The 40,519-nt window shown below is 62.0% G+C and carries 29 protein-coding genes and 1 pseudogene; 17 read left to right on the plus strand and 13 right to left on the minus strand.

Annotation, left to right across the window (positions count from 1 at the left end):
• Positions 1–103: 103 nt before the first annotated feature.
• The gene (gene purL, locus AXK12_RS04395; protein WP_068711849.1) at positions 104–4,132 is read right to left on the minus strand and encodes a phosphoribosylformylglycinamidine synthase; all 4,029 of its coding nucleotides are present in this window, start codon (positions 4,130–4,132) and stop codon (positions 104–106) included.
• Positions 4,133–4,481: 349 nt separating this feature from the next.
• On the opposite strand from purL, the gene AXK12_RS08980 reads away from it, so the two are divergent.
• The 4 genes from AXK12_RS08980 to AXK12_RS04410 all read left to right on the plus strand — a co-directional run bounded on the left by AXK12_RS08980 (position 4,482) and on the right by AXK12_RS04410 (position 9,104).
• A complete protein-coding gene (locus AXK12_RS08980; RefSeq protein WP_156468861.1) occupies positions 4,482–5,138 on the plus strand; it encodes a hypothetical protein in 657 nt (218 codons plus the stop codon).
• A gap of 79 nt (positions 5,139–5,217) precedes the next feature.
• Entirely contained in the window at positions 5,218–5,652 is a 435-nt protein-coding gene (locus AXK12_RS04400) for a hypothetical protein (protein WP_068711851.1), read from the plus strand.
• Positions 5,653–5,988: 336 nt separating this feature from the next.
• Entirely contained in the window at positions 5,989–7,902 is a 1,914-nt protein-coding gene (locus AXK12_RS04405; RefSeq protein ID WP_068711853.1) for an amidophosphoribosyltransferase, read from the plus strand.
• Positions 7,903–7,970: 68 nt separating this feature from the next.
• Positions 7,971–9,104 carry an AIR synthase-related protein gene (locus AXK12_RS04410; RefSeq protein WP_068711855.1) on the plus strand — a complete coding sequence of 378 codons (1,134 nt, stop codon included), beginning with the start codon at positions 7,971–7,973 and terminating at the stop codon, positions 9,102–9,104.
• Between the two features lie 234 nt (positions 9,105–9,338).
• Here AXK12_RS04410 and AXK12_RS04415 read toward each other — a convergent pair whose 3' ends face one another.
• A complete protein-coding gene (locus tag AXK12_RS04415) occupies positions 9,339–9,959 on the minus strand; it encodes an HNH endonuclease (RefSeq protein ID WP_068711858.1) in 621 nt (206 codons plus the stop codon).
• Between the two features lie 212 nt (positions 9,960–10,171).
• On the opposite strand from AXK12_RS04415, the gene rplM reads away from it, so the two are divergent.
• Both rplM and rpsI read left to right on the plus strand, forming a co-directional pair.
• Positions 10,172–10,600, plus strand: coding sequence for a 50S ribosomal protein L13 (gene rplM / locus AXK12_RS04420; protein WP_068711859.1), 429 nt, complete (start codon positions 10,172–10,174; stop codon positions 10,598–10,600).
• 28 nt (positions 10,601–10,628) lie between these two features.
• Complete coding sequence (gene rpsI, locus AXK12_RS04425; protein WP_068711860.1) at positions 10,629–11,030, plus strand: 30S ribosomal protein S9; 402 nt, start codon at positions 10,629–10,631, stop codon at positions 11,028–11,030.
• A gap of 798 nt (positions 11,031–11,828) precedes the next feature.
• Here the strand turns inward: rpsI and AXK12_RS04430 are convergent.
• The 11 genes and pseudogenes from AXK12_RS04430 to AXK12_RS04475 form a co-directional block, all read right to left on the minus strand.
• Positions 11,829–14,123, minus strand: a complete 2,295-nt coding sequence (locus AXK12_RS04430) for a beta-N-acetylhexosaminidase (protein ID WP_068711861.1) — start codon at positions 14,121–14,123, stop codon at positions 11,829–11,831.
• Positions 14,124–14,545: 422 nt separating this feature from the next.
• Complete coding sequence (locus tag AXK12_RS04435) at positions 14,546–15,079, minus strand: hypothetical protein (protein ID WP_068711896.1); 534 nt, start codon at positions 15,077–15,079, stop codon at positions 14,546–14,548.
• Positions 15,080–15,144: 65 nt separating this feature from the next.
• Complete coding sequence (gene dnaA, locus AXK12_RS04440; RefSeq protein WP_068711863.1) at positions 15,145–16,617, minus strand: chromosomal replication initiator protein DnaA; 1,473 nt, start codon at positions 16,615–16,617, stop codon at positions 15,145–15,147.
• An 847-nt stretch (positions 16,618–17,464) separates the two neighbouring features.
• A complete protein-coding gene (locus tag AXK12_RS09615; protein WP_484481981.1) occupies positions 17,465–17,872 on the minus strand; it encodes a hypothetical protein in 408 nt (135 codons plus the stop codon).
• An 891-nt stretch (positions 17,873–18,763) separates the two neighbouring features.
• Positions 18,764–19,636 (minus strand): annotated as a pseudogene (gene ispG, locus AXK12_RS09580) ((E)-4-hydroxy-3-methylbut-2-enyl-diphosphate synthase); the annotation flags it as partial.
• Between the two features lie 28 nt (positions 19,637–19,664).
• A complete protein-coding gene (locus AXK12_RS04450; protein ID WP_068711865.1) occupies positions 19,665–21,137 on the minus strand; it encodes a M50 family metallopeptidase in 1,473 nt (490 codons plus the stop codon).
• 60 nt (positions 21,138–21,197) lie between these two features.
• On the minus strand, positions 21,198–22,430 hold the full coding sequence (dxr, locus tag AXK12_RS04455) for a 1-deoxy-D-xylulose-5-phosphate reductoisomerase (protein WP_068711867.1): 1,233 nt from the start codon (positions 22,428–22,430) through the stop codon (positions 21,198–21,200).
• 415 nt (positions 22,431–22,845) lie between these two features.
• Positions 22,846–23,295 (minus strand): hypothetical protein, encoded by a 450-nt coding sequence (locus tag AXK12_RS04460; protein ID WP_068711869.1) that lies wholly within the window; start codon positions 23,293–23,295, stop codon positions 22,846–22,848.
• Complete coding sequence (locus AXK12_RS04465) at positions 23,288–24,673, minus strand: DNA recombination protein RmuC (RefSeq protein WP_068711871.1); 1,386 nt, start codon at positions 24,671–24,673, stop codon at positions 23,288–23,290. Before AXK12_RS04465 ends, AXK12_RS04460 begins: the two co-directional genes overlap by 8 nt.
• A 445-nt stretch (positions 24,674–25,118) precedes the next feature.
• Entirely contained in the window at positions 25,119–25,730 is a 612-nt protein-coding gene (locus tag AXK12_RS04470) for an OmpW/AlkL family protein (protein ID WP_068711873.1), read from the minus strand.
• Between the two features lie 177 nt (positions 25,731–25,907).
• The gene (locus AXK12_RS04475) at positions 25,908–26,858 is read right to left on the minus strand and encodes a VC0807 family protein (RefSeq protein WP_231863540.1); all 951 of its coding nucleotides are present in this window, start codon (positions 26,856–26,858) and stop codon (positions 25,908–25,910) included.
• Between AXK12_RS04475 and AXK12_RS04480 the strand changes: the two genes are divergently transcribed.
• The 11 genes from AXK12_RS04480 to AXK12_RS04535 all read left to right on the plus strand — a co-directional run bounded on the left by AXK12_RS04480 (position 26,829) and on the right by AXK12_RS04535 (position 40,513).
• On the plus strand, positions 26,829–27,578 hold the full coding sequence (locus AXK12_RS04480; protein WP_068711876.1) for a pyridoxine 5'-phosphate synthase: 750 nt from the start codon (positions 26,829–26,831) through the stop codon (positions 27,576–27,578). The two genes, AXK12_RS04475 and AXK12_RS04480, sit on opposite strands and share 30 nt — an antisense overlap.
• A gap of 15 nt (positions 27,579–27,593) precedes the next feature.
• Positions 27,594–28,061: a holo-ACP synthase gene (gene acpS, locus AXK12_RS04485; RefSeq protein ID WP_068711878.1), complete on the plus strand. Its 468-nt coding sequence runs from the start codon at positions 27,594–27,596 to the stop codon at positions 28,059–28,061.
• On the plus strand, positions 28,058–28,639 hold the full coding sequence (locus AXK12_RS04490; protein WP_156468863.1) for a hypothetical protein: 582 nt from the start codon (positions 28,058–28,060) through the stop codon (positions 28,637–28,639). The genes acpS and AXK12_RS04490 overlap by 4 nt, the downstream gene beginning before the upstream one ends.
• Positions 28,640–28,643: 4 nt before the next feature.
• Positions 28,644–30,449, plus strand: a complete 1,806-nt coding sequence (locus AXK12_RS04495) for a bifunctional ADP-dependent NAD(P)H-hydrate dehydratase/NAD(P)H-hydrate epimerase (protein WP_068711882.1) — start codon at positions 28,644–28,646, stop codon at positions 30,447–30,449.
• Positions 30,450–30,980: 531 nt separating this feature from the next.
• Positions 30,981–32,462 (plus strand): OprO/OprP family phosphate-selective porin, encoded by a 1,482-nt coding sequence (locus tag AXK12_RS04500; protein WP_068711903.1) that lies wholly within the window; start codon positions 30,981–30,983, stop codon positions 32,460–32,462.
• 470 nt (positions 32,463–32,932) lie between these two features.
• Positions 32,933–33,976, plus strand: a complete 1,044-nt coding sequence (gene argC, locus AXK12_RS04510; RefSeq protein WP_231863541.1) for an N-acetyl-gamma-glutamyl-phosphate reductase — start codon at positions 32,933–32,935, stop codon at positions 33,974–33,976.
• A 29-nt stretch (positions 33,977–34,005) separates the two neighbouring features.
• Positions 34,006–35,343, plus strand: a complete 1,338-nt coding sequence (locus AXK12_RS04515) for a bifunctional ornithine acetyltransferase/N-acetylglutamate synthase (protein WP_068711888.1) — start codon at positions 34,006–34,008, stop codon at positions 35,341–35,343.
• A 507-nt stretch (positions 35,344–35,850) separates the two neighbouring features.
• The gene (gene argB, locus AXK12_RS04520; RefSeq protein ID WP_068711905.1) at positions 35,851–36,732 is read left to right on the plus strand and encodes an acetylglutamate kinase; all 882 of its coding nucleotides are present in this window, start codon (positions 35,851–35,853) and stop codon (positions 36,730–36,732) included.
• A 204-nt stretch (positions 36,733–36,936) separates the two neighbouring features.
• Complete coding sequence (locus AXK12_RS04525) at positions 36,937–38,166, plus strand: aspartate aminotransferase family protein (RefSeq protein ID WP_068711890.1); 1,230 nt, start codon at positions 36,937–36,939, stop codon at positions 38,164–38,166.
• Between the two features lie 51 nt (positions 38,167–38,217).
• Positions 38,218–39,231 carry an ornithine carbamoyltransferase gene (gene argF / locus AXK12_RS04530; RefSeq protein ID WP_068711892.1) on the plus strand — a complete coding sequence of 338 codons (1,014 nt, stop codon included), beginning with the start codon at positions 38,218–38,220 and terminating at the stop codon, positions 39,229–39,231.
• 64 nt (positions 39,232–39,295) lie between these two features.
• Positions 39,296–40,513, plus strand: coding sequence for an argininosuccinate synthase (locus AXK12_RS04535; protein ID WP_068711894.1), 1,218 nt, complete (start codon positions 39,296–39,298; stop codon positions 40,511–40,513).
• Positions 40,514–40,519: the final 6 nt, after the last annotated feature.

Consider the following 40,519-nt stretch of genomic DNA (forward strand, 5'->3'; position numbering starts at 1 on the left):
GAGTGGGAAAAAGGCATCAGTAGCGCGGCTCGCGTTTGAAACGGGAACAGTCTCTGGGGCTGCTGCTGGAACGAAGGCGTGCGCGTAGGCGTGTGGCGGTCGCTTAACGCGCAAACGCGTAGGCGTTGTGGAAGAGTTGCATCCAGGGGCTATCTTCGGGCCAGTTGGCGGGCGCCCAGCTTAGCGAGCAGGTGCGGAAGACGCGCTCGGGGTGCGGCATCATGATTGTGACGCGACCGTCGCGCGTGGTCAGTGCCGTCAAGCCTTCGGGGGATCCGTTGGGGTTGAGCGGGTAGTTTTCTGTGGGTGCGTGGTGGTTATCGACGAAGCGCGCGGCGGCGAGCGGCGTGGCGTTGAAGGCTGCGGCGGCGTCTGTGCTGGGGAATTCGCAAAAGCCTTCGCCGTGGGCGACGACGACGGGGAGCACAGAGCCCGCCATGCCGCGAAGGAGCACACTGGGGCTGTCTTCGATTTTTACCGACACGAGTCGCGATTCGTATCGCTCGGATTTGTTTTGGACGAAGCGGGGCCAGCCGTCTGCGCCGGGGATGAGTTCGTGCAAGTTGCTGAGCATTTGACAGCCGTTGCAGACGCCGAGTGAGAAGCTGTCTTCGCGCGCGAAGAAGTCGGCAAACTCGGCCCGCGCGCGTTCGTTAAAGAGGATAGTCTTTGCCCAACCTTCGCCTGCACCGAGGACGTCGCCGTAGCTGAAGCCACCGCAAGCGGCGAGGCCGGCGAAGTCGCGCAGCGTCACGCGGCCCGCGAGGATGTCGCTCATGTGCACATCGACCGCGCGGAATCCGGCGCGGGTGAAGGCGGCGGCCATCTCGATTTGGCCGTTAACGCCTTGTTCGCGAAGAATGGCAACAGTCGGGCGCTGGTCGCGGCGTGGCGCTGGGCTAAGCGTGAAGGTCACTTTTGGCGTAATGCCCGGGTCCCTACGGTCGAGTTTGAGTTGGTAGTCTTGTTCGGCGCAGTCGGGGTTATCGCGTTTTTGTGCGATTCGGCGCGTCGTGTCCGACCAGAGTGCGCGGAGTGCAAAGAGGTCTTCCTCCCAAAGTAGGTCGCCGTTTTGCGCGGCGACTTTTACTTGGTGTGCATCGGGCGTGGGGCGGCCGATTTCGTGTGTGCAATCGTCGAGGCCGTGGGTGTTGAGGATGGCGTGGACCTGTGCGAGGTTGGCGTTGCGAACTTGGATAACCGCGCCGAGTTCTTCGCTGAAAAGGGTCGCCGCTCCTTTTATTTGGCGAGGCGTCGTTGCGGCGTCGTCTTTGGGGAGCACGATCTCTACGCCGCAGTGTCCGGCGAAGGCCATTTCCACGAGCGTCGTGAAGAGTCCACCGTCGCTGCGGTCGTGATAAGCGAGGAGTTTACGGTCGCGGCTCAGTACCTGGATGGCGTCCCAAAAGGCTTTGAGGTCGCGTGGTGAATCGACGTCGGGCGTAGCCTCGCCGATTTGCGAAAAGGTCTGCGCGAGGATGGAGCCACCGAGTCGGTTTTGACCGCGCCCGAGGTCGATGAGCAGAAGCGTAGTGTCGGCATCGCGCACGAGTTGCGGTGTGAGCGAGAGCCGCACGTCTTCGACGGCGGCGAAGGCCGAGACGATGAGCGAGACGGGGGCGGTGACGCGTTTTTGTGCGCCGCTTGTTTCGTCCGCCCAGACGGTGCTCATAGAGAGCGAGTCTTTGCCAACGGGAATGGTGATCCCGAGCGCGGGGCAAAGCTCGAGGCCGACGGCGCGGACAGCGGCGTAGAGCTCGGCGGCGTCGCCGGGCTGATCCGGTGCGGCCATCCAGTTGGCCGAGAGGTTGACCTTGCCTAAGGGCCCGACCTGGGCTGCGGCGAGGTTGGTTAACGCTTCGCCGACGGCGAGCCGCGCGCTGGCGGCGGCGTTGTTGATGGCGACGGGCGTGCGCTCGCCCATTGCCATCGCCTCGCCGGTGTTGGTGTCGAAAGCGGCCGCGGTGACGCCGCAATCGGCGACGGGTACTTGCCACGGCCCGACCATTTGGTCGCGAACGATGAGGCCGCCGACGGAGCGGTCGCCGATGGTGATGAGGAAGCTTTTATCGGCGACGGTGGGGTGGGAGAGGACACGCTGCACGGCTTCGGCGAGTGTCGCGCCGCCGAGGTCGAGCGGATGTTGTGGGCGGGCGAGGGTAGTCTCGCGGCGGTGCATGCGGGGCGGTTTGCCCAAGAGCACGTCGAGCGGGAGGTCGATCGGGCGGTTGGCGAAGTGGGGATCTTCGACAACGAGGTCTTTGCGCTCGGTGGCCTCGCCTACGATGGCGAAGGGGGCGCGCTCGCGGTGGCAAATTTGCTCAAAGGTGGCGAGCCGCGCGGCAGGGACGGACAGGACGTAGCGTTCTTGGGATTCGTTGCACCAGATCTCGAGCGGCGACATGCCGGGCTCGTCGTTGGGGAGTTTGCGCAGGTCGAAGCGGCCGCCGCGGCCAGCGTCGTTGACGAGTTCGGGGAGCGCGTTGGCCATGCCGCCTGCGCCGACGTCGTGGATAAAGCTGATCGGGTTTTCTGCGCCGAGGGCCCAACAGCGGTCGATGACTTCTTGGCAGCGGCGTTGCATCTCGGCGTTGTCGCGTTGCACGGAGGCGAAATCGAGCGACTCAGTGCCGGAGCCGCTAGCGACTGAGCTCGCCGCCCCGCCGCCTAGGCCGATTAACATGCAGGGGCCGCCGAGAACGATGAGATGGTCGCCGGGCGCGATTTCGCCTTTCTCAACGTGCTCAGCGCGGATGTTACCGAGCCCACCCGCAAGCATGATGGGTTTGTGGTAACCCCTGAGCTCGGGGGCGCAGTCCTCACTTGTCGGGCGAGTCGCCGTTGTCGGCGCGTTGTCTTCTTTAGACCTTGGTGCGTCGCCGGGCTTGGTTTTTTCTCGCGCGGGCACGGCAGCCTCAAATGTGCGGAAGTAGCCGTTGATGGCGGGGCGGCCAAACTCGTTATTAAAGGCTGCGCCGCCGAGCGGGGCGTCGATCATGATGTCGAGCGCGGAGGCGATGCGGGCGGGTTTGCCGTAGTCGTGTTCCCAAGGTTGGGGCGCGTCGGGTAGTTTTAGGTTGGATACGGTGAAGCCCACGAGTCCGGCCTTGGGGCGTGAGCCGCGTCCGGTCGCGCCTTCGTCGCGAATCTCGCCGCCGGAGCCGGTGGCCGCGCCTGGGTAGGGAGAGATGGCGGTCGGGTGGTTGTGGGTTTCGACTTTGCAGAGCAGGTGGATGGGCTCGGGGTGCGCGTCGTAGTCGCCGGTGAGTGGATCGGTAAAGAAGCGTCCGCCGTGCGTGCCGGTGATGACGGCGGCATTGTCTTTGTAGGCGGAGAGGATGCCGTCGCTGTGGAGCTGGTGGGTGTTGCGAATCATCGCAAAGAGCGAGTGGGCTTGAGGCTGCCCATCGATTTCCCAAGTGGCGTTAAAAATTTTGTGGCGGCAGTGCTCGGAGTTGGCCTGCGCGAACATCATGAGTTCGACGTCGGCGGGGTCGCGCCCAAGGCGGCTGAAGGCCTCGGCGAGATAGTCGATCTCGTCGGGCGCGAGCGCGAGGCCAAGCTCGCGGTTGGCGGTTTCGAGCGCGCTGCGGCCTTTGGCGAGGAGCGGGATCGTGCGCAGCGGGCGAGGGGCCTCGTGGCGAAAGAGCGCGGCGCACTCGTCGAGCGTGTCGAAGGCCGCTTGCGTCATCGGGTCGATGAGGGCTGCGCGCAACGCGTTCAGTTGGGCCGTGTTGAGGACATGGAGGGGCGGCTGAAGCGCGGCGTTATCAAGGATGAGCGTGTACTCGACGACGCGTTCGATTCGGCAGATTTTGTCGAGTCCGCAGAGTCGGGCGATGTCGGTCGCCTTCGACGACCAAGGCGAAATCGTCCCGGGACGGGGACTTACCACTAACTGAAGTCCGCTTTGGCCGCCGCGGCTCGACTTGGCTTCACGGCTAGGGCCGTAGCTGAGGAGCCTTTCGAGTATGGCGTGCTCCTGCGGCGTGAGGTCGCCACTTGTGTTGCAGAGGTGGATGAAGTGCGCCTCAATCGCCCGCAACGGCAGGCGGTGCTCGTCGCTCAGCGTTTTGAGGAGTTTTTCGAGCCGGAATGGGGATAAGGCAGCAGAGCCGCGAAGCGTAAGCATGATCGGAGTAGAGCCAATCCGAATGATCCGCCTCGCGTCAACGAGGCATGCACTGAGTGCCACTACGCGTGGTGCGGTGGCATGCTGCCACTTCCATTTAAATCACGATTTGGCCCGGAGGCGTTGCCTCCGAACACAAATCGCGATTTTGACCGGAGCCTTCTTTCGCGACGCGAGGATATCCTTCAAATTTGGGATTTCGTGGTCGCGCAACGCGCGAGCCGAAATCCCAAATTGAACGGGTGCAGGCACAGCCTGCCGCCCCACGCGGAGTGGTGGTTCGTCATTGCCAACCTTCTTTTGAGAACACTACTCGTAATGAAGTATAAACAAGTCAGGAGATATAGAAATGAACCCCACTTTTCTTAAAATTATAGGGTACTTGAAAATGGTTGCCGCATCCGTAGCTGGGGCTGGCTACAGTCCAGGAATAAATGCTCAAGGAGCCAATATGATCATGACAGTCAATAATGAACAATCCGTGACGTTACCACGCCCGCCACTCAAAATTCCGATGCCGCTGGACAAGGCGGGGTACAAGGTGGATGTAACGTTTGAAGTGCCGCCGTTACCCAGGAGAATGACCTACCTAAGCCATTTGATCGGGTTGCGCATTTTATTCACTACGGGAGATCTAAATTTACTAAGAGCCTTGGAAGCGCATCCAGTTGAAGTGCGCCTTTCTCTGCATCGTATCGAAGACGGCAGGGAAGTTAGAATTCCATTGCGCGACCGAAAAAGGGTTTCTGGCTTTGGTGAATATCCTCGTCGATATGAAATATTTGAGATTCCAGAAGGAAAGGCGACGGCATCTCTATATTACGCCGAACACTTCGGCGCACCGCAAGGGACGCCCAATGGTTCGACTATGGTAATGAACTTGGCTGGAGCGGGTACAGCCGTTACCCCTGGTGTTTATCGATTTCAAGTCGAAACCTTGGAGGATATTCCCGCGCTGAGTGGCTTCACCTCATTTTTTGTATACGAAAAATACCTGAAAAGATAATTCGACGCTATCGGAGGTGGTTTTGGAAAAACCCGCCCCGTTCAGCCCAATCCCCTCGCATTCCTGGGGATAAATAGCCATGAAGTCAGAATTGAATTTTTTGGTTATCAAAAACGAAACGCTTTTTATTGATGGCATTGATTTTTGTGACACTTTATTTATCAGGCCAAAGATAAACGGCATGGATATCATTGCGGATTTTTATAACAATGATTGCTTGGCTGTTGCTGACGAATGGATTAATGCCTCAGTGAGGTCAATGGCTGCACTCACTGAGTGCCACTACGCGTGGGGCGGCAGCGTGTCGCTGCACCCGTTCAATCTGGGGATTGGCCCCGTCGCGAAGCGACGAAGCCAATCCCCAGATTTGAAGTCCCTTCTCCTTGTCGCGTTGCGACAAGGAAGGGGTAAGGAAATGGGGAGCGCCGCGGGTTTCCCGAGACGGGAAGAATCACGAAAAGCCCACGTCCCAAAGTTTGGGTTCCTTTTTACAGAGCCTTCTTTCGCGATGTGAGGATCTCCTTTAAATTTGGGATTTCGTGATCGCGCAACGCGCGAACCGAAATCCCAAATTGAACGGGTGCAGGCACAGCCTGCCGCCCCACGCGTAGTGGAGCTAGGTCTGTGAGCTCTGACACTGACCGCGCGGTCAGTCGTGAACCGCTTCCATTTTGTCGGCGACGCAGGGCCTGCAGGCTGGGTTATTTTGCGAGTGCTGCAGGCGCCACAAATCCGTTGACGGGTGCGGGAGGGCAGGGCGCAATCGCCGCCCCGTGTCTAAGCCAACCCACTCGCTGCGCCGCCGATATCGCTGCGCACCCCACTCTCCCCGCAGCCGCTGCCACCACCGATGAGCGACAAAGTCACCCATGAGTGCGGAGTCGCGCTAGTCCGGCTCCTCAAACCGCTTTCTTATTACCAGGAGAAATACGGCAACCCGCTCTGGGGCTTTACTAAGCTGTTCCTTCTCATGGAGAAGCAGCACAACCGTGGCCAAGACGGCGCGGGTGTGGCCTGTGTAAAGCTGGGCATGCCGGCGGGCGAGCCCTTCATGTTTCGCGAGCGCAGCGTCGAGCCCGAGCCGCTCAACAAAGTCTTCAAGTCGCTCCTCGCTCAATACGACCAGCAGGTGCAGGCGGGCACGGTGCATCCCGAGTTTCCCGAGACGGTGAAGCGCGGTTTTTCGTTTGGCGGCGAGCTACTCATGGGGCACCTGCGCTATGGGACGAGCGGCGGCTACAGCATGCTTTCGTGCCACCCGTATTTCCGGCGTAGTCCGTGGCCGACGCGCAACCTCGCCCTGTGTGGTAACTTTAACCTCACCAACACCACCGAGCTCAACGCCTCGCTGACAGCGATGGGCCAGCACCCGATCTTTGCGACGGACACGCAGGCGATTTTGGAGAAAATCGGGTTCTCGCTCGATGAGGCGCACCAAGAGCTCTACCGCCAACTCCGCGCCGAAGGGCTCCCTGGCGACGCCATCTCGCAACGCATCAGCCGCGACCTCGACCTCGGGCGCGTCTTTACGCGCTCCGCCGAAGGCTGGGACGGCGGTTACACGCTCTGCGGCTTAATCGGTAACGGCGACGCCTTTATCGCGCGCGATCCCTTGGGCATTCGCCCGTGTTTCTATTTTCAAAATGACGAAGTCGTCGCCTTTGCCAGCGAGCGAGCGCCGCTGATGACGGTTTTCGACCTCGAAGCCCCGCAAGTCAGCGAGCTCGCGCCCGGGCACGTCATGGTCGTCAAGCACGACGGCTCGCTTAGCCAGACGCAGTTTGCCGCGCCGCAGCCGCGCGCGGAGTGCTCGTTTGAGCGGATTTATTTTTCGCGCGGTAACGACATCGACATTTACGAAGAGCGAAAGTCCCTCGGCGCGCGGCTCCTCCCGCAAGTCATTGCGGCGATCGATCATGACTGGGAGCGCAGCGTCTTTAGCTGTATCCCGAACACTGCCGAGGTCGCCTACTACGGGCTGATGTCTGCGCTGCGCGAACGCCGCCGCAGTGAGGTCAAAGCCGCGATACTTGCCGCGCACCGCAGCGGCGCCCTCGACGACGTGCTACTCGACGAACTCATCCTCAGCAACTGGCCGCGCAGCGAGAAAGTCGTCAGCAAGGACATCAAGCTGCGCACCTTCATCGGCCAAGAGACACTGCGCAACCAGCTCGCAAGCCACGTCTACGACATCACCTACGGCTCGGTAAATCCGGGCGACACGCTCGTTTGCGTGGATGACTCGATTGTGCGCGGGACGACCTTGCGCAAATCCATCCTGCGCATCCTCCAACGCCTGCACCCGCGCAAGATCGTCATCGTCTCCACCGCGCCGCAAATCCGCTACCCCGATTGCTACGGCATCGACATGTCGCAACTCGGCAAATTCATCGCCTTCGAGGCGGCCGTGGAGCTCATCAAAGAGCGCGGGATGACCGAGCTTTTGCGCGAAGTCTACGACCTGTGTCGGGCGGAAGTATCGGGCGGTGAGCCCGCGCGCACCAACCACGTCAAAAAAATCTACTCCCCCTTTAGCGCGGAGGAGATTTCCGCAAAAGTCGCGCAGCTTGTCTCTCCGCCGCCCAACGGCTGGGGCGGCCAAATCGAGGTCATCTTTCAAACCGTCGAAAACCTCCGCGCGGCGGTCCCGAATCACACTGGCGATTGGTATTTTACGGGCAACTACCCGACGCCCGGCGGCTACCGCGTCGTGAACCAAGCCTATCTCAACTTTTATGAAAAAACCGAAGCCCGCGCCTACTGAGGCTAAGGCGCGTGCAGCGAAGTGAGCTCCCGCTTGGGCGATTTGAAAAACTTAAGGGCAAAATACCGATGTCAGACACTCTCAGCTATGAATCCTCTGGCGTAGATTACGACCAGCTCGATGCCTTCAAACGCGCCTGCCAAGGTGCCGCGCGCACGACGGCACCGCTCCTCGCTGCGCACGGCTACAGCGAGCCCGCCAACACGCGCGGGGAGAGCTGTTACCTCATCGAAGCAGCCGACCACTACCTCGCGCATGTCGAAGAAGGGCTCGGCACCAAGAACCTGGTGGCCGATGCCGTTTACGCGAAACAGGGGCTCAACTTTTACCGCGAAATCGCGATCGATACGGTCGCCACAATCGTCAACGACCTCGTCACCTGTGGCGCGCTCCCAATCTCGGTCGCGATGCATGCGGCGGTGGGCGACTCGGCCTGGTTTGCCGATTCGGCGCGGATGCAAGCGCTCGTCGATGGCTGGGCCGAGGGCTGCCGACAGGCCCACGCAGTCTGGGGCGGCGGCGAAACGCCCACGCTGAAATCGATCGTCAACGAATCGGCAATCGTCCTCGCGGGCTCGGCGATTGGGCGGATCGCTCCGAAATCGCTGCGGATTACGGGCGAGGTGCGCGAAGGCGACCGCATCCTCTTTCTGGCAAGCTCCGGCGTGCAGACCAACGGGCTCTCGCTGTGCCGGCTCATCGCCGACCAACTCCCGAAAGGCTACGCGACGCCACTCGCGGACTTCGTCCCGACGGCGGGCTCGAGCGAAGGCCAAAGCTACGGCGAGGCCTTACTCGCGCCCTCAGTGATTTACGTAAACTTCGTCGCCGAGTGCCAACGGCGGGGGCTGCCGCTCAACTACGTGGCGCACGTTACCGGTCACGGCTGGCGCAAACTCATGCGCTTGGAAGAGCCCTTTGTTTACGAGATCACGGAGCCGCGCGAGCCCTTGCCCGTGTTTCAGTTTTTGGAAAAAGCGGGGCCGATTTCGCGGCGCGAACTGTATGCGACCTACAACATGGGTGTGGGCTTTGCGGCGTATGTCGCGCCCGAATACACGGAGGCGGTGCTGGCCGCTGCGCGCGAAACCGGCTACGATGCTTGGCTCGCTGGAACCGTGAAAAAAGAAGGCACGCGCAAAGCGGTGGAAATCCCGTCACTGGGCCTCAGCTACGAGGCCGACACACTGGCTCTGCGCTAAACGAGTGCGTCGGTGCGGGTGGATAAACCCGCGCGCGGCGTCTTGCCCGCTTGGTCGCATAGGGTGAGGGAGCCGCAGGCGCTCTTTTTCTCCGTAGGCGCTCCTTTTATTGAGCGATCAGCTTGTTGGCGAGATGTCGTAGCGCGCGGCGTCTGCCAATAATGGCAGGGACGGTGCCCCTTGGCCGCCTCATCGTTGTCGCGTGAGCGTGAGTGGGAGCGGCCACTCGCCTCGTCATTCCTCTAGCTCGACGTTCCAGTAAGCGTGATCGAGGAAGCCCTTCCACGCTTCGTGCGGCCGGTTGCCGAGCACGAGCGAGATGACGGGCCGCCACTTGGGGCGCACGGGTTTGCGGATGAGCCGCATGCCGGCTTGATGCGGCAGCCGGTTTGCCTTGCGCGAGTTACACGGGATGCAGGAGCACACGATGTTTTCCCACGTCGTGCGCCCGCCGTGGTCGCGCGGGATGACGTGGTCGAGGTTGAGCTCGGCGCGGGGGAAGACCTTGGCGCAGTACTGGCAGGTGTTTTTGTCGCGCTCGAAGACGTTGTTGCGCGTGAGTTTGACGTCTTTGCGGGGCAGCCGGTCGAAGACGCTGAGGAGAATCACGCGCGGCAACCGAATGGCTCGGGTGGGCGTGTGCACGATTTCGAGCGGCTCGTCGCGCGGCGGGCGCGAGGCCGAGAAATCGATCCACTCCAGCAGCCCAAAGGTGCGGAAATCGTCGTCCTCGTTGTAAACGACTTGCGCATGGCCGCGTGCGAGGATGGCGAAGGCGCGGCGCGCCGCGATTACGTTAACCGCCTGCCATAGGCGGTTTAACACGAGCACCGGTTGGTCCAGTACGGCGTCCATAACAGGTGCTGCGAATAGCCGCGCGCGTTAGCGGCTGTCAATGGTCGGCACGCTTTCCTTGCGTTAATGTGACAAAATTCGCGCGCGGTTTCGGCTGCGCGCGCCGCCGAAAGTGAGTCTGCCGCGTTCGTGTTTTGCTAAAAAAAGCGCGGCTGGGTGTGCTGTGTCCTTGACAGCGATTTGGGGTGGCTTAGCTCTCGGCCTCTTTTCTCATGAAAACGATCCTCGCCAACAAAGAGACGGTGCAGCCCACGTGGCACCTCATTGACGCCGAAGGGCAAGTTTTGGGCCGTCTTGCGGTTAAGATCGCGAACTTGCTCCGCGGTCGGCACAAGCCTATCTACACTCCGCACGTCGATACCGGCGATTTCGTCGTAGTGGTGAACGCGGAGAAGGTCGTCCTCACCGGTAAGAAGGAGGAGCAAAACGAGTACATGTTCTTCTCTGGCTACATGGGTGGGGAGAGCCGTCGGAAGCTCTCCGATATGCGTAAGCAGCGCCCCGAGTTCATCCTTCAGCATGCCGTTAAGGGGATGCTCCCGAAGAACCGCCTGGCCGCCAAGATGCTGACCAAGCTGCGCGTCTTTACTGGCCCTAACCACACCCACGAGGCGCAGGCTCCCGTGAAGTTTGCCCTCTAAGTTTTAAGTCCACCTAGCCCACACGAGAATGAGCATTGAGGATTCCTCTGTTATTACCGCGACAGGTCGCCGCAAGACGGCCACGGCGCGCGTCCGCATCATCGAAGGCACGGGTAAGCTGATCGCCAATGGGCGCAGCTTCGATGCCTATTTCCCGCCTGAGAGCTTTTCCAAGGCTGCCAGTGCGCCGCTCGCGACCGCCGAGTTGCGCGACAAGTTTGATGTGACGGCCAACGTCTCCGGTGGCGGTGTGGCTGGCCAAGCCGGTGCAGTCGCCCACGGCATCGCCCGCGCGCTCCAAAAGTTCGACCCCGAGCTGCGGGCCGTCCTCAAAAAGGCCGGACATCTGACCCGCGACCCGCGCGAGAAAGAGCGTAAGAAGCCCGGTCAGCCCGGTGCGCGCAAACGCTTCCAGTTCTCCAAGCGCTAAGGCGCGAAGCGGCTTTTATTTGGCGTGCGGCTCGCTGGCCGCGCGTCGCGCTTTTCTACTTCCAACGGCTCCTTTTTCGGGGGCCGTTTTTTTGTGCATCTGAGTGAGCGGAAGGCACTTTGGGTAATTACCGAACTTATTGATGTCTCAAGGATTACGTAAACATCCTTATGACTAATCGGTTGCGCTTGCAGAGTTTTTTATCTCGTCTGTGACACAGCTTCAGTACCCCAGCCCTTAGCCCCGCAGGCGATTAATTGGTGGGTACTTGGCACACAAAAACTCCCTTTCCCAATAATCCTCACCTCCACAGCCAAGCCCAGCAATGGCCGAACGATTTCTCAAAAACGCTCAATCTCTGATTTCCGCGAGTGCGCTTTTGGGCGGGCAGCCGCAGAGACTGCGTTCGAGCGCGGGAGCCGAGTGCGGGCAAGGGCATAAGCGGGGCGATTTTACGACTTTGGCGGCGGGGAAAACCCCGCTCCGCCGTCAATAGGGAGCATAGGTCATACAGGGACCTAGGTGAAGCAAAACGGGCCGTGTCGTGCATGGGAGTGCGCGACACGGCCTCAGCACTCCACTCGCGGACTGTTTTTTTATTGGCGAGTTATTGGCGAGCTGCTGCGAGGCGCTCAGCCACTCGTTGGCGGCTCGTCGGAGGGCGGTGCTCTCTGCTGTTCTTCCGTTCTTACGCGCGGGCGGCGACTAGTGCGCAAGCGCGGTCGGCAGTTATCTGACTGGGCCCGCGCGGCGTGTGTGGGCTGATCGCGAGCCCGAAAAACCGCTTCCGAGGCGGCCTTAGCTTCCGAGCCGGACGCGATAGATCGCCCAGAGGGTTTCTCGGGCGGTTGCGGTGAACTCGCTGCCGGTGAACTTGAAGAGCAGGTCGCGTGGTGGGCCGCCGTTTCCTTCGGGCAGCGTCAGTTTTAGCGTTTGAATCGCTGTGGCGTGATGCGGATCAACGAGCGTTTGGGCAATCGGCTCACCTTCGAAGTGGTCGAGGTAGAGCTGCAAGTAAACGGGCTCTTTGGGCGCATCGGGTGGGATGCCGACTGATTCGTTTGCGAAAGCGAAGTTGTAGGGCAGGTCGACCACTGAAACCTCTAGGCTGCGGATGCCGTCGAGGACGGCGTCTTTCCAGACCCAAATCGGGTCTTGGGTAATGACGGGCAGGGCGAGTCGCTCGCCTTCTAGCGGCTCATCATCTTCGAGGCGTAGGGCACAGGTTTCTAGGTCGGGGACGAGCTGCTCGGCGTTGCGGGTGCGCAGTGAGTCGGCGTCGATGATTGCGCAGCGCGATTTTGCGAGGGCTTGTCCGTCAAAAAAGGCGCTTGCGGTGAGGGTTACCGGGAGCTCGGGGAGCTGTACGGGCCCGGCGTAGAGTGCGGAGTCGCTGCGTGGCTCGCTGCCGTCGAGCGTGTAACGCAATTCGCCAAAGTCGGCTTGGTTGGAGAGCTGAAATTGCGTGGGCGTGTAGATGACGGCTCCGGTGGCGTCGGCGGCGGGCAGTGCTTCGATTTGCACGCTAAAGGCCGAGTCGGCGGGGCGCAGTCCCGCGCGGATGATTCGACGTAGGTGTACGGCGATACGCGGGAGGAAGCGTTGCCAATCGCGCTGACTGGCGGGCGACCACGCGTTTTCGGCGGCGGCGCAGAGGCGCGGGTAGAGCATGTGTTCTACCTGCTCGGCCGTGCGCACGTACTCCGTCCAGAGGTTGGCTTGGTAACCGATGACGTGGCGTGCGGTTTTCTCGTCAAGGTCAGCAGGCACGGGCTCGAACTCGTAGAGTTTCCTCAGGGGAATCATGCGGTCGTGCCCCGGCGGCTCGTCGTGTGCCAGGGATTGGACGCGATTGAGGTAGGCGTAGTTGGTCGGGCACATCACGACGTCGTGGCCTGCCCGTGCCGCGATGGCGGCGTTTTCTATTGTGTGCCAGACCATGACGTTTGCGCCTTCGGGGAGCGGGCCTCCTTCTAAAATCTCGTCCCAGCCGATAAGTTTGCGGTTGTTGGCGGTGAGGAACTGGGCGATGCGACGGATGAACCAGCTTTGGAGGGCGTTTTCGTCGGCGAGGCCGAGTTCGCGGATTTTTGCTTGGGCGCTGGGGGAGCGTTTCCAGTGGTGCTTTATGGCTTCGTCACCGCCGATGTGGATGTAGCTGCTGGGAAAGAGGGCTATGACCTCGCGCAGTACGTTTTCCAAAAATATGAAGGTGGCGTCGTCTACGTTAAAGAGGAAGGGGTGGATGCCCCACTCGGGGGCGACGGTGGTTTCCTCGCCAGTCGAGCCGAACTCGGGGTAGGCCGCGATGGCTGCGCGGGCGTGGCCGGGGACTTCGATTTCGGGGACGATTGTGACGTGTTGCTCGGCGGCGTACGCGACGATTTCGCGGACTTCGCCCTGTGTGTAAAAGCCGCCGTAGCGAAGCGGCTGTCCATCGGGGCCGCGACCGGCCTTGCCCGCGGGGATGCGCCAGGCTCCGACTTCGGTGAGTTTCGGGTACTGCTTGATTTCGAGTCGCCAGCCTTGGTCGTCTGTGAGGTGCCAGTGGAGGGTGTTGAGTTTGTGGAGGGCCGCTTGGTCGATGAGCTGCTTAATTTGCGCGATGGGCTGGAGGTGGCGCGAGGAATCCAGCATGAAGCCGCGCCAAGCGAAGCGGGGGTGATCTTCGATGAGTAGCTCGGGCAGTGTCGCGGGGAGGCCGGGCTCAGTTGCCGCGCCGAGGAGCTGCCAAAGGGTAGTATGGGCGTAAAAGAGGCCGGCTTCGTCGGTCGCGAGGATGCGGATGTGCCCGGGAGTGATGTGTAAGGTGTAGGCTTCGGGACGGAGCTTTGGCGGGGTTTCGAGCTCAAAGCGGATGGTGCCGCGCTCGGGATCGGGCGCAGCGCTCGCCTCGCGGTACTCTAGGGTAAGGCCGCTCGACTCTTTGAGCCTAGCGATAAATCGGGCCGCGGCTTTGGTTTCAGCGGGGTGACCAGCGATGACTAGGCTCTGTGAGGTGAGGGTGAAGTGACCGGTTCCGCGCTCGACCTTTACGGGATAGGGCACGAGCGGAAGGGGGCGTTGAGGGCTGAGTTCTTCTGAATAAGTCATTGTTTAATAATAATTTGAGAAAATATTGGAATGCAGGAGCAGCACGGTGAGCTGACAGTCGCGCGGGGTGGGCGGTTTCCTTTTTTTCGTTGGGGGGTAAACAAAAAGAGCCGCCCTAAGGGTCTGTTCCCGTTTCAAACGTGGCCGCGACGGAGTCAGATTTTATGTGCAGCAAGGCGCGAGAAGCGAAGTTTGCTCATGCAAATGAGCGACGAGCAACGCCGCGGCGCGCAAAATCTGGCCCGTCCCTTCGGGCTGCGCCCAAAATCTCGCCATACGGCGTTGCAGCCTTTGCCAAGGTTGTAACATTGGCTGCATGCTGCGCCTAGTCTGGCGAAATTTTAGGCAGCAGCGCGGCTCGCGTTTGAAACGGGAACAGACCCCGGGACGGCTCGCGAGAAAAAGGAACTGGGCAAGGCTGCTTACAGGTGCCGACTGAGTTCTTGGATGAAGGCTTGGGCGTCGGCAGGGCTGGGTTGGTAGCCGGGTTGCGAGATTTCGGTAAACCCGGGGCGGCCGTAGTTATCGACCATCCACTTGCCAGTGACGCCGTCGCTAAAGCGAACGGTCCCGCTGGCGAGTGCGCCGGGGAGGAGCGTTACGGCGTCAAGCGTCACGGTGACGTTGGCCGCTGCACCCGCTCCATCGGCTGCGGCGGGTGGCAACGCGTCGGGTTCGGGGACGGCGTCTGCGTCGCTGCCGTCATCCGCATTTGCAGCGCTGGTCGCTGCGGCGGGCATCGTCGGCGGTGGCGCTGGGTTGCTGACGTCGCTGGCGTCGGCGGTGCTGGCAGGGTCTTGGAGACTGAGGTCGAGGTCGTCGACGAGGAAGCGCACGTCCATGTAAGTCATGCTGACTTGGAACTCGTCTTGGAGTTTTTTCTGGACGGTGGAGAGGTTGTCGCCTGCAGCGACCCAAGCGGCTACGGCTCGGTTTTGATCGGGAGAAAGGCTCATGGCGAAAGAGTGGCGCGAGTGGGTGGTCGCCGCGCGCGGTGCGGCGAGCACGGCGTCGGCGTGACTTAGCGGGCGAGTTGGGTTTTGAGAAACTCGATACTGCCGCGCATGCTGGGGTCTTGCTCAATCATGTTATCGACGGCTTTGCAGGCGTGAATGACAGTGCCGTGGTCGCGCCCGCCAAAGGCGTCGCCGATGTCTTGGAGCGAGTGCTTGGTGAGTTTGCGCGAGAGGAACATCGCGATTTGGCGCGGGATGGCGATGTTGTTGGGGCGGCGTTTGCTGGTCATATCGCTGTGGCGGATCTGGAAGTGGTCGGCCACGCGTTTCTGGATGACGTCGATGGTGAGGAGGTTTTGCGCCTGCTCGATGAGGACGTCTTGGAGGAGTTTCTCGGCGGTGGGGATGTCGAGGGGGCGACCCGTGAGGGCGGCGTAACTGCTGACTTTGATGAGGGCACCTTCGAGGCGACGGACGTTGCCCGAGAGGCGTTGGGCGATGAAGGTGATGACCTCGTGCGGGACGTCGGCCTTAAGCGTCGCGGCCTTCGAGCGCAGGATGGCGACGCGGGTTTCGTAGTCGGGGGCTTGGATGTCGGCGGGTAGGCCCCACTCGAAGCGCGAGACGAGGCGGGCCTCCAGTTGCTGGATTTCGCTGGCGCGGCGGTCGCTGGAGAGGACGATTTGCTTACCGGACTCGAAGAGGTCGTTAAAGGTGTGGAAGAATTCCTCTTGGATGCGCTCTTTGCCGGCGAGGAATTGGACGTCGTCGAGGAGCAACACGCTGGCACGGCGGTAGCGTTGGCGGAATTTGGTGAGGCTGTTTTCCTGGAGGGCCTGGATGAACTCGTTGGTGAAGCGCTCGGTGGAGAGGTAAACGACGCGGGCGTCGGGCCGGTTTTGGAGGATGGCGTGGCCGATGGCGTGCATGAGGTGCGTTTTGCCGAGGCCGGTGTCTCCGTAGAGGAAGAGCGGGTTGTAGGCTTGCGCGGGCGCTTGAGCGACGGCCATTGCGGCGGCGTGTGCCATCTGGTTGTTCGCGCCGACAACGAGGGTGTCGAAGGTGTTGCGCGGGTTGAGCGTGGCCTCGGGGCGGCGACGCTCTGGGGCTGCCGCCCCCAATCTTGGCGACGCGTCGCGGTCGAAGCCCGTACCCGTTTGGGCGTGGTCGTTAACTCCGCGTCCGCCGGAAACGGCTCCACTGCTGCCGCGCGCATTTCCCTGTCCGTCGAGCAGTGCGGCGCTGTCGCTGTGGCCGCGATGGGCGTGGGCGGATTGCGGCGGGGCGGCCTTTTGGAGCGTGATGCTGAGCTCGCGTCCGTAGGCCAGGCTGAGGTGCTTGGAAATGAGGTCGAGGTAGTTCTCCTGAATCCAAATCGCGGCGAAATCGTTGGGCACGCCTAAGGTGATTGTGTCCTCGCCAAGTTCGATACAGTGCAGCGGCTCGAACCACATCTTAAACACGTCCTCTGAGAAAAATTGCTTAAGGCTTGTTTTGGCGGTCTCCCAAGGGCTGGGGGCGAGGGTGGCGGTGGGCATGGATGGGCGGCTTAGGAGGGTTTATTCACAAGGCTTGCCGATGGCTGTATTCTCCGTTGTGCGCGCCCGCGCTCCGACCGCCGAAAGAGGCGTAAAAATCGTGGTGCTCTAGCAGTGGCGATGGGTGAATCGTCCAAATGTATGTAAATCACTGATAGGTAGCGTGTAGCAGGATTATTCCTGTGCTGTGGATTGGGGCGTGTGGAACAACTTGAGAAAGAGCACCCGTGGGACTGGGCAAGGGAGGTGACTGACGTGGCGACTAACTGGGATGGGGAAAGCCCTTTCAAGGTCAACTTCCCAACAAGTTGTTCACAGCCCTTTTGCTCACAACTTTTCACATTTTTAGGTTGCCATGCTTTGCGGTGATTCGGGGGCAAAATGACTTGTTGATTATCCGTAATTTATGGGACGCGGACACTGCCCATTTACGCCAGAACAGTACCCTTGCGCAGCCCCTATTTAGCACGCCGCGATGCTGCTTTTTTCCACTGCGCGTGGTGCGGCAGCGTGTCGCTGCACCCATTTACAGAGCCGCTTGGTTGCCGTGCATTCGCACAGCAGCCAAGCGGCTCTGTGAAAAGGCCCCCAAACTTGGAGGCGGGAGTTTACTGGTGATTTTTCCCACCTCGCCCAAACGGGTTATCACTCTAATTTCCCCTCTCTGTCGCAACGCGACAGGGGGGAGTGCTTTCAAATTTGGGATTTCGCTTTCGCGCGATAGCGCGATGAGAAATCCCAAATTAAATGGAAGCGGTCACCGACCGCCGCCCCACGCGTAGTGGGAAAGTGACTCACGCGCAGTGGAAAAAAGCGTATTAGCGTGGCTCGGGCGGGCGATTTTCGACTATTGGGGCAGCTCTGCTGCGCTCGGCTCGGTCCATTTACCGTGTTCTTTGATGAGGTCGATGAGGCGGTCATCGGCTTCCGCTTGGGGGATGTTGTAGCGGATGCATTGTTTGCCGACGTAGAGGTTGATTTTGCCGGGGGCTCCGCCCACGTAGCCGAAGTCGGCGTCGGCCATTTCGCCTGGGCCGTTTACGATGCAGCCCATGATGGCGATTTTGACCCCTTTGAGGTGGCCGGTTTTGGCGCGGATACGCTGGGTGGTGGTTTGCAGGTCGAAGAGGGTGCGCCCGCAGCTCGGGCAGGCGACGAACTCGGTCTTGGTCGTGCGGGCGCCCGCGCCTTGGAGGACGTTGTAGGTGAGTTTGAGTGCGCGGATGGGGTCGGGCTCGGTCTCAATGCTGACCATGTCGCCAATGCCGTCGCAGAGGAGTGCGCCGCTGAGCGTGGCGGCGTCGAGGAGCCGCGAGAGAAAGTCGGGTTTGGGGGCGACGGCGCTTTGCTCGGTGTTTCGTATCCACAGCCGCTCGCTTGGTTTTTTTTGCGAGAGGAGCCTGTCCTCTGGTCGTAGGCCTTCGCCTCGTTTGGGTGAGTCTGCTCGGTCAAGTGCCTTGGCGAGTTGGCGGTAAGCGGTGAGTGCGGGGCCAGAGTCGCCTGCTTTGGCGTGCGGATCCGCTAACGTAAAAATCAAGGGGAGCGTTTCGCTTAGCTCGCGGAATGTGTCGGCGAGCGGGGCGACGTTTTCGGGGCGCAGCGCGACGGCGAGGGCGAGTCCGTGTTGGCGGGCGATTTGGGCAAGGGCGTTTAGGGCTTCGCCTTCGTCGGCTGTGAATTCGCGCAGGAGCACGTTGCCGCGCGGGAGCGGCGCGGCGAGGAGTGCTTCGGCGAGCACAGCGGTGGGGATGTCGGGGGCGAGCTCGAGGACGACGAAGCGGCTGGGGACTTCGCCGCGCGCGGAGGCGTTTGCGACTTCGGAGACTTCGCTCGCTCGCTCGATTGGGATGAGAAGCCCTTCGAGCGGCGTGTCAGCGAGTCGATGGGCGGGCTCGGCGGCGAAGGCGGCGCGGACTTTGCCCAGCGCGGTGAGGGAGGCGGCACGGACGATGACTGCTGGGACTTGCCCAGCGCCGATTTTCACGCCGCCCGCGAGTTCGAACTCTGCGGTATCGCGTCGGCTGGGGGCTTCTTCCAAGTTGGAGAAAGACGGCGGCTCGGTGGCGCCAAGTGCGCTAGCCTTGGCGGCTAAGGCCGTGCTGCGCACGCTGTCGGGAGGTCCGCTCAATAAACGGGTCTGCGCGCCCTTATCGGCGAGTGCTCGGGCGACGGGGATTTCGTAAACGGAGTCTTCGGTGAGCGAGACGCGCAGTGTGTCGCCTAGGCCTTCGGCGAGGAGCGTGCCGATACCGATTGCGCTTTTGATGCGGCCGTCTTCGCCGTCGCCTGCCTCGGTCACGCCGAGGTGTAGCGGGTAGTACATATCCTCTTGCGCCATGCGGGCCACGAGCAGCCGGTAAGCCTGAATCATGACCTTGGGGCTGGAGGCTTTCATCGAGAGCACGATTTGCTTAAACCCGTGCGATTCGGCGATGCGGAGAAACTCGAGCGCACTTTCGACCATGCCGAGCGGCGTGTCGCCGTAGCGGTTCATGATCCGATCGGAGAGTGAGCCGTGGTTGGTGCCGATGCGCAGTGCGCGACCGAGTGTGCGGGCGCGTAGTACGAGCGGGGAGAACGCCTCGTGGAGCCGTTGGAGTTCCCGTTCGTAGTCGGCGTCGCTGTATTCTTTGACGGCGAATTTCTTTTTGTCGGCGTAGTTGCCGGGGTTTACGCGGACTTTCTCGACATGCTCGATCGCCTCCATCGCTGCCGAGGGCAGGAAGTGGATGTCTGCGACGAGGGGGATGTCTGGGAAGCCCGCCTCGCTCAATTTTTTGCGAATCGGGCCGAGGCACTTGGCGGCGGCAGGGTTGGGCGCGGTGATGCGGACAATCTCGCAACCGACCTCGGCGAGCGCGATGGCTTGGCGCACGGTGGCGTCGATGTCCTGCGTGTCGCTGGTCGTCATCGACTGGATGCGCAGGGGATTCGTCCCGCCGATGCCGACCGAGCCCACGCGCACTTCGTGCGTGCGGGCAGTGCCCGCTTCCACTCTGGCGGCGAGTCGCGGTCGCAGACCGGGCGTCGCCGTCACGTTCTCGGTCTCATTCATCGCCAGTGTCGTTTGCCGGAGCGCTTTGGGTGGCCGCGGCGGGTTTGTCGGCGATGTCGCGGAAGAGGCGGCGGATGTCGCCGAAGACAGTGACGTAGAGCATCGCGCCGAAGAGCAGAATCATGAAGGCACTTTGCGTAGCCATGACGAAGCTGGTCGGGAGGGCGCGGCGGCGCAGTCGGGCGATGGTGGCAAAGAGCATTTGGCCGCCGTCGAGCACGGGGATGGGGAGCAGGTTGAAGATGGCGAGGTTTACGTTGATGAGGATCGTAAACATGAGCACGGCGACGAAGCTGATTTGCGCGGCGCTGTGCAGGATGCGGGCGATGCCGACCGGGCCACTCATTTTGGACAGGCCGATGTCGGACTGGGGGTTGAGGAGGCTGGCGAGCGTGCGCCAAGTCATCCGCGCGTGGCTTGCGATCTGCGCAATGGGGTTGGGGTGCACGAGCGCGAAGTCGGTGGTGAAGGCGAGCCCGAGCCGTGCCTCAGGGGAGCTGCGCGGCGGGATGGTGAGCGCGACTTCTTGCGCAACGCCTTCGACCTTACGCTGGACGAGTGCGGTGAGCGGAGCGGCGGCGGCTTCGTCCAAAACATCGAGGTAGGTTGCGATGTTGAGGATGCGTTGGCCGCCCAAAGAGAGGAGTCGGTCGCCTGCCGCCAGGCCCGCTGCGGCGGCGAGGCTGTCGGGCTCGACTTCGTGGATGATTAGCTCGTAGCCGGAGTCGATGCCCACGCGGCGGAATTGGTCGGGGCCTGAGAGCTGGGGGTAGATGGTCACTGTTTGCCGTGCGCCCGCGCGCTCGATTTCGAACGTGGTCTTGGGCGCGCCGGTCGCGGTGCGGCCCGAGCCGGTGACGATGCCCTGGAGCACGTCGCCCCATTCTTTGATTGAGCGGCCGTCGATCGCGAGGATGCGGTCGCCCGCGCGGAGTCCGGCCTCGGCGGCGGGGGAGGCGACTTGGGCTGCGCCCGCGCTACCGCCCTGTGCGTCGTCATCGAGCCTGAGTGTGGGCGCGACGTAGCCGATCGTAGTCGAGGCGGCCGGCGCACTCATTGGCTGACCCTTGGCCCAGATGATGCAGCCCAGCGCGAGTGCGAAGAGGATGTTGAAGGCTGCACCCGCAACGAGGGTGAGCATCCGCGCGCCGTAAGACGCGGGGGGGAGCTTGGCGACATCGACCGAGCTTTTTCCCTCAATCGCATCCATCGCGGCGAGTTGTGGGAGCGCGACGTAGCCGCCGAGCGGCAGCCAAGAGAGCCGGTACTCGACGCCGTCTTTCCCCCGCCAAGAGAAAATCGCGGGGCCGAAGCCGATCGAGAAGCGTTCGACGTGCAGCCCGCACCAGCGCGCGGCGAGGAAGTGGCCGAGCTCGTGCACAAAAATCGAGCCGCCAAAAAACAGCACTACGAGCAGGCCGGCCCAGGCGTTGGAGAGTAGGCTTTGGAAAAGGTCGGAGGACATGTTCGGGAAAATGATTAGGCGAATTGCGGCTGACGATAAAGCGGCAGGGGTGGGGCAGTTTTACTTAGCGGTTTTGGCAGCAAGGTCTGTGGCGATTTGGCGAGCTTGGGCATCGGTGGCGAGCACGTCGGCGAGGTCACGCGGCTCGGTGTGCGGGAGGCGTTGGAGGGTTTTATCGACCACTTCGGCTATCGCAAGAAAAGGCAGCTTACCGGCCAAAAATGCGGCGACGGCGACTTCGTTGGCCGCGTTGTAAATTGCGGGCGCAGTGCTGCCTCCGCCTGTGCTTCCGCACGGGTCGCCGCCCGCCCGCATGACTTCGTGCGCGAGCCGGAGCATCGGGAAGCGGTCGAGGTCGATGGGCCGAAAGTCGAGGGAGAGTGTTTGCGCGAAATCGAGCGTTGGCTCCACGCCGGGCGCACGCTCGGGGTAGAGCAGCGCGTGCTGGATGGGGAAGGTCATGGAGGGCGGGCAAAGCTGGGCGAGCAGCGAGCCGTCGGCGTATTCGACGAGGCAGTGGACGATGCTCTGCGGGTGCAGAACCGCTTGGCACTGCTGGGGCGCGAGGCCGAAGAGCCACTGCGCCTCAATGAGTTCGAGGCCCTTGTTGGCGAGCGTCGCCGAGTCGACGGTGATTTTTGCGCCCATCGCCCAATTCGGATGTTTGAGCGCATCGGCGGGCGTGACGTGGGCAAGTGCCTCGACGGGGAGGTCGCGAAACGCGCCGCCGCTGGCAGTGAGGAAAATCCGTTTTAGCCCCGCTGGGTTTCCGCGCTCTAGGCATTGGAAGAGCGCGTTGTGCTCGCTATCGACTGGCAGAAGCGCGACGCCGCGCGCACGAGCGGCGGCCATCACGAACTTTCCGGCGAGGACGAGGATCTCTTTGGAGGCGAGGGCGATCGTCTTTCCTGCCGCGATTGCGGCGAGCGTCGGCTCGAGTGCCGTCGTGCCCACAATCGCCACGAGGACGAGGTCGGCTTCGGCGATTTGGGCGAGTTCGCACAAGCCGCCGAGTCCGGCGTGCACTGTCGTGCCCGCTGCAAAGGCCGCACTCGCTCGCGCATCGCGAAACGCAGCTTCGTCGTGGATTGCGACGTGCCGGACGCTGGGGTGGCGCTGGGCGATTTGTGCGAGTTTTTGCCAATTGCGCCCGGCAGCGATTCCTACGAGTTCGAGCCGGTCAGGATATGCGGCGATGACGCGCAGGGCGCTCTCGCCTATCGAGCCAGTGGCTCCGAGGAGGACGATGCGCTTGCGCGAGGCGAAGGGCGTTGTGTGTGTCGGGGCAGCCAATAGTGGAAAAAGCGCGCAGCCTGCCAGAACCCTACCCCCACGCAAGACGCCAATAGCGTGATAGTTCCACTGCGCGTGGTGCGGCGGTCAGTGACCGCTTCCATTTAATTTGGGATTTCGCATCGCGCTATCGCGCGAAAGCGAAATCCCAAATTTGAAAGCACTCCCCCTGTCGCGTTGCGACAGGGAGGGGAAAGTAGAGTGATAACCCGTTTGGGCGAGGAGGGAAAAATTACGAAAAATCCACGTCTCAAAGTTTGGGGTCCTTTTCACAGAGCCGCTTGGCTGCTGTGCGAATGCACGGCAACCAAGCGGCTCTGTAAATGGGTGCAGGCACAGGACGGCGGGCCAACGAGCCCGCCGCCAAATAAAACAGCCTGCGGCTGCGCACCACGCGTAGTGGGAAAAAGCGTATCTAAATGTGTGCCGAGGGGCGCGTTTTTCGTCGGTAGGTCACTAGGTAATATGGTGCAGCGTTGGCGGCGGGGGGGCTGGCGAATCCAGTCGGCGGGGCGTCGCCTTCGAGCGCGAGGCAGAGTCTGAGTCGGTCGCCGCGGAGCTGGCAGATCCCCGGGAGTGTGCGTCCGGCGTTGGTGCCGACTTTACCGTGGAGCGTGATTGGGTGGTGCGGCGGTGCTTCACTTTCCGTTTGGGCGAAGATCTCAAAATGGCCGGCATCGGAAATTTCTCCGGCAAAGCGGACACGGTAGGCACTTTCCGCATCGAACTCGATTTCGACCCGCGCCGCAATTTCGGGCGGCATGGCTTCGCCACCCGAAATTGCGCCCTGTGCGCTGCCTGCGCCGCCGAGCTCAGCGCGGACGAGCGCCCAAGTGCCGAGGATTTGTTGGTGCAGTTCAGTCACTGTCTACGGCGGGTTTAGTTTGCGGCGCACGCGTTACTGTGTCGTCGGGCTCGAGTTCAGCGGTTTCCGCTTCGTCGAGTGCGTAAGTCTCGGGCACGGCGGGGAGTGCGGTTTTGGTTTTCGCGCCGAGTTTTTCGAGCGCGGCGACTTGAGAGTGGAGGTTGCCGCGCCCGCTGTAGAGTTTGGACATTGCGGAGTCGTAGGTCTCGCGGGTGTTGATGAGTTGGGCGTCGAGTTTTTGGAGGTCTTTGAGCAGGCCGGCGAATTTCTCGTGAAGTTTACCTGCGCGATCGGCGATTTGTTGGACGTTTTTAGTTTGGCGGTCTTGTCGCCAAAGGGTGTCGGCTGCCTTGAGGCAGATGAGGAGCGAGGAGGCGGTGGTGAGGATGACTCGTTTGCCGAAAGCGTAGTCGTAGAGTGCCGGGTCGGTCTCAATCGCGAGCGCGTAGGCGGGCTCTATGGGCACAAACATCAAGACGTAGTCGGGGGTGATGAGCACACCGGTGTCGTCGTAGCGTTTGGCGCTGAGTTCGTCGATGTGTTGGCGGACGGCTCGGGCGTGCGTTTTGGCGGCGGCCTCGCGCGCTGTCGCGTCAGAGGCAGTGGCGGCGTGTTCGTAGGCGACGAGCGAGACTTTGGAGTCGATGACGAGGTGGCGGCCTTCGGGAAGGCGGAGGATTACGTCGGGCCGCAGACGGCGCGATTTCCCGCCCTCGCCCTCGGTGGTGTTAAGCGATTCTTGGATGAGGAACTCTTCTCCTTTGCGCATGCCGGTGGACTCGAGGAGTCGCTCTAGGACGAGCTCGCCCCAAGCCCCGCGAACTTGGGACTTTCCCTTGAGTGCGGAGCTCAGCTCTTCGGCTTCCTTTCCTATCGTCTTGTTGAGTTCGCGGAGTTGTTCGAGTTGTGCCTTGAGTTCGCCGTGTTGGGTGCTGTCGCTCTTTTGCGCGGCTTCGACGCTTTGGCGAAACTCGATGATTCGCTGGCTTAGTGGGCCGAGGAGTAGGCCGAGTCGCTGCTCGTTTTGCTCGGTAAAGGTTTTTGTCTTTTCGCCAAAAATCTGAGCGGCGGCGGCCTCGAACTCGGTCTTCATGGCGGCCTTTACCTGCTCAAGGTCTCTTAGCCGTTGGTCGAGGTGGGTTTCGCGCTCGGCAAATCTCCCGCGTTCGACGGCCAGTGTTTTTTCGGTTTCGGCAAGCCGGGCTCGCAAGGTGTTAAGCTCGGCTTGGGCTTCGGTAAGCGCGGCGCTGAGTCGTTCGCGTTCCTTTTCTTGATCGGCGAGTTTTGAGGCGATCAGCGTTTGCTGTTGGCGGGCAACGAACCAAGCGAGGGGAATTGCAAGGGCGGCGAAGAGGAGAGTCGCGAGAAGGGTGGTCACGATGCGAAGTCTTTGGGGGGCTCGGCATGCATTTCGATTTTAAAGCAAAGGCCGAGGAGGATAATTTCCGGCCCCGACTGCGCCTAGCTTCCCACTGCGCGTGGGGCGGCGGTCAGTGACCGCTTCCATTTAATTTGGGAATTGGCCCCGTCGCTTCGCGACGAAACCAATTCCCAAATTTGAAAGCATTCCCCCTGTCGCGTTGCGACAGGGAGAGGAGTAAAAGGAAAAGTAGAGTGATAACCCGTTTGGGCTCAGTGGGGAAAATCACCAGTAAACTCCCGCCTCCAAGTTTGGGTTCCTTTCTACCGAAGGCTTGGTTGCCGTGCGCATGCACGGCAACCAAGCCATTCGGTAAATGGGTGCAGCGACACGCTGCCGCCCCACGCGCAGTGGGAAAAAAGCGTATCAGCGCGGCTCGCCCAGTAAGACGGCCTGCGGCGGCTTAGAATTTGTAGACCCAAGCCGCACCGAAGACGATGGGGTCCAGCGCGAGCTTACCGAGTTTTGCGCCGTTGGCCTTGAGCTCGGTCTCTACGTCAACCCAGCGGGCGTCGAGGCGGATGCTGCTGCGCTCGGTGAGCTTGTAGTCCACACCGGCGTGAGCGGCGAAGCCCCAGGAGTCTTCGGCGGCGAGGTCAAAGCCCGAGGCGCGGGTGTCGAAGAACGTGGTGTAGTTGAGGCCGACGCCGACGAAGGGCGTGAACTTGCTCGCGTTAACGAAGTAGTACTGCACCGAGAGAGTCGGGGGCAGGAGCTTCGTTTGGCCGATGTAGTCTCCGCCGGCCTTCACACTGTGGCGGAAGGGCAGCGAGGCGAGCAGCTCAATGCCGAGGTTTTCGTAAATGAAATACTCGAGTGTGATGGTGGGTTGCAGGTCGTCATCGACCGTGGTGCGGGCTCCGCCGAGGGCTTGGCTGTTGCTCGACTTGGGCGAGATGTTGTGCACGCCGAGGCCGAGGTTCCAAGTTCCGGCGGCTTGGGAAAAGCCGGTGGAGCCGAGCAGCACGACCGAGGCGGCGGCTGCGAGTAGGGTTTTGATGGTGTTTGCTTTCATTTGTGTAGGTTTGGTTTCCCACGCAGATTTAGCCTGCGGGGGATGCCAATGGCTGCGCAGTTTCTGCACTCCACCAAGCCCAGTTCACCCTGTTTTGGGGTGATATTAAGTTACCTACTCACTTAGATAACTGTTTTTATGGCAAAGTGATCTGAAACAGGGGGCGGGGCGCCGAGTCTACTTTCGCGCGTGGAAAATGGCCTCGAGCGGCAGCCCTGTGAGCTGGGTAATCCCGCGCAGTAGCCGCCACAGCCCAGCGAGCATGATGGCCATGCTGGGCAGCGTGATGACCGGCCAGCTTATGAGATTCATTTTGGCGAGTTCGGCATTGAACTCGGGGCTGCCGCTAGGGCTTTGGAGGAGCCAGCGGGCGAGCGCGAAGTTGAGCACCGCGCTGAACAAAAACGAGCCGACGAGCCATTGGCCGGTTTGGCGCAGGAGTCGCTCAAATCGCGCCTGGGCGGCGGGCTGCGAATTGTCGCTGCCTGGCTGGGCATCGAGCGCGGCATCAATACGGGCGACGTCGATGACTTGCTCGTTATAAACAAACTGGCGGACGAGCGGGCGGCGCGAGTGTTGCGAGGCCCAGACGCAGGCGGCAATGAGTGCGGGGATGGCAGCTTCTTTTACGGCAAACCAAAGTCCATCGACCTGCATGAGCCCGAGCCCGCCAGTGAGCAGCACGCTGGCGAGCCCGATGACCGACACGAAGTTGGCGCTGCGGCGCTGCGCGAAATCCCAGAGTCCGTAGCCGAGGGGGAAGAGCAGCGCGGCGACGAGCGCGAGGGCTGGGCCGAGTCGTTCGGGGGCGCTCAGCTTGGCGAGGATGAGCGAGGGCAGCGCGATGTTGCACACGAGGTTGACGAGGAGGTTTTCGCGCTTGGGCGCGGGCGCGGGCGCGGGTGCGCCGAGCGCTGTCGTGTTGGGCGTCTCGGTGGTCGGGAGGGGCGCAGTAGGCGTGCGGGGCGTGAGGGGCGTGCGGTGCGGCATGGTCAGTGTGGGCGTGGGGATAAACGCAGCGCAGACAAGAAACACACAAGTCTGCGCTTTTACGCGCTTCCCTGTGCGCAGTGCGGTGCCGTAGCTTTGCTGCAAGTCATGATTCTTCTCGGTCTCAATATCGATCACTGCGCGACGCTGCGGCAGGCGCGTTACCGCGATGTGACGCACAGGGGAAATCCGATTGTGGAGCCCGATGTGCTGGCATTGGCACTCGTCGCTGAGGCGGCCGGGGCGGATGGGATTACGGCGCATCTGCGCGAGGATCGCCGCCATATGCAGGATGCCGATATTGTGGAGTTGCGGGCGCGAATCGCTACGCGGATCAACCTCGAGATGGCGTGCACGCCGGAGATGGTGGCGCTCGCCCTGCGCGTGCGGCCCGACTCGGTGTGCCTCGTGCCCGAGTCGCGCGAAGAGGTGACGACCGAGGGCGGCTTGGACGTCGCGGGCCAGCGCGATCGGGTGCGCGAGGTCGTCGCGGCGATGAGTGCGGCGGGGGTTGCGACGAGCCTGTTTATCGATCCTGAGCCCGTGCAAATCGACCTCGCCGCCGAGCTGGGTGCGCCGTGGGTGGAGCTCCACACCGGCGCGTATGCAAATGCCTACTACGCGAATGACGGTCGCCGCGCGACGGAGTTTGCTCGGCTTCGCGAGGGTGCCCTCCGTGCGCATGCGCTGGGGCTTCGTGTGAATGCGGGACACGGGATTAACTACACCAATATCGCCGAAGTGCGGACGCTGCCGCATCTGCACGAGCTCAACATCGGCCACAGTATCATTTCGCGTGCGCTAGCGACCGGCCTCGCCGAGGCGGTTCGCGAGATGCGTGCGTTGATGAATCCCTAACTCCTTTTCGCAACCATGAGTGACGCTTTCGCGAGTCCTGCCTCTGTGCGTGCTGCTCTGCTCTCCGGACTTTCGCTGCCGGCGGGCGGCGTACTAATCGGGCTCGGCTGCGACTTGATTGAGGTCGAGCGGATCGCGGCGGCGATTTCACGGCACGGTGTGCATTTCCTTACGCGCACTTTTACCGAGGAAGAGCGAAGTTACTGCGCTGCGCTCAAGTATCCGGATAAACACTACGCGGCGCGTTGGGCGGCGAAGGAGGCCGTGGCGAAAGCGTTTACGACAGGCATCGGTGCGGAGCTTAGCTGGACCTCCGTGAGCGTGTATCACGGCGCGCGCAGCGAGCCACGGGTTCGGCTTGATGATCAGGGGGCGAGCTTGCTTCGCGCCTTGGGCGGGACGGATGTGCTGCTCAGCTTGTCGCATACCGAGACGCATGCGCTGGCAGTTGCCGCGATTGTTAGGAAGGAGTGTGCATCATGAGTGCTGAGTTGGAAAGTGATGACCCGCTTCCCGGGGAGAAGCCTGCGCGTCCGCCCTCGGTGAAGCAGCTCTCAAAGACGCCGTCTTGGATCATGCTCGGCTTTGTGATTGGGGCGGTGTTTGTGCTCTCGCTGCGGCGTGATCCCGAGGTGGTTTATGTGCGCGAGGAGGTCGCGCTGCCTTCGCCGTCGCCCGCTGCTGCAGCGCCGCCGCAGGAGCCCGATTTTACGGTGCTGGAAGCGGTCTTTGCCGAGTGGCAAAGCTATGCGGTGTGGGACGCAGATGTGACGGAGGTCGCGCTTTGGGATAGCGATCTGGGCCGATACGCGCGGTTTTATGAAGTGCTGCGTGCACCCAGTCGGGAGGGCGTGGCGGGCGGCGCACTGACGTTTTATTATCGCTCGATTCCTGCGCTTACCCGGCCTGTCGTAACACGCGGGGTGAGCGAGAGCCTGCCGCTGCTGTTTACCGAGCCGGATGTGCTGCGCGAAGCGTGGCTGCGCCAGCGCGACGAGGAGACTTGGAGTGCAATCCAAGAGTCGATCCGCAAGCTCTCGGCTCCGCGCGAAAACGAGTAAACTCATGAGTGTGGGCACGGAGACTGAGCCTTGGGCACAGCCGATTCTTTCCGCAGCGGAAGTCGGCGAGTTTGAGGCGCGGATTTTTGGCGGGGATGAAACGCAAACGCGCGAGTGGTCGGCGAGCGGTGCATTAGCGCGGTCGGCGAGCAGCGCGAAAGCTTGGGCGGCGATGCAGGCTGCGGGGCGCGCGCTCGCCGATGCGGTGCTCCGCGACTTTGAGGGGATTGGCGGTTTCCCCAAAAATGCCGGGCGGCTCCTCGTGCTCGTGGGCAAGGGCCACAATGGCGGGGATGCCTTGATCGCGGCGGAGGCGATTTTGGGAAAATACCCGAGTGTAGTTGCGGACTTCGTTTTCGTTTTTGGTGAGCCTGCGCTTAGGCCGCTCGCGCGTCGGGCTTGGCTTAGCCTGCAAACCCGGTTTCCCGAGCGGATGCAGGTGCTCGCGCGGCGGGGCTTGAGCGAGCGAGTGACCACGCACCAAAGCGCGCACCTCGCCGTTCACGGCGAGGTCAAGCGAGGTAGTCGTCATATGGAGCCGAAGGCTCCCCTAGCTTGTGGAGGAGAAGCTCCGACCGCAGGGTCGGAGTTCTTCACCACGGGCGCGCCTTACGCGTTGTGCTTGGATGGCGTTTTCGGGTTTCAGTTTCGCCCGCCGCTCGACTCGGGCACAGCCTCTGTGTTGGCGGCGGCGGGCGCGTTGTCGGTCGGGCTGCGTGCGGCGGTGGACTTGCCTTCGGGCTTAGGCGAGGCAGGCGCGTTTCGCGCGGATTTCACTTACGCGACCGGCGTTTTGAAGCGCGAGGCGCTGGGGTTGCGAAACGCCGGGCGGCTGCGCTACCTCGACCTCGGTTTTTTCAAAAACGCCAATCCGGAATCTCGCTCTGCTGAGCGGGTGATTACGGCTGAGGTGTTGGCGCCGCTGCGCGGCTGGCGCGATCCGCACTCGGATAAGCGCGCGCAGGGGCATGTGTTTGTGTTGGCTGGCTCTCGGGAATACCCGGGCGCGGCGCTGATGTGCGTGCTCGCGGCATTGCGCAGCGGAGCGGGCTTGGTGACGGCCTTTGTGCCCGAGGCCTTCGTTTCGAGTTTTGCGGCAAGCGTGCCGGAGGCGATTTGGGTGGGCTGGCCGGAGACGCCTAACGGCGGACTCGCGCTGGAGGGCGAGTATCTGCTGCGCGAACGGCTGGCGCGTGCGGGCGAGAAACGTGCCTTGGTCATCGGCCCGGGAATTGGCCGCGAGCGCGAGACACAGGTCTTGGTGGGCGAAGTGCTGAAAACCTATTCGGGCGAATTGCCGGTTTTGCTCGATGCCGATGCCTTGCAGCCGGAGTTTTTGGAAAAAACGCGCGGCCCGCTCGTCCTCACACCGCATGCGGGCGAGTTTCGACGCCTCAGCGCCGCGGAGCCGAGCGACGCGAGTTTACGCGACTTCGCGCAGAGAGTGGGCGCAGTCGTCGTTTTAAAAGGGCCGGTGACACGGGTTTGCGACGGAAGCCCGCGCCGCGACTCGTGCCTTAACCGAGGCGTCAGCGGCGAGGGCAGTGGAGAACGCGAGGGCGCTTCCGCGCTGCCGGTTTATCACAGTCTTTTGGGCGGGCCGGTGCTCGCACGCGGCGGCACCGGCGACTTGCTCGCTGGAATGATCGGCGCGCAACTAGCCCGCGAGCCGAGCGCGATTTTGGAGGCGAGCTGCCGTGCAGTGGCTTGGCATGGGCTGGCAGCAGAGGCACTGGAGCGCGCCCAAGGCGCGGAAACCGTCCGCACGACCGAACTCCTCAATTACTTGAGCCTGGCCCTGCGCAGTTAGTCAGACTTCCACTACGCGTGGGGCGGCAGCGTGTCGCTGCACCCGTTCAATTTGGGAATTGGCCTCGTCGCTTCGCGACAAAACCAATTCCCAAATTTGAAAGCACTCCCCCTGTCGCGTTGCGACAGGGAGTAGAGTGATAACCCGTTTGGGCGAAGTGGGGAAAATCATCAGTAAACTCCCGCTTTCAAGTTTGGGGTCCTTTTCACAGAGCCGCTTGGCTGCCGTGCGAATGCACGGCAACCAAGCGGCTCTGTAAATGGGTGCAGGCACAGCCTGCCGCCCCACGCGGAGTGGAGGTCTGTGAGCGCTGACACTGACCGCGCGGGCAAGAGTGCGTTTTTAGCAGGGCTTACGGGGGCGATTAAAGTGTTGGAACTAAAACTGTGTCATAAGCTTACTATAGACTTTACTTCATTAGTATATTAGTAATGAATAGGTTCGTTCTTTAACCCAAAGAAGCGACTACACAAATCCGCTGACGCACTGTGGTGCAGGGCGGCCAAACTGAGAAACAAACCTATGAAACACATGATTTTAGAAACCTTGCGGGCTCGTACTTGGGCAGTTCGCTCGGCGGCCCTCGGCGCGGCCTTGTTTGCCGCTGGGCTGATCGGGCCGCTGCCGTATGCCTTTGGGCAGGTCCCTGATACTGCCGCGGTACGCCAAGCCCCAGATAACGCGGAGCTGCTCCGGCTGCTCGAAGCGCAGGCTCGCCGGATTGAGCAACTCGAGGAGCGGCTCTCAGCGGTGACTGCGGCGGCCGAGAGCGACCGCGTAGCGCGCCAATCGGCGCATGAGGCGGCAGCGCCAGATGCGCACGTGCTCTTGCCCCGAGTGGAGGCGCTTGAAACGAAGGCCAAGGCGCAGCCGACGCTCAATTGGTCGCGGGGAGCCGCCCCGCGACTGACCAGTCCCGATGGTAGCCTAAGCTTCCGGCTGCGCGGGCGTCTGTTTGCGGACGTGTCGGGGACGGGCGGCTCGCGTTTTGGCGAGCTCAATAATACGGGCACCGAAATCCGCAGTCTGCGTTTTGGTGCGGAGGGCGCGTATAACCAGCTTAGCTGGGTGATTGAGGGCGACTTTGCCGACAACACTACGGCGTGGAAATCGGCCTACCTCGCGCTGGGGCATAAGCTTTTTGGAAAGGGCGCTGAGCTCAGTGTGGGCAATCGGCTTGAAGACCGTGGCTTCGATGGCGCGAGCGGCGGTGGAAACGTGCCCTTCCAAGACCGAAACGTCGTGGGGCTCGCACTGCAGCCTGCGCGTGGAAACTTCGGTGTGGGGCTTACCGAACGGATCACGGGCGAGCATTGGCACGCGAGCTTCGCGGTCACAGGCAACGACTTGAGTAACGTCGGCAACAACCGCGATACAGTAACCTACTCCACGCGCGCGCACCTTAACCCAATCAAGGGCGAGCGCGGCACGCTGCATCTCGGCGCATGGGGGCTTTATGAGGACATCGCCAAGGGCGACGCGAGCGGCCTGCGCAACTGGGGGCAGGGTGGGCACTTTAATGACAATGCAAAGACCCGCCCGGGCGCGCTCGCCGAGGTGACCCGTGCACACGCTTACGGGGCCGAGCTCGCCGGCTTTTTTGGGCCGTTTTGGGCTTACGGCGAGTGGGGCCAGCGCGAGCTAAAGAGCGCAGCGCTCGGTCGCCGCGATTACGACGCTTACGCGCTTTCGGCAGGCTGGTTTCTGGGCGGTGCCAAACCTAGCTACAACGCGCGCGCCGGGACCTGGGGCGGCGTAAAGGTCGCAAATCCCGTGACGGCGGGCGGCACCGGCGCGTGGGAACTAAAGGCCCGCTACGAATCGCTCGACTACACGAAGCTCCCCACCGGAGGCGACGGCGAGGCGTGGACGCTCGGGGCCAACTGGTACCTCAACAACAATAGCCGGATCCTCTTCGATGCCGTCTATTGGGAAACCAACAACCGCAGCGGTGCCTACCAAGGACAGGACGACGGCTACACGCTAAACGCCCGATTCCAAGTGACGTTTTAGCCACGCCGCCTAAGGCCTGTTCCTGCTTCAAACGCGGCCGCGCGGTCAGTGTCCGAGGTCACAGCCTCCACTCCGCGTGGAGCGGCGGTCAGTGACCGCTTCCATTCAATTTGGGATTTCGCATCGCGCTATCGCGCGAAAGCGAAATCCCAAATTTGAAAGCATTCCCCCTGTCGCGTTGCGACAGGGAGGGGAAATTAGAGTGATACCCCGTTTGGGCGAGGAGGGAAAAATCACGAAAAATCCACGTCCCAAAGTTTGGGTTCCTTTTCAGATTTTGGTTTCGCCTCTGCGCGTCGCGCAGAAACGAAACCAAAATCTAAATGGGTGCAGCGACACGCTGCCGCCCCACGCGCAGTGGAAAAAAGCGTTTCAGCGCGGCTTGCGGTTGAAACGGGAGCAGACTCCTCGCGCGTGCTCATCGCTTTGCTCGTGACAGCGGGCGCTGCGAGTCGCTCACTGCTCGGCTTATGATGAAAGTCGGCGTTGTTGGCGCATCGGGGTACACGGGCGAGGTGCTCGTGCAGCTCCTCCTAAAGCATCCGGCGGTCGATCTGGCGGTCGTCACTTCGCGGGCGCAGGCGGGCAAGCCCCTCTCGGCAGTCATCCCTGCGCTGCGTGGAGTGGATCGCGGGCTGCGTTTTGTGGATTCAGACGCTGCCGCGCTCGCGGCGAGCGACTGTGCGCTCTTTTTCCTGGCGCTGCCACATGGCGCGGCGGCGGACTACGCGAGGGCATTCGTCGCCGCGGGGAAGCGGGTAATCGACCTTTCGGCGGATTTCCGCGTGGCCGATTTGGCGACGTATACGCGCTACTATGGGGCGCACCACGCGCCCGAGCTTTTGCCGCAAGCGCGCTATGTGCTGCCCGAAATCGCGGGCGAGCGTTGGCGCAGTGAAGCGCGGCTCGTCGCCGCGCCGGGTTGTTATCCGACGAGTATTCTCGTGCCGCTCGTGCCGCTGCTCCGCGCCGGGCTAGTCTCGCGCGAGCACATCGTCGCCAACTCGTTTAGCGGGGTGAGTGGTGCCGGGAAGAAGGCGGCGGAGATGTATCTCTATGTCGAGCGGGCCGAGAGCGCTAAAGCGTATGGACTGACTGCACACCGGCACCTGGCCGAAATCGAAGAGCAACTGACGCTGGCCGCAAAGGCGGGCGGGGGGGGCGAGCCGGTCGTGCTCCAATTTAACCCGCACTTGGCTCCGATGCGGCGCGGTATCGCGACCACCATTACGGTACCTGCTGCGGCAGGCGCGACCCTGTCGGCGCTTCGCACGGCGTGGGAAGCCGCCTACGGTGCGGCGCCTTTTGTCCAAATCTTGGCGGAGGGGGAAACGCCCGACACGGCGCATGTCGTCGGCACAAACCGTATCGATATTTCTGCGACCTACGACCCGCGCACACGCAACTTCGTCCTTACCTCGGCGGAGGATAACTTGATGAAAGGCGCGGGCGGCCAAGCCGTGCAAATCATGAACCTGTGGTGCGGCTTTGCCGAGGCCGCCGGTCTCACTTAAGCCCGTCGCGGCCAGTACACGTTTTCCCCATGCCCAGCACTGATCTCGTTTTCCCTTCGTGCGCCGCGCATCGCCGGTGGCTGGCCGCCCAAGCGGCACTGCCGCGCGGCTTTCGTGTGGGCACGGCGAAGTTTGCGTTTACACCGCGTGAGGCCCCGAAGCCGAGCGAAATGACGCTTACGCTCATCTCGCTCGACGCGCCGACGCGCGACTTCGCGGCGGTCTTCACGCGCAACGCCTTCCCGGGGGCACCGGTCGTGATCGGTCGTGAGCGGCTGCAGGAGCGGGAGCTGGGGGCGATTATCGTTAATAACAAAATCTCAAACGTCTGCGCGCCTGAGGGTCGCGCCGCAGCGGAAGCGGTGTGCACCCGCGTGGGCGAGCTGCTTGGGCTGCCTGCAAGCGCCGTGCTGCCATCCTCGACGGGCGTTATCGGGTGGTCGCTGCCGGTTGAGGAGATGCTGGCTGCGCTGCCCAGCGCGAAAGCGGCACTCCAAGCCGACTCCATCCTTCCTGCCGCGCAGGGGATCGTGACGACTGACCTTTATCCGAAAGTGAGGCGTCACGATTTTGCGAATGGGGGGAGCCTTGTCGGAGTGGCGAAGGGCGCGGGGATGATTGAGCCGAACTTGGCGACAATGCTCGTGTACCTGTTGACGGACGTGGCGGTGCCGCGCGAGGCGCTGCGCGAGATGCTGCGCCGCGTGGTCGAGCCGAGCTTTAACAGTATCAGTATCGATAGCGATACGAGTACCTCGGATACGGTCGCAGTCGTGTCTTCGGGGCGGGTGGCCTGCGAGGATTTGGGCGCGTTTGAAGAGGCCTTGCGCGTCGTGTGCTGTGACCTCGCGGAAGACGTCGTGCGCAATGGCGAGGGTGTGCGGCATGTGATTCGTGTGGCGGTGACGGGCGCGTCGGATGCGGGCCAAGCGCGCTCTCTGGGCAAGGCGATCATCAACGCGCCCCTCTTTAAATGCGCAGTCGCAGGTAATGACCCAAACGTGGGCCGACTCGTGCAGGCGATCGGAAAGGGAGCGGAGACCGCTTCATTTGGCACAGGTGGCGTTGGGGCGGCCTTGATGGAGCGGCTCCGGCTCACGATGGGCGGAATAGAGATTTTTTCGGACGGCGTCTTCCAGCTCGACCCACAGAAGGAGGCGACACTGGTCGCGCATCTAAAGCAGGCCGAGCTTTATGAAAGTCGGCTGCCCGCCGATGGGATTTATCGTGCGGGGGTGGACTACCCGCCGCACGAGCGTTGCGTCGAGGTCGGCGTCGATCTGGGTGCGGGCGACCGCACGGCAACCGTCCTAGGCGGCGACCTTACCCACGAGTACGTCAGCGAAAACGCCGACTACCGCAGTTGACCGCCGCTTTCTGTTTTACGGCCAACGCGCGCCGCGCTGCTGACGCCTTTTTTCCACTACGCGTGGGGCGGCAGCGTGTCGCTGCACCCATTTACAGAGCCGCTTGGTTGCCGTGCATTCGCACAGCAGCCAAGCGGCTCTGTGAAAAGGACCCAAACTTGTAGGCGGGAGTTTATTAGTGATTTTCCCCACCTCGCCCAAACGGGTTATCACTCTACTTTCCCTGTCGCAACGCGACAGGGGAGAGTGCTTTCAAATTTGGGATTTCGCTTTCGCGCGATAGCGCGATGAGAAATCCCAAATTGAACGGGTGCAGGCACAGCCTGCCGCCCCACGCGTAGTGGGAAAAAGGCGTATCAGCGCGGTTCGCGGTTGAAACGGGAACAGATTCTAGGGGAGCGGGGAGTTTTGTCGCCCCTTGAAAATTTTATCGAAATGCGTGGCGTGGCGGCGCAGTGTCCGCGCCCTTTCTCTCGAAATCCGGCTCCTTTATTTTTCCAGACATTGATCAACGTCGCTGAAATCACCGCCAAGGCGAAGGTGCTCTTAGAGGCACTGCCCTATATTCAAGATTTTCGTGGCTGCACTTTCGTCGTGAAGTACGGCGGTAGTTTCATGGATGACCCTGATCCGGCAGTGCGCCGTAGTGTCGCCTATGACATCGCGTTTTTGGCGGCGGTCGGCATCAACGTCGTGGTCGTGCACGGCGGGGGTAAGGCGATTACGCAGGCGATGGCGGACTCGGGGCTCGAAACCCAATTTATCAACGGACTGCGCGTGACGACTGAGGCGGCAGTCGGAGTCGTGAAACACACGCTCGACAAGGTCGTGAACAAAGGCGTTTGCGAGGCGATCGTCGCGGCGGGTGGGCGGCCCACTGGATTTCCGGGCGACACGGTGCTCGTCTGCCAAAAGCTTAGCCGCGACGACGAGGGCCAGCCCATCGATCTGGGCTTCGTGGGCGAGGTTACCGAGGTGAAGGCCAAGCTGATTAAGAAGGCGATCGCCGAGGGTTTTATCCCGGTCATCTCGCCGGTGGCGCTCGGTCACGATGGCAAGCCTTACAACGTCAATGCCGACTTGGTCGCGGCCCGTGTGGCGAGTGTCCTGCGCGCGCGCCGACTCGTTTTTATGAGCGACGTGCCGGGGCTGCTCTCCAACCCGAGCGACCCGGAGACGCTGATTTCGACGCTCAAGGTGAGCCAAGTGGACAAGCTCAAGAAGCGCGGCGTCATCGGCAAAGGCATGCTGCCCAAGGTGGGCAGCGCGGTGCGTGCCCTGCACGAAGGAGTGCGCCGCGTGCACTTCGTCGACGGACGGTTACCGCACAGCATCCTCTTGGAAATTTTCACAGACAAGGGCATCGGCACCGAAATCTCCCACGGCTAAGTGCGGCGCGAGTCCGCCGCTGCGAGCTCGCCGCTGCCGTTTATGCGTTCTCCCCAAAAATTCGCCCGAGCGGAAACTCGCTTTGTTTCTGGCGCGCTCCACACAGAAAGCGCTAAGCCCTAGATAATCCTCACTCGACGGGGATCCAATAGAGACCTGCCAATAATAAAAAAAGGGGCCTCGGCCCTTTGTAGTTACACTGTCATGACGCACTCTGTTTCCGAAGTCACTCCCCGCCCGAGCACTGCCTCGCTCTACGAGGCGCATGTTTTGGGAAACTATGCGCGTGCGCCGATCACGCTCGTGCGCGGGCAGGGCTGCCGCGCGTGGGACGACGAGGGGCGCCGTTACTTGGACTTTAGCTCGGGCGTGGCGGTGTCCTCGCTCGGGCACTGTCACCCGCACTGGGTCGCCGCCGTGCGCGCGCAGGCGGGCGAACTCGTCCACACGAGCAACCTTTACCGAAACCCGAATCAAGGCGAGCTGGCGCGTCGCTTGGTCGGCTACGCGGGGCCGGGCCGCGTGTTTTTTTGCAACAGCGGCGCCGAGGCCGACGAGATGATGATCAAGCTCTCGCGGCTCCACGGCGTGGCCAAGAGCGGCGGCGAGGAGGGGCGGTGCTTTAAGGTCATCACGGCGCGAAACGGCTTCCACGGGCGGATGTTTGGCGGGATGAGTGCGACTGCGCAGGAGAAGGTGCAAAAGGGCTTTCGCCCGCTTGTGCCGGGCTTTGTGACTGCGGAGCTCAACGACCTCGACAGCTTCGCCGCGCTGATGGATGAGGGGACGAGTGCTGTCCTGGTCGAATCAATACAAGGCGAGTCCGGTATCCGCCCCTGCACTACCGAGTTTTTGCAGGGCTTGCGCCGACTCTGCGACGAGCGCGGTGTGCTCCTGATGGTCGATGAAGTGCAGTGTGGGCTGGGGCGCACGGGCGCGTTTTACGCATTTGAGGCGGCGGGCATCCGGCCCGATGCCATCGCGATGGCCAAGGGGCTGGGCGGCGGTTTCCCGATTGGGGCGGTGTGGATTGCAGAAAAATTTGCCGACCTGTTTACGCCCGGGACGCACGGCAGCACCTTTGGCGGCACGCCGCTCGCGTGCGCGGCCGCTTTGGCCGTGCTCGACGTGATTGAGCGCGAGGGGCTCTTGGAGAAAGTGAGCGTGCAGGGCCGCGAGTGGCTCGCCGATTTGGAAAAACTGGTGGGCGAGTTCCCAGCGCAGCTTTCAGCGGTGCGCGGGCGCGGCTACTTGGTGGGCCTAGAGCTTACGAGCGACCCTGCGCCGTATGTCGAAGCGCTGCGCGAGCGCGGGTTACTGGTCGTGCCTGCTGGGGGAAATGTGATTCGCGTCTTGCCGCCGCTCATCGCGACGCGCGAGGAACTCGCCGAGTCGGTCGGGCTCCTGCGCGCTGTTTTTGCGTCTCGGGCCTGAAATTCACTCGTAGGCGATAACACAAAGCCCTTTGGTTCGACGCTTCTGCTAATGAGACATTTTTTGAAAGAGACCGATTTTAGCGCGGAGGAGCTGCCCAAGATTTTTGCGCTCGCGCACGCATTGAAGCAGTCGCGGGCTGATTTTTTGGGCACGGGTTCGGCGGCTCGCGTCAACTCGGAGTCTCGGCAGCTTAAGGGCCAGAGCTGGGGGATGATTTTTGCGAAATCGAGCACGCGCACTCGCGTGTCCTTCGAGGTCGGGATTCACGAGCTGGGCGGTCATCCGATCTTTTTGAGCAAGAGCGACATCCAGCTCGGGCGCGGCGAGACTGTCGCCGATACCGCACGCGTGCTTTCGCGCTACTTGCACGGCCTGATTGTCCGTACCTATGCGCACGCCGAGCTAGAGGAGCTTGCGGCGAATGCGACGATGCCGGTCATCAACGCGCTGACTGATTTCCTGCATCCCTGCCAAATTTACACCGATTTGTTTACGCTGGCGGAGCGATACGCTCCGGCTGCGGCGGGGGGATCCGCCGTTTCGGGCGAGGCACTCGTCGAGTCGCTGCGCGGGCGCAAGCTCGCGTACTTGGGCGATTGCAGCTTTAACATGGCCAACTCGTGGATTCTGGGCGGTGCGCTGTTCGGGATGCAAATCGCGCTCGCTGGGCCGGAAGGCTTCGGGCCCGGGCCGGAGATTGACGCATTGCTCGCGGAGGCCGGGCTTCCCAAAAACTACGTTTTCACGAGCGATCCTTACGAAGCCGTGCGCGATGCCGATGTCGTTTACACCGATGTGTGGGCGAGTATGGGGCAGGAGGAGGAGGCGCGCGAGCGGCAGCGCGCGATGGAGCCCTACGCGGTTACGCGAGCGCTCTTCGCGGCGGCTCGGTCCGATGCTTACTTCATGCACTGCTTACCGGCCCACGCGGGCGAGGAGGTCGAGCAAGCGGTGCTCGATGACCCGCGCTCAATCATCTTCGACGAAGCGGAAAATCGGCTTCACACGCAGAAGGCGATTATGGCGACCTTGGTCGAAATGAACCGGCACACGAAGCGGTGAGATACTCCCTCCCTCGTTTCCTTTACCTGACTCTAGCTCCCTTCCATCACACTCTGTTTACCCTATGAAAATCGTCCTCGCTTACTCGGGAGGTCTCGACACCTCGGTCATCGTCAAGTGGCTCAAAGAAACTTACGACGCGGATATCGTCACCTTCGCCGCCGACCTCGGCCAAGAAGAGGAGCTAAAAGGGCTCGCGCAAAAGGCACGCAAGACGGGGGCCTCGAAGCACTACACGCTCAACCTCGTCGAGGAATTCGCGCGCGACTACATCTACCCGATGCTGCGGGCCAACGCGATTTACGAAGGCCAGTACTACCTCGGCACCTCAATTGCGCGTCCCTTGATCGCCAAGGCACAGGTCGAGATCGCCAAGAAAGAGCGCGCCGACACGGTCGCCCACGGTGCGACGGGTAAGGGTAATGACCAGTGCCGCTTCGAACTCAGCTACATGGCACTGGCGCCCGAACTCACGATTATCGCGCCGTGGAAAATTGAGGCGTACCGCGATGCGTTTCCCGGTCGCGCGGAGATGATCGCCTATTGCCGCAAACACAAAATCCCCGTCGAGGCCTCGTTGAAAAAACCCTACTCGATGGACCGTAACCTGCTCCATATCTCCTATGAGGCGGGGATTTTGGAAGACCCTTGGTTCGACCCGACGACCGAAGAAAACAAGGCGATGTTTAAGCTCTCGGTTTCGCCGGAAGACGCGCCCGATAAGCCCGAATACGTGGAGCTGGATTTCGCCAAGGGCGACTGCGTCGCCGTTAACGGCAAAAAGCTAAGCCCCGGCGGCGTCTTGAAGGCGTTGAACAAACTCGGCGGCAAGCACGGCATCGGTCGTGTGGACTTGGTCGAAAACCGCTTTGTCGGGATGAAGTCGCGCGGCGTCTACGAGACGCCCGGCGGCACTATCCTCATGCACGCGCACCGCCAAGTGGAGTCGCTCACGATGGACCGCGAAGTGATGCACCTGCGCGATTCGCTCATCCCGAAATACGCCGAATTGATTTACAACGGCTTCTGGTTCGCGCCCGAGCGCGAGGCCCTGCAGGCGCTCGTCGACAACACGCAGCGCTATGTCACGGGCCGCGTCCGGCTTAAGCTCTACAAGGGGAACATCATCACCTGTGGGCGCCGCTCGAAATATTCTCTCTACGACGAGAACATCGCCTCAATGGAAGGCGTGCAAAGCTGGTATAACCAAGACGACGCAACCGGCTTCATCCGGCTAAACGGCCTGCGCCTGCGCGCCCGCCACTTGGCCAAGCAGGTGTAGCGGCGG

The sequence above is a fragment of the Cephaloticoccus capnophilus genome, from assembly GCF_001580045.1.
Taxonomy (GTDB): domain Bacteria; phylum Verrucomicrobiota; class Verrucomicrobiia; order Opitutales; family Opitutaceae; genus Cephaloticoccus; species Cephaloticoccus capnophilus.

Bases quoted from the DNA above. Each gene is read 5' to 3' on its own strand.
- purL (WP_068711849.1), bottom strand. From the start codon at position 4,132: ATGCTTACGCTTCGCGGCTCTGCTGCCTTATCCCCATTCCGGCTCGAA.
- AXK12_RS08980 (WP_156468861.1), top strand. From the start codon at position 4,482: ATGAACCCCACTTTTCTTAAAATTATAGGGTACTTGAAAATGGTTGCC.
- AXK12_RS04400 (WP_068711851.1), top strand. From the start codon at position 5,218: ATGAAGTCAGAATTGAATTTTTTGGTTATCAAAAACGAAACGCTTTTT.
- AXK12_RS04405 (WP_068711853.1), top strand. From the start codon at position 5,989: ATGAGCGACAAAGTCACCCATGAGTGCGGAGTCGCGCTAGTCCGGCTC.
- AXK12_RS04410 (WP_068711855.1), top strand. From the start codon at position 7,971: ATGTCAGACACTCTCAGCTATGAATCCTCTGGCGTAGATTACGACCAG.
- AXK12_RS04415 (WP_068711858.1), bottom strand. From the start codon at position 9,959: ATGGACGCCGTACTGGACCAACCGGTGCTCGTGTTAAACCGCCTATGG.
- rplM (WP_068711859.1), top strand. From the start codon at position 10,172: ATGAAAACGATCCTCGCCAACAAAGAGACGGTGCAGCCCACGTGGCAC.
- rpsI (WP_068711860.1), top strand. From the start codon at position 10,629: ATGAGCATTGAGGATTCCTCTGTTATTACCGCGACAGGTCGCCGCAAG.
- AXK12_RS04430 (WP_068711861.1), bottom strand. From the start codon at position 14,123: ATGACTTATTCAGAAGAACTCAGCCCTCAACGCCCCCTTCCGCTCGTG.
- AXK12_RS04435 (WP_068711896.1), bottom strand. From the start codon at position 15,079: ATGAGCCTTTCTCCCGATCAAAACCGAGCCGTAGCCGCTTGGGTCGCT.
- dnaA (WP_068711863.1), bottom strand. From the start codon at position 16,617: ATGCCCACCGCCACCCTCGCCCCCAGCCCTTGGGAGACCGCCAAAACA.
- AXK12_RS09615 (WP_484481981.1), bottom strand. From the start codon at position 17,872: ATGGTCAGCATTGAGACCGAGCCCGACCCCATCCGCGCACTCAAACTC.
- AXK12_RS04450 (WP_068711865.1), bottom strand. From the start codon at position 21,137: ATGTCCTCCGACCTTTTCCAAAGCCTACTCTCCAACGCCTGGGCCGGC.
- AXK12_RS04470 (WP_068711873.1), bottom strand. From the start codon at position 25,730: ATGAAAGCAAACACCATCAAAACCCTACTCGCAGCCGCCGCCTCGGTC.
- AXK12_RS04480 (WP_068711876.1), top strand. From the start codon at position 26,829: ATGATTCTTCTCGGTCTCAATATCGATCACTGCGCGACGCTGCGGCAG.
- acpS (WP_068711878.1), top strand. From the start codon at position 27,594: ATGAGTGACGCTTTCGCGAGTCCTGCCTCTGTGCGTGCTGCTCTGCTC.
- AXK12_RS04490 (WP_156468863.1), top strand. From the start codon at position 28,058: ATGAGTGCTGAGTTGGAAAGTGATGACCCGCTTCCCGGGGAGAAGCCT.
- AXK12_RS04495 (WP_068711882.1), top strand. From the start codon at position 28,644: ATGAGTGTGGGCACGGAGACTGAGCCTTGGGCACAGCCGATTCTTTCC.
- AXK12_RS04500 (WP_068711903.1), top strand. From the start codon at position 30,981: ATGATTTTAGAAACCTTGCGGGCTCGTACTTGGGCAGTTCGCTCGGCG.
- argC (WP_231863541.1), top strand. From the start codon at position 32,933: ATGATGAAAGTCGGCGTTGTTGGCGCATCGGGGTACACGGGCGAGGTG.
- AXK12_RS04515 (WP_068711888.1), top strand. From the start codon at position 34,006: ATGCCCAGCACTGATCTCGTTTTCCCTTCGTGCGCCGCGCATCGCCGG.
- AXK12_RS04525 (WP_068711890.1), top strand. From the start codon at position 36,937: ATGACGCACTCTGTTTCCGAAGTCACTCCCCGCCCGAGCACTGCCTCG.
- argF (WP_068711892.1), top strand. From the start codon at position 38,218: ATGAGACATTTTTTGAAAGAGACCGATTTTAGCGCGGAGGAGCTGCCC.
- AXK12_RS04535 (WP_068711894.1), top strand. From the start codon at position 39,296: ATGAAAATCGTCCTCGCTTACTCGGGAGGTCTCGACACCTCGGTCATC.